Source organism: Streptomyces sp. NPDC005925 (genome assembly GCF_040638805.1).
GTDB lineage: Bacteria > Actinomycetota > Actinomycetes > Streptomycetales > Streptomycetaceae > Streptomyces.
Map to the genome: position 1 here is coordinate 57,672 of NZ_JBEXVL010000016.1, position 57,671 is coordinate 115,342.

43 protein-coding genes and 3 pseudogenes (1 of these 46 only partly in view) are annotated in these 57,671 nt (G+C 72.1%); 33 read left to right on the forward strand and 13 right to left on the reverse strand.

The window, feature by feature from the left end; all coding sequences use genetic code 11:
• Nucleotides 1-42: 42 nt before the first annotated feature.
• The 3 genes from ABZ354_RS19470 to ABZ354_RS19480 all read right to left on the reverse strand — a co-directional run bounded on the left by ABZ354_RS19470 (nucleotide 43) and on the right by ABZ354_RS19480 (nucleotide 4,463).
• Nucleotides 43-1,824: an ABC transporter ATP-binding protein gene (locus tag ABZ354_RS19470; protein ID WP_358658284.1), complete on the reverse strand. Its 1,782-nt coding sequence runs from the start codon at nucleotides 1,822-1,824 to the stop codon at nucleotides 43-45.
• Nucleotides 1,821-3,668, reverse strand: coding sequence for an ABC transporter ATP-binding protein (locus ABZ354_RS19475; RefSeq protein WP_358658286.1), 1,848 nt, complete (start codon nucleotides 3,666-3,668; stop codon nucleotides 1,821-1,823). Before ABZ354_RS19475 ends, ABZ354_RS19470 begins: the two co-directional genes overlap by 4 nt.
• 315 nt (nucleotides 3,669-3,983) lie before the next feature.
• On the reverse strand, nucleotides 3,984-4,463 hold the full coding sequence (locus ABZ354_RS19480; protein WP_358658288.1) for a MarR family transcriptional regulator: 480 nt from the start codon (nucleotides 4,461-4,463) through the stop codon (nucleotides 3,984-3,986).
• Between the two features lie 296 nt (nucleotides 4,464-4,759).
• Here ABZ354_RS19480 and ABZ354_RS19485 point away from each other — a divergent pair, with 296 nt between their 5' ends.
• Together ABZ354_RS19485 and mltG are read left to right on the forward strand one after the other, a co-directional pair.
• Nucleotides 4,760-6,562: an ABC transporter ATP-binding protein gene (locus ABZ354_RS19485; RefSeq protein ID WP_358658290.1), complete on the forward strand. Its 1,803-nt coding sequence runs from the start codon at nucleotides 4,760-4,762 to the stop codon at nucleotides 6,560-6,562.
• 43 nt (nucleotides 6,563-6,605) lie between these two features.
• Nucleotides 6,606-7,517 carry an endolytic transglycosylase MltG gene (mltG, locus tag ABZ354_RS19490; protein ID WP_358658291.1) on the forward strand — a complete coding sequence of 304 codons (912 nt, stop codon included), beginning with the start codon at nucleotides 6,606-6,608 and terminating at the stop codon, nucleotides 7,515-7,517.
• Nucleotides 7,518-7,530: 13 nt separating this feature from the next.
• On the opposite strand, the gene ABZ354_RS19495 is transcribed toward mltG, so the two are convergent.
• Both ABZ354_RS19495 and ABZ354_RS19500 read right to left on the reverse strand, forming a co-directional pair.
• Nucleotides 7,531-8,613 carry an NAD(P)-binding domain-containing protein gene (locus tag ABZ354_RS19495; protein WP_358658293.1) on the reverse strand — a complete coding sequence of 361 codons (1,083 nt, stop codon included), beginning with the start codon at nucleotides 8,611-8,613 and terminating at the stop codon, nucleotides 7,531-7,533.
• A gap of 110 nt (nucleotides 8,614-8,723) precedes the next feature.
• Nucleotides 8,724-8,849 (reverse strand): annotated as a pseudogene (locus tag ABZ354_RS19500) (alkanesulfonate monooxygenase); the annotation flags it as partial.
• Nucleotides 8,850-9,060: 211 nt separating this feature from the next.
• On the opposite strand from ABZ354_RS19500, the gene ABZ354_RS19505 reads away from it, so the two are divergent.
• The 27 genes from ABZ354_RS19505 to ABZ354_RS19635 all read left to right on the forward strand — a co-directional run bounded on the left by ABZ354_RS19505 (nucleotide 9,061) and on the right by ABZ354_RS19635 (nucleotide 45,652).
• Nucleotides 9,061-9,483 (forward strand): secondary thiamine-phosphate synthase enzyme YjbQ, encoded by a 423-nt coding sequence (locus ABZ354_RS19505; protein WP_358658295.1) that lies wholly within the window; start codon nucleotides 9,061-9,063, stop codon nucleotides 9,481-9,483.
• A gap of 150 nt (nucleotides 9,484-9,633) precedes the next feature.
• Nucleotides 9,634-9,930, forward strand: a complete 297-nt coding sequence (locus ABZ354_RS19510) for a recombinase family protein (protein WP_358658296.1) — start codon at nucleotides 9,634-9,636, stop codon at nucleotides 9,928-9,930.
• Nucleotides 9,931-10,145: 215 nt separating this feature from the next.
• The gene (locus tag ABZ354_RS19515) at nucleotides 10,146-10,922 is read left to right on the forward strand and encodes a zinc ribbon domain-containing protein (RefSeq protein WP_358658298.1); all 777 of its coding nucleotides are present in this window, start codon (nucleotides 10,146-10,148) and stop codon (nucleotides 10,920-10,922) included.
• Nucleotides 10,894-11,445, forward strand: a complete 552-nt coding sequence (pyrE, locus tag ABZ354_RS19520; RefSeq protein WP_358658300.1) for an orotate phosphoribosyltransferase — start codon at nucleotides 10,894-10,896, stop codon at nucleotides 11,443-11,445. Before ABZ354_RS19515 ends, pyrE begins: the two co-directional genes overlap by 29 nt.
• Nucleotides 11,446-11,460: 15 nt before the next feature.
• On the forward strand, nucleotides 11,461-12,075 hold the full coding sequence (locus tag ABZ354_RS19525; protein ID WP_358658302.1) for a TIGR00730 family Rossman fold protein: 615 nt from the start codon (nucleotides 11,461-11,463) through the stop codon (nucleotides 12,073-12,075).
• Nucleotides 12,045-12,479, forward strand: a complete 435-nt coding sequence (locus tag ABZ354_RS19530) for an NUDIX domain-containing protein (protein WP_358658304.1) — start codon at nucleotides 12,045-12,047, stop codon at nucleotides 12,477-12,479. Before ABZ354_RS19525 ends, ABZ354_RS19530 begins: the two co-directional genes overlap by 31 nt.
• 341 nt (nucleotides 12,480-12,820) lie before the next feature.
• Nucleotides 12,821-14,269: an SMI1/KNR4 family protein gene (locus ABZ354_RS19535; protein ID WP_358658306.1), complete on the forward strand. Its 1,449-nt coding sequence runs from the start codon at nucleotides 12,821-12,823 to the stop codon at nucleotides 14,267-14,269.
• A 756-nt stretch (nucleotides 14,270-15,025) separates the two neighbouring features.
• Nucleotides 15,026-16,915 carry a phage tail sheath subtilisin-like domain-containing protein gene (locus tag ABZ354_RS19540; RefSeq protein ID WP_358658308.1) on the forward strand — a complete coding sequence of 630 codons (1,890 nt, stop codon included), beginning with the start codon at nucleotides 15,026-15,028 and terminating at the stop codon, nucleotides 16,913-16,915.
• A 9-nt stretch (nucleotides 16,916-16,924) separates the two neighbouring features.
• A complete protein-coding gene (locus ABZ354_RS19545; RefSeq protein ID WP_004003113.1) occupies nucleotides 16,925-17,449 on the forward strand; it encodes a phage tail protein in 525 nt (174 codons plus the stop codon).
• A gap of 135 nt (nucleotides 17,450-17,584) precedes the next feature.
• Nucleotides 17,585-18,319, forward strand: a complete 735-nt coding sequence (locus tag ABZ354_RS19550) for a hypothetical protein (RefSeq protein WP_358658311.1) — start codon at nucleotides 17,585-17,587, stop codon at nucleotides 18,317-18,319.
• Nucleotides 18,312-19,067, forward strand: a complete 756-nt coding sequence (locus ABZ354_RS19555; protein ID WP_358658313.1) for a hypothetical protein — start codon at nucleotides 18,312-18,314, stop codon at nucleotides 19,065-19,067. The genes ABZ354_RS19550 and ABZ354_RS19555 overlap by 8 nt, the downstream gene beginning before the upstream one ends.
• Nucleotides 19,068-19,182: 115 nt before the next feature.
• Nucleotides 19,183-20,184, forward strand: coding sequence for a DUF4255 domain-containing protein (locus ABZ354_RS19560; protein ID WP_358658315.1), 1,002 nt, complete (start codon nucleotides 19,183-19,185; stop codon nucleotides 20,182-20,184).
• A gap of 33 nt (nucleotides 20,185-20,217) precedes the next feature.
• The gene (locus ABZ354_RS19565; RefSeq protein ID WP_358658317.1) at nucleotides 20,218-22,242 is read left to right on the forward strand and encodes an ATP-binding protein; all 2,025 of its coding nucleotides are present in this window, start codon (nucleotides 20,218-20,220) and stop codon (nucleotides 22,240-22,242) included.
• Nucleotides 22,239-22,559, forward strand: coding sequence for a hypothetical protein (locus ABZ354_RS19570; protein ID WP_358658318.1), 321 nt, complete (start codon nucleotides 22,239-22,241; stop codon nucleotides 22,557-22,559). Before ABZ354_RS19565 ends, ABZ354_RS19570 begins: the two co-directional genes overlap by 4 nt.
• The gene (locus tag ABZ354_RS19575; protein ID WP_358658320.1) at nucleotides 22,556-29,242 is read left to right on the forward strand and encodes a DUF4157 domain-containing protein; all 6,687 of its coding nucleotides are present in this window, start codon (nucleotides 22,556-22,558) and stop codon (nucleotides 29,240-29,242) included. Before ABZ354_RS19570 ends, ABZ354_RS19575 begins: the two co-directional genes overlap by 4 nt.
• A complete protein-coding gene (locus ABZ354_RS19580; RefSeq protein WP_358658322.1) occupies nucleotides 29,239-29,787 on the forward strand; it encodes an SUKH-4 family immunity protein in 549 nt (182 codons plus the stop codon). The genes ABZ354_RS19575 and ABZ354_RS19580 overlap by 4 nt, the downstream gene beginning before the upstream one ends.
• Before the next feature lie 35 nt (nucleotides 29,788-29,822).
• On the forward strand, nucleotides 29,823-30,512 hold the full coding sequence (locus tag ABZ354_RS19585; protein ID WP_358658324.1) for a hypothetical protein: 690 nt from the start codon (nucleotides 29,823-29,825) through the stop codon (nucleotides 30,510-30,512).
• A gap of 10 nt (nucleotides 30,513-30,522) precedes the next feature.
• Complete coding sequence (locus ABZ354_RS19590) at nucleotides 30,523-30,888, forward strand: hypothetical protein (protein ID WP_358658326.1); 366 nt, start codon at nucleotides 30,523-30,525, stop codon at nucleotides 30,886-30,888.
• Entirely contained in the window at nucleotides 30,881-32,020 is a 1,140-nt protein-coding gene (locus ABZ354_RS19595) for a hypothetical protein (RefSeq protein ID WP_358658328.1), read from the forward strand. The genes ABZ354_RS19590 and ABZ354_RS19595 overlap by 8 nt, the downstream gene beginning before the upstream one ends.
• 33 nt (nucleotides 32,021-32,053) lie before the next feature.
• Nucleotides 32,054-32,590, forward strand: coding sequence for a phage baseplate assembly protein V (locus tag ABZ354_RS19600; protein ID WP_358658330.1), 537 nt, complete (start codon nucleotides 32,054-32,056; stop codon nucleotides 32,588-32,590).
• Between the two features lie 33 nt (nucleotides 32,591-32,623).
• Nucleotides 32,624-32,962 carry a hypothetical protein gene (locus tag ABZ354_RS19605; RefSeq protein WP_358658332.1) on the forward strand — a complete coding sequence of 113 codons (339 nt, stop codon included), beginning with the start codon at nucleotides 32,624-32,626 and terminating at the stop codon, nucleotides 32,960-32,962.
• A complete protein-coding gene (locus tag ABZ354_RS19610; protein ID WP_358658334.1) occupies nucleotides 32,959-33,351 on the forward strand; it encodes a GPW/gp25 family protein in 393 nt (130 codons plus the stop codon). The genes ABZ354_RS19605 and ABZ354_RS19610 overlap by 4 nt, the downstream gene beginning before the upstream one ends.
• Nucleotides 33,348-36,512: a putative baseplate assembly protein gene (locus tag ABZ354_RS19615; protein ID WP_358658336.1), complete on the forward strand. Its 3,165-nt coding sequence runs from the start codon at nucleotides 33,348-33,350 to the stop codon at nucleotides 36,510-36,512. The genes ABZ354_RS19610 and ABZ354_RS19615 overlap by 4 nt, the downstream gene beginning before the upstream one ends.
• Before the next feature lie 223 nt (nucleotides 36,513-36,735).
• Complete coding sequence (locus tag ABZ354_RS19620) at nucleotides 36,736-40,716, forward strand: putative baseplate assembly protein (RefSeq protein ID WP_358658337.1); 3,981 nt, start codon at nucleotides 36,736-36,738, stop codon at nucleotides 40,714-40,716.
• Nucleotides 40,716-42,914: a hypothetical protein gene (locus tag ABZ354_RS19625; RefSeq protein WP_358658339.1), complete on the forward strand. Its 2,199-nt coding sequence runs from the start codon at nucleotides 40,716-40,718 to the stop codon at nucleotides 42,912-42,914. The genes ABZ354_RS19620 and ABZ354_RS19625 overlap by 1 nt, the downstream gene beginning before the upstream one ends.
• 288 nt (nucleotides 42,915-43,202) lie before the next feature.
• The gene (locus ABZ354_RS19630; RefSeq protein ID WP_358658341.1) at nucleotides 43,203-44,762 is read left to right on the forward strand and encodes a DUF6519 domain-containing protein; all 1,560 of its coding nucleotides are present in this window, start codon (nucleotides 43,203-43,205) and stop codon (nucleotides 44,760-44,762) included.
• Nucleotides 44,762-45,652: a peptidoglycan-binding protein gene (locus ABZ354_RS19635; protein WP_358658343.1), complete on the forward strand. Its 891-nt coding sequence runs from the start codon at nucleotides 44,762-44,764 to the stop codon at nucleotides 45,650-45,652. Before ABZ354_RS19630 ends, ABZ354_RS19635 begins: the two co-directional genes overlap by 1 nt.
• Nucleotides 45,653-45,744: 92 nt before the next feature.
• Here ABZ354_RS19635 and ABZ354_RS19640 read toward each other — a convergent pair whose 3' ends face one another.
• Complete coding sequence (locus ABZ354_RS19640) at nucleotides 45,745-46,140, reverse strand: DUF5997 family protein (RefSeq protein WP_358658345.1); 396 nt, start codon at nucleotides 46,138-46,140, stop codon at nucleotides 45,745-45,747.
• A 58-nt stretch (nucleotides 46,141-46,198) separates the two neighbouring features.
• On the opposite strand from ABZ354_RS19640, the gene ABZ354_RS19645 reads away from it, so the two are divergent.
• Nucleotides 46,199-47,020, forward strand: coding sequence for a LysR substrate-binding domain-containing protein (locus tag ABZ354_RS19645; RefSeq protein WP_358658346.1), 822 nt, complete (start codon nucleotides 46,199-46,201; stop codon nucleotides 47,018-47,020).
• Nucleotides 47,021-47,139: 119 nt separating this feature from the next.
• Here the strand turns inward: ABZ354_RS19645 and ABZ354_RS19650 are convergent, their stop codons facing one another.
• Entirely contained in the window at nucleotides 47,140-47,616 is a 477-nt protein-coding gene (locus tag ABZ354_RS19650; RefSeq protein ID WP_358658348.1) for an Lrp/AsnC family transcriptional regulator, read from the reverse strand.
• 337 nt (nucleotides 47,617-47,953) lie between these two features.
• Between ABZ354_RS19650 and ABZ354_RS19655 the strand changes: the two genes are divergently transcribed.
• Nucleotides 47,954-49,453: an FUSC family protein gene (locus ABZ354_RS19655; protein WP_358658350.1), complete on the forward strand. Its 1,500-nt coding sequence runs from the start codon at nucleotides 47,954-47,956 to the stop codon at nucleotides 49,451-49,453.
• Nucleotides 49,454-49,619: 166 nt separating this feature from the next.
• Complete coding sequence (locus ABZ354_RS19660; protein ID WP_358658351.1) at nucleotides 49,620-50,648, forward strand: lactonase family protein; 1,029 nt, start codon at nucleotides 49,620-49,622, stop codon at nucleotides 50,646-50,648.
• 146 nt (nucleotides 50,649-50,794) lie between these two features.
• Here ABZ354_RS19660 and ABZ354_RS19665 read toward each other — a convergent pair whose 3' ends face one another.
• The 3 genes and pseudogenes from ABZ354_RS19665 to ABZ354_RS19675 all read right to left on the reverse strand — a co-directional run.
• Complete coding sequence (locus ABZ354_RS19665; protein ID WP_358658353.1) at nucleotides 50,795-51,718, reverse strand: hypothetical protein; 924 nt, start codon at nucleotides 51,716-51,718, stop codon at nucleotides 50,795-50,797.
• A gap of 226 nt (nucleotides 51,719-51,944) precedes the next feature.
• Nucleotides 51,945-52,910 (reverse strand): BadF/BadG/BcrA/BcrD ATPase family protein, encoded by a 966-nt coding sequence (locus ABZ354_RS19670; protein ID WP_358658371.1) that lies wholly within the window; start codon nucleotides 52,908-52,910, stop codon nucleotides 51,945-51,947.
• Between the two features lie 56 nt (nucleotides 52,911-52,966).
• A pseudogene (locus ABZ354_RS19675) lies at nucleotides 52,967-53,431 on the reverse strand (uracil-DNA glycosylase); the annotation flags it as partial.
• A gap of 232 nt (nucleotides 53,432-53,663) precedes the next feature.
• Between ABZ354_RS19675 and ABZ354_RS19680 the strand changes: the two are divergent.
• Nucleotides 53,664-54,341: a uracil-DNA glycosylase gene (locus tag ABZ354_RS19680; protein WP_358658373.1), complete on the forward strand. Its 678-nt coding sequence runs from the start codon at nucleotides 53,664-53,666 to the stop codon at nucleotides 54,339-54,341.
• Between the two features lie 29 nt (nucleotides 54,342-54,370).
• Here the strand turns inward: ABZ354_RS19680 and ABZ354_RS19685 are convergent.
• The 3 genes and pseudogenes from ABZ354_RS19685 to ABZ354_RS19695 all read right to left on the reverse strand — a co-directional run.
• Nucleotides 54,371-55,759: pseudogene (locus ABZ354_RS19685) on the reverse strand (NF041680 family putative transposase); the annotation flags it as partial.
• A 65-nt stretch (nucleotides 55,760-55,824) separates the two neighbouring features.
• A complete protein-coding gene (locus ABZ354_RS19690; RefSeq protein ID WP_358658375.1) occupies nucleotides 55,825-56,895 on the reverse strand; it encodes an IS701 family transposase in 1,071 nt (356 codons plus the stop codon).
• A gap of 305 nt (nucleotides 56,896-57,200) precedes the next feature.
• On the reverse strand, nucleotides 57,201-57,671 hold the final stretch of the coding sequence (locus ABZ354_RS19695; RefSeq protein WP_358658355.1) for a trypsin-like peptidase domain-containing protein. The gene runs 3,750 nt beyond the window's last position; 471 of the gene's 4,221 nt are visible here — the last part of the coding sequence; the start codon falls outside the window, past its right edge — the gene reads right to left on this strand; it ends in the stop codon at nucleotides 57,201-57,203.

The following is a 57,671-nucleotide window of genomic DNA, read 5'->3' on the forward strand; positions in this document are numbered from 1 at the left end:
GAACCCGGACCCGGAGCAGCCACGACGCGACGCCCTCCCGGGTCATCCGTGCCAGGACCGCCACAGCGCCGCGTACGCCCCGTCGGCCGCGACCAGCTCGTCATGGCTGCCGAGTTCGCTGATGCGGCCGTCCTCGACGACGGCGATCACGTCGGCGTCGTGGGCGGTGTGCAGCCGGTGGGCGATGGCGACCACGGTGCGGCCGTCGAGGACCCGGGCCAGGGACCGCTCCAGGTGGCGAGCCGCCCGCGGGTCGAGCAGGGACGTCGCCTCGTCCAGGACCAGCGTGTGCGGATCGGCCAGCACCAGCCGGGCCAGCGCGATCTGCTGCGCCTGAGCGGGAGTGAGGGCGAGACTGCCGGAACCGACCTCGGTGTCCAGACCGTCGTCCAGTGCCCGTGCCCAGCCGTCCGCGTCCACGGCGGCCAGCGCGGCCCACAGCTCGGCGTCCTCGGCACACGCGCGGGCGAGCCTGAGGTTGTCGCGCAGGGAGCCCACGAAGACGTGGTGCTCCTGGTTGACGAGGGCGATGTGGGAGCGGGTGCGTTCGGCGGGCATCCGGGAGAGTTCTGCGCCGCCCAGGGTGATCCTGCCGTCCCGGGGCGCGTAGATGCCCGCCAGCAGCCTGCCCAGGGTGGACTTGCCCGCGCCCGAGGGGCCGACCAGCGCCATCCGTGTCCCCGGGGCCACCTCCAGGGTCACCTCGCGCAGCACGTCGACGCCCTCGCGGTAGCCGAAGTGCACCCGGTCCGCTCGCACGTCGCGCCCCTGCGGGGACAGCGCGTCGTCACCCGGCTCCGGCTCGATGTCCCGGACACCGACCAGCCGGGCCAGCGACACCTGCGCCACCTGCAGCTCGTCGTACCAGCGCAGGATCAGCCCCACAGGGTCGATCAGCATCTGAGAGATCAGTGCGCCCGTCGTCAGCTGACCGACCCCGATCCAGCCCTGCAGGACGAACACGCCGCCGATGAGCAGCACGGAAGCGAGGACGGTGACATGGGTGACGTTGATGACGGGGAAGAGCACCGACCGCAGCCAGAGCGTGTAGTTCTCCCAGGCGGTCCACTCCTTGATGCGGCGCTCCGACAGGGCGACGCGACGGTCGGCGAGCCGGTGGGCCTCGACGGTGCGTCCGGCGTCGACGGTCTCGGTGAGCGCGGCGGCGACGACGGCGTATCCGGCCGCCTCGGAGCGGTACGCGGACGGCGCCCGGCGGAAGTACCAGCGGCAGCCGGCCACCAGCAGCGGCACGGCGACCAGCACGGCGGGCGCCAGCTCGGGAGCCGTCACGACGAGACCGCCGAGCAGCAGCCCCGCCCAGACGACGCCGATCGCCAGCTGCGGTACGGCCTCGCGCATCGCGTTGGCGAGCCGGTCGATGTCCGTCGTGATGCGGGACAGCAGATCGCCCGTCCCGGCACGCTCCAGCACGCCGGGCGGCAGCCCGACCGACCGCACGAGGAAGTCCTCCCGCAGGTCGGCCAGCATCCGCTCGCCCAGTACCGCGCCGCGCAGCCGCACCTGACGCACGAACACGGCCTGCACGAGCAGCGCGGTCACGAACAGTCCGGCCGTGAGCTCCAGACGCAGCTCGCCGGCCCCGTCCGACACCCGCTCCACGAGGCCGCCCAGCAGGTAGGGACCGACCATGGAGGCGATCACGGCGACCGTGTTGACGGTGATGAGGAGCAGGAAGGCGCGCCGGTGCCGGCGCAACAGTTCGGCCACGTAGGCACGTACGGTCGCGGGGGCGCCGACCGGCAGGGTGCTCGCCGTGGTCGGTGCCGCCGGGTCGTACGCCGGTGGCGCCACGCCGATCATGCGGTCTCCTCGATCTCTTCCAGAACCTTGTGTTCTTCCCATACGCCGTGCGGTCCGGTCGCCTCGTCCCCGGGCCCGGACCCGACGGTCCGCTGCGGGTGCGGGGTCGCCTCGTCTTCGGTGTCGCGGGTCACGACCGCCCGGTACCGGGGTTCGGTCGCCACCAGTTCGCGGTGGGCCCCCACGGCCACGACCTGCTCGTCGTGCAGGAACACGACACGGTCGGCCCGGTCCAGCAGCAGTGGGGACGAGGTGAACACGATGGTCGTGCGTTCGGCCCGCAGCTCCCGTACGCCCTGGGCGATGCGCGCCTCGGTGTGGGAGTCGACGGCGGAGGTCGGCTCGTCCAGGACGAGCACCCCCGGATCGGTGACCAGTGACCGGGCGAGGGCGAGGCGCTGGCGCTGTCCGCCGGACAGGGACCGGCCGCGCTCCGTGATGCGGGCGTCCATCGGGTCCTCGGCGTCCAGCGAGCCCTGCGCGAGCGCCGCGAGCACGTCGTCGCACTGGGCCGCGGCCAGCGCGTCGGCGGCATCGACGTCACCCGAGGCGGGTACGTCGAGCAGGTCGCGCAGCGAGCCCGACAGCAGCACCGGGTCCTTGTCCTGCACGAGGACGGCGGTGCGCGCCGAGTCCAGCGGCAGTTCGTCGAGCGGCACTCCGTCCAGCAGCACCGAGGTGCTCTGCTCGGAGGCGTGGCCGCCCAGGCGTTCCGCCAGCCGTCCCGCCGCGTCCGGGTCGCCGCACACCACGGCGGTGAGCCGTCCGGCGGGGGCGAGCAGACCGGTGGCCGGGTCGTACAGGTCGCCGGACGGGACGTCGGCGGCGCGCGATCCCGCGGTGTCCGTGGCCCGTCGCAGTGACAGCACCCGGGCGGTCCGCTTGGCCGAGGGGCGGGAGAAGGAGTAGGCCATCGCGATCTCTTCGAAGTGGCGCAGCGGATACGTCATGATCATGACCGAGCTGTAGACCGTGACGAGTTCACCGACGCTGATCCGGCCCTCCTGGGTCAGGCGCACGCCGTGCCAGACGACCGCGATGAGCAGCAGACCGGGCAGCAGGACCTGGATCGCGGCGATCAGCGCCCACATGCGGGCGCTGCGCACGGCGGCCCGGCGGACCTCCTGGGAGGCGCTGCGGTAGCGGTCGAGGAAGAGTTCCTCACCACCGATACCGCGCAGGACGCGCAGCCCGGCGACGGTGTCCGAGGCCAGTTCGGTGGCGCGGCCGGCCTTCTCGCGCTGGACGTCGGCGCGCTGGGTGGCGCGGGGCAGCAGCGGCAGTACGGCGATGGCGAGGACGGGCAGGCCCACGGCGACGATCACGCCGAGGGCGGGCTGGTAGACGAGGAGGCCGATGCAGACGAGTACGAGGGTGAGCATCGCCGCGGTGAACCGCGACAGTGCTTCCACGAACCAGCCGATCTTCTCGACGTCGCCGGTGGAGACGGCCACGACTTCGCCGGCCGCGACGCGGCGGGTCAGGGCCGAGCCCAGCTGCGCGGTCCTGCGGGCCAGCAATTGCTGGACGCGGGCGGCGGCGGTGATCCAGTTGGTGACGGCGGTGCGGTGCAGGAAGGTGTCGCCGACGGCGTTGGCGACACACACCAGCGCCATCAGGGCACCGGCCAGAGCGAGACGGCCGCCGGAGCGGTCGACGACGGCCTGCACGGCGAGGCCCACGCAGAACGGCAGGGTGGAGACGGCACCGAAGTGCAGCAGACCCCAGGCCAGCGACTTGGCCTGGCCGCCCAGCTGGTTCCGGAAGAGCCACCACAGGAATCGGGGTCCCGAGCGAACGTCAGGCTCACCCGGGTCGGGATACGGAAGGTCTTGGATCTGCATGACGTCCCAGTGGCTCGTGACAGGTCAGGGAGGGGGGAGTCGCTGTACGGGAACAGCAAACCGTGACAGGTTCGCGTCGCAGCGTGGTGGGAGGCAACCGGTTTTCCCGGCCGCGGACAGGCGGGCGGGCCCGGGCGTTCGGCCCGGACACGCCGACGTTCCGCGGGGGTACGCACGGCGACCCGGCCGTTGCTCAGTCCGCACCGCACGACGATCCGCCCGTCGCGCGCCTCGTTATCCGTACGTGGTGTACCTGCAACCGGGTTACCTGTTCCTGGCCTCGGGGTCAGCCTGCCGCTCGACCGCCGACAGGGTTCAGCAGGCGCGCCGGTCTCCGTCGGGGGCGTGGCCGTGCCCGTCGGGGGCGCCGTCCACCAGCGTGTCCAGAAGACCGCCGAGCACCGTCCGCTGCTCGGCCGTCAGAGGCGCGAGGATTTCCTTCGCCGCGGCCCGGCGGGCGTGGTGCAGTTCGCTCACGGCCCGGTGTCCGTCGTCGGTGAGCTCGATCCGGATCACCCGGCGGTTCGTCGGGTCCGGAACCCGGCGAACCCTCCCGCTCGCCTCGAGTCCGTCGACGAGCGTCGTCACCGCGCGGGGGACCACTTCCAGACGTTCGGCCAGGTCGGCCATCCGCGGCGGCGAGGGGTAGTGCGCCAGCGTGCGCAGCAGCCTGGCCTGCGCCGGCGTGATCCCCAGACCGCCCTGCTGGAAACAGCGCTTCTGGATGCGGTGCATCCGGCGGGTGAGGCGCAGCAACTGTTCGGCGAGCGGGCCGTCGGAATCGGCGGGGGTCATGCGGGAACAATATCAGGAGGGTGTTCATTGTGAACATAGGTAACAATGAGCTAGGGTCAGACTCCGTCAGGCACCGCGAGCCGCGCCGGGGAACAAGACCCGGACCGTGACGCCGTGGACCGACGCCCCGGTCCCGCGCCGCGCCCAGTACCCGCAGACCGCAGACCGCAGACCGCGGACGGGAGACCGGCCGCCCGGCCACCCCACCGGAAACCCCGGTCGACCGGGCCACCCCTCGCCCGACCACGGCCTCACGTCTTCAGCCGTCGCAGCACTCATCACCTCCGTAGGAGCCCATGCACCCCGGTCATGAACCCGCCTGGACCCCGTCGACCGACGCCGCGGAGCAGCCGCGGCAGGTCCGCCGCATCCTGATGCTGTTCCGCCCCTATCGGGGCCGTCTCGCGATCGTCGGCCTGCTGGTCGGGGCCGCGTCGCTGGTCTCCGTCGCCACGCCCTTTCTGTTGAAGGAGACGCTCGACGTCGCGATCCCGCAGGGGCGCACCGGGCTGCTCAGCCTGCTCGCCCTCGGCATGATCGTCAGCGCCGTCCTCACCAGTGTGTTCGGCGTGCTGCAGACCCTGATCTCCACGACGGTCGGCCAGCGCGTCATGCACGACCTGCGTACCGCCGTCTACGGCCGCCTCCAGCGCATGTCGCTCGCCTTCTTCACCCGCACCCGTACCGGCGAGGTGCAGTCCCGGATCGCCAACGACATCGGGGGGATGCAGGCCACCGTCACCTCCACGGCGACATCGCTGGTCTCCAACCTGACCACCGTCGTCGCCACGATCGTCGCGATGCTCGCGCTCGACTGGCGGCTGACTGCCGTCTCGCTGCTGTTGCTGCCGGTGTTTGTGTGGATCAGCCGAAGAGTCGGCAACGAGCGCAGGAAGATCACCACGCACAAGCAGGACCAGATGGCCGCGATGGCCGCCACCGTCACGGAGTCGCTGTCCGTGAGCGGCATTCTGCTGGGCCGGACGATGGGTCGCTCCGACTCGCTCACCAGCGCCTTCTCCGAGGAGTCCGAGAAGCTGGTCGACCTGGAGGTGCGGTCGAACATGGCCGGGCGCTGGCGCATGGCCGTGATCATGATCGTCATGGCGGCGATGCCCGCCGTCATCTACTGGACCGCCGGGACGGCGCTCCAACTGGGCGGTCCGCAGGTCTCCATCGGCACGATCGTCGCCTTCGTCTCGCTCCAGCAGGGGCTGTTCCGTCCGGCCGTCGGTCTGCTGTCGACCGGCGTGCAGATCCAGACGTCGCTCGCGCTGTTCCAGCGCATCTTCGAGTACCTGGACCTGCCCATCGACATCACCGAGTGCGACGACCCCGTCCACCTCGACCGGATCAAGGGGGAGATCCGTTTCGAGAACGTCGAGTTCCGCTACGACGCCGAGGACGGCCCGGTCCTCGTCGGCATCGACCTCACCGTCCCCGCGGGCAGCAGCCTCGCCGTCGTCGGTTCGACCGGGGCCGGCAAGTCGACGCTCGGCTACCTGGTCCCGCGGCTGTACGACGTGACGGGCGGCCGGGTCACTCTCGACGGGGTCGACGTGCGTGACCTCGACTTCGACACCCTCGCGCGTGCGATCGGCGTCGTCTCCCAGGAGACGTACCTCTTCCACGCCTCCGTCGCCGACAACCTGCGCTTCGCCAGGCCGGACGCCACCGACGGGGAACTGCATGCGGCGGCGAAGGCGGCTCAGATCCACGACCACATCGCCGCCCTGCCCGACGGCTACGACACCGTCGTGGGCGAGCGGGGGCACCGCTTCTCCGGCGGCGAGAAGCAGCGCCTGGCCATCGCCCGGACCATCCTGCGCGACCCGCCGGTCCTCATCCTCGACGAGGCGACCAGCGCGCTGGACACCCGCACCGAGCACGCCGTGCAGGCGGCCATCGACGCGCTGTCGGCCAACCGCACCACCCTCACCATCGCGCACCGCCTGTCCACCATTCGGGGTGCCGACCAGATCGTCGTCCTCGACGCGGGCCGGGTCGCCGAACGGGGCGCGCACGAGGAACTGTTGGGGCAGGACGGCGCGTACGCGGCACTGGTCCGGAGGGACACCCGACTGGAACTGACAAAATGACTATATGTCGAGTTTTTCCCCTTTGGCGGGTTACCGTGCCCGCATGCAGACGAACACTTCGCCACGGAGCACGATTCGACTGACGCGCCGGGGGCGTCTCGCCCTCATCGTGACCGGAGCCGTCGTGGCCGGCACCGCCGTGGCGGTGCCGCTGCTGAGTGTGGGCGGGGAGGACGACGCCCGGCCCACATCCCTGGTGATCCCGGAGGGCCGGCGCGCGACCGAGGTGTACGAGGCCGTCGACAAGGCCCTCGCCCTGCCCGCGGGCACCACGAAGAAGTCCCTGACCAAGGCCGACCTTCAGCTGCCCGACGACGCCGCGGGCAACCCCGAGGGCTACCTCTTCCCGGCGAGGTATCCGCTGGGCGAGAAGACGACCCCGCAACAACTCCTCGGGGCCATGGCGGCGAAGGCCCGCGAGAAGTTCAACGGTGCCCCGATCGCCGCCGGAGCGGAGCGCAACGCGATGAACGTCTACCAGGCGGTCACCATCGCGAGCCTCGTGCAGGCCGAGGCGGCCACCAGGGGCGACATGGGCAAGGTGGCCCGGGTGATCTTCAACCGGCTGGAGCGCGGCATGCCGCTCCAGATGGACTCCACGGTCAACTACGGCCTCGGCCGCGCCTCGCTGAAGACGAGCGTGACGGACACCCGGCTCGACACGCCCTACAACTCGTACGAGCGCATGGGCCTGCCGCCCACTCCGATCGACAACCCGGGCGAGGCGGCGATGCGCGCCGCGGTCGACCCGACGCCGGGGGACTGGCTGTACTACGTCACCGTCAAGCCCGGAGACACCCGCTTCACCGCCGACTTCGCCGAACACCAGCGCAACGTCGCCGAGTCGCACCGTGATCAGGAGAGCGCCCCGAACCAGAGGGGTTCGACGAACCAGAAGGGCTCGGACGAGGGGAACTCGAGCAAGAAACACTCAAAGTCGCCGGTGGCCGCGTGAGCCGCACGGGGCATCACGCCGCCACCGGCGCGGGTTCACCGTCCAGCAGCCGCCCGATGTCCCGTACGGCCGCGCGTCCCGCGCGGTTGGCGCCGATGGTGCTGGCCGACGGCCCGTAGCCGACCAGATGGACGCGGGGGTCGGCCGCCGCACGGGTGCCCTCGACGCGGATCCCGCCGCCGGGTCCGCGCAGCCGCAGTGGCGCGAGATGACCGACGGCGGGCCGGAAACCGGTCGCCCACAGGATGACGTCGGCGGCCACCTGCTGCCCGTCGTCCCACGCCACACCGTCGGGTGTGATCCGGTCGAACATGGGCTGCCGGTCCAGGACACCGTCCCGCAGCCCCTGCCGGATGGCGTCATTGAGCGGCAGGGCGGTCACGGAGACGACGCTCTCGGGCGGCAACCCCTGCCGTACCCGCTCCTCGACCAGCGCGACCGCGGCCCGGCCCGCCGCCTCGTCGAAGGGGCCCTCCCGGAAGACCGGGGGGCGCCGGGTCACCCACGTGGTCGCGGCGGCCGACGGGGCGATCTCCAGCAGGTGCTGCGTGCCGGACGCCCCGCCGCCCACCACGACGACCCGCTGTCCGGCGAACGCCTCGGGCCCCGGGTACTGCGCGGTGTGCAGCTGACGCCCCCGGAAAGTCTCCTGGCCCGGGTAACGCGGCCAGAACGGCCGGTCCCAGGTGCCCGTCGCGTTGATCAGCGCGCGCGTCGCCCACTCCCCGTCCGAGGTCTCGACGAGCAGCCGCCCGTCGCCGCCCTCCCGCACGGACCGTACCTCGACGGGCCGCCGTACCCGCAGGTCGAAGGCGCGTTCGTACGCGGCGAAGTACTCGGCGACGACCTGCGACGACGGCCGCGCGGGGTCCGCGCCCGTCAGTTCCATGCCGGGCAGGGCGTGCATGCCGTGCACCTTGCCGTACGTCAGCGACGGCCACCGGAACTGCCAGGCGCCGCCCGGCCCGGGGGAGCGGTCGAGCACCACGAAGTCCCGGTCCGGCCGGAAACCGGTGCGCCGCAGGTGGTAGGCGCCCGCCAGACCGGCCTGACCGGCGCCCACGACGACGACCTCGACCTCACGCATGTTGTTCACGTTTCTACCAACAGGGGGAGGTCCGCCCGTCTTCCCGGTCCGGTGCCGGGTCGCACGGTGTGGAGGGCTCAGCGGCAGCGCGCCACGAGAAGGGGCGCGCCCGCCGTGGGACCCACGGCCGCAGAAGCCCGCGCGCCGCCCCGGACCAGGCCGACGCCCGCCCACAGAATCGGGTGGATCTCCACGTCGGCCCGGGAACCGCTGTGCGGGGCCGGCATACGCTGCGGCCCCCGACTCCGCGGCGACCCGCGGTGAGAACCAGCCGCATCAGCCCGAAGTGACCGCGCGCGGCGAGTAGGACTGAACGCAACCTGCCGGTGAACGTGGCCGGACGTCGTGCGCGCGGCCGACGAGGGTCTCGGTGGATGGACATCCCTCGTCGACCCCTCGTGTCGGGGACGGTCGGGGATGGTGCGTATGCCGTCCCGTTTGCATCAGGATGGAGGCATGTCCGATGCGTTCACCACCCGAGTTCTGACCGTCTCGACCGGCTCCAGCGAGCGGGTCGTCGATCTGACCCGCGACTGCGAGGCCTTCCTGAGGGAAGCGGCGGACGACCGCGACGGCCTCCTCAACGTCTTCGTCCCGCACGCCACGGCGGGAATCGCCGTCATCGAGACCGGCGCCGGCAGCGACGACGACCTCCTCGCCGCCCTGCACACCCTGCTCCCCGCGGACGACCGCTGGCAGCACCGCCACGGCAGCCCCGGTCACGGCCGCGACCACGTCCTCCCCGCCCTCGTCCCGCCGCACGCGACGCTGCCGGTGATCGGCGGACGCCTCGAACTGGGAACGTGGCAGTCGGTGTGCCTGGTGGACACGAATGAGGCTAAAGACACCCGTTGGGTTCGTCTGAGCTTCCTCGGCTGACCAAGATCGTCACCGGGGGCCGTGCCGCCGATTCTCCGTACGATGCGTGCGCGAACGGAGAGAAACTTGCGCGGTACAGACCCATCTGTGATCGAACGTCCCTACGATGGACGCGGCAAAGGCCTGCTTGGCGTGCGGCGGCTGTCGCGCTTGAAGATTGCCACGTCCTCCCCTGAGCGCCAACGGGAGAACGTGCTGACCGTCGCCGCCTCCGTCGGTGCCCACATCATCGGCTGGGCCGACGACTGGGAGGTCTCGGGAGCCACCGACCCTGTGACCCGCCCGAAGCTCGGCCCCTGGCTGCGCGATGAGAAGGGCCCGTACGACGGCCTGGTCTCGGCTGCCGTGGACCGGCTCGGCCGTAACGTCGTCGACTGTCTGAACACCGGCTACAAGATGCGTGACGAGGAGAAGATGCTCGTCACGTACGGACACAACGGGCCCTGAGATCTTGATGACCCCGCCGACGAGAACCGCTTCACCATGGAGGCATGGGGCGCGCAGATGGAACTCCGCGCGATCCAGCGCCGCAACCGCGACGCCACGGTCAAGACCCGCGCGGCCGGCCGCCTCAAGGGCAAGCCGTCCTACGGGTTCCGCTATGTCCGGAAGGTAATGGGCGGCAAGATCGACCACGTGGACCGCATCCGCACGCCGCCGAGGTGCTCCGCGGCGTCGCCCGCCGCATCCTGGCCGATCCGGAGAACGTCACCCCCAGCAGCGAGGCGGCTCGCCTCAACCGAGCCGGGGAGCCGTCGCCGGCGGACCACTTGGCCATGATGTACGGCAAGCCGTCGGCGGGTCGCCCGTGGAACGCGCAGAGCCTGAAGAACATCCTCCTGTCGGAGGCCACTCTCGGATATCTGATGCATCAGCACAGGCCGGTACTCGATCGGCAGGGGAACCCGGTGAGGCTCTGTGAAGGGCTGTGGGACAGGGCGACGCACGACGCCTTGAAGAAGGTGATCCTCGCGCGGAGGGCGCCCTGGTCCCGCCGCACGAACCGCGATTACCTCCTCACGGAGATAGCCCTCTGCGGGCAGTGCCACACCCGCCTGTACACCCAGACCTCGATTGACGAACCGCCGCGCTACACCTGTACGGCCCGAAACGAGGGTTGGCGGCAGGCCTGGAACTGTCGGCCCGCGCCGCTCATCCGTGCTCACAGCCTCGATGCCTTTGTCGAAGAGTGGTTTCTCCGCGAGCTGAGGGACGGGCTGATCTACGAGACGGTGTACGACTCCGGCAACGGTATCCCCGAACGAATAGCGGAGACACGGGCGAGCCGCGAACGCCTGCGAGCGGACCGTGAGGCAGGCCTGTACGACGCGCCTGACGACGCTGCTTGGTTCCGCGACCGGTACGCGGCCCTGGGACGAGAGCTTGCGGCCTTGGAGGCCGAACCTCAGCGTGACCGCGAGACCTTCATGCGACCGTGACGAACTTGCCGACCTCATCGCAGAAATCGCCCTTGTCCGTGGGCAAGTCACCCTGTCCTCGGGGGCTACGTCGGACCACTACTTCGATCTTCGCTGCGTCAGCCTCCACCCGCGAGGGTTCGAGCTCGTCGGCCAGGTCATCTGGGAAGAGACACGAGACTGGCAGTACGACGCCGTGGCAGGGCTAGTGCTGGGGGCCGTGCCTCTCGCGCTCGCCACCATGTCCGCCGCCCAGGCTTCAGGGCAGCACCTTCCCGCTGCCGCCATCCGGAAGGAGTCCAAGAAACATGGGCTCGGTAAGCGAGTCGAGGGAGCCGATCTCCGTGACAAGCAGGTTCTGATCGTTGAGGACACCTCCACCACGGGTGCCTCTACCCTCGATGCCATCAAAGCCGTACAAGACGAGGGCGCCAACGTCGCGGGTGTCGTCTTGTTGGTCGACCGTGGAGGGGCAGATCCCATCGCCGCCGCAGGCGTACCCGTACGCAGCGTCTTCACCGCATCCGAACTGCTGGCGAAGTAGAGGAGGGGCGCGCTCTTGAGTCACCATCTGCTTCCCCCGCTCTCATCGGATAACCGGCAGCCGAAGCTGGGCAGCGTGGCCGCCTTTACCGGGTCCGCCCTGGGCTCTTCAGAAGTACTGGTCGACGCGGTCGGGGACTTCGGGAAGTGCCTTGTCGATCAGGGCATAACCCTCGTCTATGGCGGAGGCCGCGTCGGAATGATGGGCGTGCTGGCTGACGCCGTTCTGGGCGCAGGAGGCAAGGCCATCGGCGTCATGCCGCGAAATCTGATCGCTTGTGAACTCGCCCATGACGGGCTCACCGACCTGCACGTGGTTGATTCGATGCACGAACGCAAGGCGCGGATGGCAGAGCTGGCAGACGCCTTCGTCGCTCTGCCCGGAGGCGCAGGTACACTTGAGGAATTCTTCGAGGCGTGGACATGGGGGCAGCTAGGGATTCACGTGAAGCCCGTAGCGCTCCTCAACGTCGCTGACTGCTGGATGACTCTCTTGACGGCGCTCAATGAGATGGTTGAGCGGGGCTTCCTTGCGCAACGACACCTGGACTCCCTCGTCGTGGCCCAGGACAGCATGGGGCTTCTCGCGCTCCTGCGCACGTGGACACCACCAGTGGCGAAGTGGACATGATGAAACTGCAAACGCTTGACTCTGTCGGCTGGATCTCGTACGTGCGGAATCGACTGCTCGTCGTCAGGACCAAGGGGCGTGACGCGTTCTACCTGCCCGGCGGAAAGTTGGAGCCAGGCGAATCGCCGGAAGAAGCCATCATCCGCGAAGTGCGCGAGGAGTTGGGGCTCAGGCTTCTGTCGTCCACCCTCGCGCATTTCGCCACGGTATCCGCGCCGGCTCACGCGCGACCGGGTGTGCAGCTGAGCATGCAGTGCTTTACCGGAGCGGCAGATGGAGTTCCGCAAGTAGGGGGTGAGATCGCCGAGATGGAGTGGGTGAGCAAGGGCCAGTCGGACCTCTGCGCACCGGCTGTCCAGGAGGTCCTGCGGCTCCTTCCGGATCTGCTCATCAGCGAGGAATGATCTGTTCAGGCTCGCCGGGATCGATGGTCGCACCGTACCGTTCCGAGTACGTCGGCCGTACCTGGTCCGGGTCCGACGTTGCACCCGGGGCCGAATCGGGGACGGACGGAGCCAGGGACGTCGAAGGAGGACTCTGCGTCAGCTGGGGGAAGAAACCCCCCCCCGGCTTCGGTGAGGCGGACCGGCATGACGCTGGCCGGCTTCACAGTGGTGGCCCAGTGAGTGCGCAGCACCTGCGCGGCGCGCTCTGGCTGTCCGCTCGCAGCATGCACGGTGAACCGTTCCGGGTTCGATCGAGACTCTATTTGCTGTCCGGTGACGCTGGTCGTTGGGGAAGCGGCATGACCGGCCGCTACACGGTCCCGGGAGCGTGCCACTCCGTGGGACTGCCCCGTCTGCACGACCTTCTGACGGACCTCGCCGAGCCGATCCGTGAGGAGCGCGGCTGGGACACCATCAGCTGGGAGATGGACTGCCTGCCCTCCGGCGAGTACCGGCTGGTCGTCTTCAAGCAGTCCGTCGGCCGGGTGACGAGCGCGGGCGGCGGCTATCAGATCGTCCTGGACCCCGCCTGCCGTCTGCCGCAACCGGGCCTGCGCCAGGAGGCCTGCACCTCCGCACCGGCCGGTGACCCGGAGTCGGCCACGGGGCTTTTCCGCACCTACCTCGACCGCCGCGCGGCCGTCCTCGGACACCGCGAGGAACTTCCCCCTCCCGCCACGTCGCAGGCACTCGACGCTGCCGAACAGCGCATCGGCAGGACGCTGCCCGCCGACCTGCGAGCGCTGTACCTGATCGCCGACGGGGACGCCGTCGGTCTCGACGCCCGCTACCTGATCGACGGCTACACGTGGCTGTCCCTGGACAGCGTCGTCCGCGAGTACGGCGAGGGGAGCCAACGCCCCTGGTCCGGCTGGGATCTGGAGTGGGACGCCGTGGTCTTCGACGCCACACCCGCCGACACGGTCCGCCGCTGCGCGGGCCACCCCGACTGGATCCGCTTCGCCAGCGGCGAGGACGGCAATTACCTCGCCGTGGACATGGCCCCGGCCCGTGACGGACGCCCCGGCCAGGTCATCGTCACCGGCTGCGACTATGACGACGGACCCGCGTACGTCGCGGACTCCGTCACCTCCCTCGTCCGGGACCACATCGACCTGCTGGAGAAGGGCGCCTACGAGTACGAGGAGGAGGACGACTACCTCTGCCTGCTCAGGGAGCGCCGGGATGCCCGTACCCGGCAGATCATCGGCGGCATCCCCGACGAGGTGCCGGCCACCCTCCAGGCCATCCACATCAACGACGCCGCCGGACCGGTCGACCTGCGCCCGCTCGGTGCCGCGCCCGGACTGCGCCTCCTGCACCTCAACCGCTCCCGAACGGCAGATCTGACGCCGGTGCGCGACCTGCCCGTCGAGTCGCTCCGCGTCGTGCTCGACGGCGGCGACCTCACCCCGCTGGCGGGTCATCCGCACCTCACCGCGCTCGATGTGAGCACCACGGCCCCGGCCGACCTCACCCCGCTGCACAGCCTGCCGCACATGCATGGCCTCGACCTCGCAGGGGCCGACGTCCGCGATCTGACCGTCCTCGCAGGCCTGCCGAATCTCCGTTACCTGGCCCTGGACCAGAGGCAGTGGGCGGTGCTGCTCCGCGACGGCAAGCTCCCGCCCGCCCTCGCGGCGGTCAGGCTGGCCGGGGACGACGTGACCATCGAGGACGCCCTGACCCTGGCATCCCGCCTCGGCCTGGACACGGGGGCCGCGCTACGGGTCGCCGGAACGCTCTGACCGCTGGCCGTGTTCATGCCTCGGAGCCTCGGAGCCTCGGAGCCTCGGAGCCTCGGAGCCTCGGAGCCTTCCGGACGCCGCGTGTCCACCGGCTGTCCAGAGCGCGACCGATCCGCGTGTCCACCGGCAGTCCAGAGCGCGACCGATCCGCGTGTCCACCGGCAGTCCAGGGCGCGACCGATCCTGGTGTCCACCGCGTGTCCACGGCCCGCCCGCTCCGCTCCCCGCACGGCCTCACGGGATCCCGTGCACAGCATCCGCAGCATGTCCGCTGTTGCCCGATTCGGGTCACCCTCATGAAACCGGACAGGGTGCGATGTGTGCGTTTGTGAAGGAACGCGCGGGCGTGCGCCACTCCTGTGGGTGGACCACGACGGTCTCGCCGAGTTGCGCGGACCGGGTGAGTGCAGAAGTCGTGGACCGGCTGTCCGGGGCGCGCGGGCGCGGTGTGCGAATGTCGCGAACGTACCTTCATGCGAACTCCATACCTCCTGGCCGGAAGATGCCTTGTTGCCGTGACTTGCCACGGACGAAGGTGGATCGAGCACCTGAGCATCAGGAGTCACAAGCGAGTTGCCTGGCCCGCGCGGCTGACCGCCGGGGGCGTTGACGGGGGAACTGATGCGGTGCGCGAGTTGCTGTCCTCCGACGTCGTCGTGGGCCCGGGGGGCCGTGCTGGCGCTGCTGCCTGAACCTCTCCCTCCGCCGTCCTCTTGCTGCCGTCGTCCGGTGCCCGCGACAGGGACAGGAGGGGGAATGCCGATGAGTCCAGTGAGCGCCGCCAAGCCGACGTATCCCGGCGTCTACGTCGAAGAGCTTCCCAGCAGCAACCGAACGGTCTCGACGCTGACCACGTCGGTGACCGCCTTCGTCGGCCACACCCGTCGGGGCCCGCTGAACGAGGCGGTCCGCGTGAACAGCTTCACCGAGTTCGAGCGCCGCTTCGGCGGGCTGAGCTCGCGGAGCGCCGTGGGTTACGCGGTGCACCAGTTCTTCGCGAACGGCGGCACCGTCGCCGTCGTGGTCCGCGTCGCGAGGTCCGGCAGCGGCAAGGCCGCCTGCGTCACCCTGGAGTCCACCGAGGACCGCAGCGAGTGCCCCGTCCTCACGGTGCACGCCAAGGAACCCGGCGTCTGGGGCAACGGCCTGCGCGTCGCCGTCGACTACGACACGAATTGTCCTGAGGAAACCTTTAACCTGCGGGTCTACGACGCCAAGGGCGAGGCCCGCGAAAGCTTCACCGGCCTGTCCATGGAAGCCGCCCACGGCCGTCACGCCGAGACCGTGATCAACGCGGGTTCGCGGCTGATCCGCGTCGAGGTCGTCGGCGAGGGCCGCCCCGACCCGTCCGGCACCGTCTCCAAGCCCTTCGGGCACGACCTGCCCGACCTCGCCGTCGACCTCACCGTCAAGATCGACGACGTGGAGCGCGAGTTCACCCTCCACGACCCCGACTGCGACGGCGAGGCGCCGTCCTCCGTGACCGGGCTGGCGCTGCTCCTGGAGCGCAAGCTGCGCGCCCTGCCCGACGCACCCGGCAGGCACGCCTTCGCCGGAGTTGAGGTCACTGCCTTCGGCCGCCGTGTCCAGGTGGTGGCCGGTTCCACCGACCCCGACGACGTCGTCCGCTTCGTCGGCGAGTGCGCCAACGATCTGGGCCTGGAGGCGTCCGTCAACCCGCCGGTGTTCCCGCTGGAGGACGGCGAGGACGGCGAGCCGCCCGGCCCGCGCGACCTCATCGGTGGAGAGGCCGACAAGACCGGCATCCAGGCGTTGCGCGGCGTCGCCGACGTCAACCTCCTCGTGCTGCCCGAACTCGCGGCGTACGAGAACACCGAGGACATGGTCACCGTCGTCTCGGCGGCCCAACGGCTGTGCGCCGAACGCCGGATCTTCCTCCTCGTCGACGCTCCCGACACCTGGGCCGACGTCGACAGCGCGCGTGCCGGACTCGCCGCCTTCGACGCCGTACGCGGCAACCACGCGGGCCTGTACTTCCCCCACCTGCAGCTCACCGACCCGCTCACCGGGCGGCTGCGCGCCTTCCCGCCGTCCGGCGCGGTCGCCGGCGTCATCGCCCGCACCGACTCCGCGCGCGGCGTGTGGAAGGCGCCCGCCGGCACCGAGGCGCGGCTCGCGGGCGTGCACTCCCTCACGGTCGACCTCACCGACCGTGAGAGCGGCCTGCTCAACCCGCTCGGCGTCAACTGCCTGCGCACCTTCCCCGTCACCGGCCCGGTGGTGTGGGGCGCGCGCACCCTGGAGGGCTCGGACGCGCTCGGCAGCGAGTGGATGTACGTGCCGGTGCGGCGGCTCGCGCTGCACGTGGAGGAGAGCCTGCAGCGCGGCCTGCAGTGGGTGGTCTTCGAGCCCAACGACGAGAACCTGTGGCAGCAGATCCGCCTGGCCGCCTCCTCCTACCTGCACACCCTGTTCCGCCAGGGCGCCTTCAAGGGCGGCACCCCACGCGAGGCGTACTTCGTCAAGTGCGACAGCGACACGACGACCGCCGAGGACATCGAGAACGGCGTCGTGAACGTCCTCGTCGGCATCGCGCCGGTCCGCCCCGCGGAATTCGTGGTCGTGAAAATCCAGCAGACGTCCGGGCAGTACGCGCTCCAGGCGCCGGGAAACCAGGAGAGCTGAAGGAATCCGATGGCAGAGTTCACGGTCAACGCGCATCGCTTCGACCCCTACAAGAACTTCAAGTTCCTGGTCCTGTGGGACGGTCGGACGGTCGCGGGCATCAGCAAGATCAGTCCCCTGAAGCGGACCACGGAAGTCGTCAAGCACCGGCACGGCGGCGACCCGTCCTCGCCGCGCAAGTCGCCCGGCCGCTCCGAGTTCGAGGGCATCACCCTCGAGCGGGGCGTCACCCACGACCCCGAGTTCGACCGCTGGGCCAACAAGGTCTGGCAGGTCGGCGCCGGGCTCGGCTCCGAGGTGTCCCTCGCCGACTTCCGCAAGGACATAGTGATCCAGGTCCTCAACGAGGCCGGCCAGGTCGCCGTCTCCCACAAGCTCTACCGGACCTGGCCCAGCGAGTACCAGGTCCTCGGCGAGCTCGACGCCAACGCCAACGCGGTCGCCATCCAGTCGCTGAAGCTCGAGTGCGAGGGCTGGGAGCGCGACTACGAGGTGCCCGAGCCCGAGGAGCCCTCCTTCCTCAACCCCGCCTGACCGGGGAGGCAGGGCACGGCGTACGGCGTACGGCCTACAGGCCGGGCCCGACCTGGCCGGGGAACGGTACGGCGTACGCCGCGGGCACGCCATGCGAACGAGGTGTACGGCACAAGAGATGTCACGGGGGAGACGATGGTGATGACCGGGGCGGCCGACTGTCTGGCCGCCTGGGAGGCCGGGGCCGGCTGCGCACCGGCGGGGCGCGCCCTGCTGCTGCACCGGGCGGCGCGCCCGGACCTCGCCGCCGACCCGGCGGCGCTGCTCGCGAGGCCCGTCGGGGAACGCGAGGCGGACCTGTTCGCCCTGCGCCGGACGCTGTTCGGCGACCGGATGCAGGTGCGGCTGGCCTGCCGGGCATGCGGCGAGGACATGGAGTTCGAGCTGGACGCCGCGGAGTTCGCCCGCTCACCGGGTGCCGGACGCGACCCGGTCGTACGGGTCACGGAGGGCGGCTGGGAGGTCGAGTTCCGGGTGCCCGCCGTCGCGGACCTGACGGCGGCGGCCCGGGACGCCGAACCGCGGCGCGCCCTGCTCGCACGGTGCGTCGTATCGGCCGTGCGCGACGGACGGCCCGCCTCGGCGGACGAACTGCCCGCCGAGGTGCAGCGCCGGATCGCCGAGGCCGCAGAAGCCGCGGACCCGGCGGCCGACGTGGCACTCGGCGTCGCCTGCCCCGACTGCGGCGGGGCCACCCGCGCCGAACTCGACATCGCCTCCTACCTGTGGACCGAACTGGACGCCTGGGCCCGGGACCTGCTCCTCGACGTGCACCTGCTCGCCACCGCCTACGGCTGGAGCGAGCCGGAGATCCTGGCGCTCAGCCCGCTGCGCCGCCGCTACTACCTGGAGCTGTGTGCGGATGTCTGACCCCCTCGCGGGACGGCCCGGTGAGCCGACTCCCGACTTCCTCGACCGGCTGCTCGCCCGGCATGCCCCGGCCACCGCGCCGCGACCCGACGTGGCGCGGGTGACGCCGCGGCTGCCGGGACCGTTCGAACGCATCGAGGCGGTACGGGGCCGGGACACGGACCGGGACGGCCAGGAACTCCCGTGGCCCACCATCGCCCCGCCCGCCGAACGGCACGGCGAGGCGGCTGTGCCCACCGCCCGCGAGGTGCTGCGCACCGAACGCGAACGGACCGTCGTACGGACCGAACCCCCACCGGCACCGGACAGCACGGGACCCCACCCGGCCGCTCCGCCCGCGCCCGTGACGCCCCTGTTGAGGCCGGGCACGCCGCTCACACCGGGGCCGCGAGCGGTGCCCGACAGGGGCCGACGCACGGCGGAACGCGGCCGGGGCGGGCAGCCGCCCACCCCGAGCGTGATGTCCGCGCCAGACCCTTCGGGTCCGGACACCGTTCCCCGCGCCACCGGGCCGGCCGCCCCGAGGCCCGGCGCCGCGCACACCGCCGCCGCGCGCGACGCCGTACGGCAGGCCTCGGCCCGGCGCACGGGACGGGACACCGAACGGGTGGTGCGGGTGCAGATCGGGCGCCTGGAGGTCACGGCCGCGGGGCCGGCGGGGGGCGCGGGCCGGCCCCGTCCCCCGGATGCGGGACGCCCGCGGGCCACGGTCAGCCTCGCCGACTATCTGGCGCGGGGGCGCGAATGACCACCGCCACGACGCACCGCGCACGGCGACCACGAAGGGCGCCGGGGACGGCGTCCGCGACGTATTCAAGGACCAGGACGAATCCAAGGACCCGAGGGACCGAGGGACGGACGCCATGAGCAACGCACTCGCCATCGCCCATGTCAGCCAGGCCCTCGCCCTGTTGATCGCGGACAACCTGCGACCCGAGGTCGACGAGGCCGTCAAGGTCGAGGCGCGCAAGCCGCCCACCGAGCCGCCCGGCGAGCCCACCCTCTCCGTGTTCCTGTACCAGGTCACGCCCAACACCTCGCAGCGCAACAACGACCTGCCCACCCGCGCCGCCGACGGCACACTCGTACGGCGGGCCTCCGCCGCGCTCGACCTGCACTACCTGATCAGCGCGTACGGCGACGAGAAGGACCTGGTGGGCCAGCGTCTGATCGGCTCCGTGGTACGCACCCTGCACGAGACGCCGGTCCTGCCGAGGGACGTCGTCGAACGCGCCGGGGAACGGCCGTACCTGGCGGGCAGCAACCTCGTGGAGGCCGCGCAGCGCGTGCGGTTCACACCGACCGTGATGGACGTCGACGAGACGTCGAAGCTGTGGGGGATGCTCCACCAGACCCCCTACGCGTTGTCCGTGGTCTACCAGGCCGCCCTCGTCTTCATCGACGGCCTTGAGAAGGCGGTGCCGGGCAGGCCGGTGGAGCGTGCCGGCGTACGGGTGCTGCCGTTCGGGGCGCCGGGGGCGCCCGTGCCGCCAGGACCCTCCGGGGTGCCTGCCGGGGCCGGCACCGGTGGGCACCCGGCAGCCGCCGCGCCCGCCTCCCCGCCCGTTCCGGCTCCCAGCGGCGCGCTCGCGCGGACGCCCGCCAGGGCGGCGGCGAAGACGGCCGCCACGGCCGAGCCGAAGAGCACCACCACATCACCGGCCGCCCGCACCCGCAGAACCACCAAGACGGCCAGAACCACCAAGACGGCCAAGGCGGCCAAGACGGCCAAGGCGGCTCAGACCGCCGAGCGGACGGCGAACCCAGCCGCCGGCGCCGAGAAGAGCCACGACGGGGCCGACAGCACGGAGAGCGGCCCGAGCTCGCGAACGCGCCGCCGCGGCGGCGACGGCGCGGAGAACTGAGGCGACGTGACACCGACGGGGGCGGGTGAGGACATGGCAGCGCGGAGAGCGACGGGACCGCAGGAGCCGCGCGGAGAGCACACGGCCGGGCGGACCGGTGCACGCGACGGCGGCGCGACGCTGACCGCCGAGATCCGGCGCGTCCTGGCACGCCTCGACACCCACGCGGCACGCGCCGCCGCAGCGCCCGGCGACGACGGGAAGGCCCCGGAACCCGCTGCGGCCCCAGAACCCGGGGTCGGGGTGCCCGTCGCCGGCCCCGGCACGGAACCGCTCGACGCGTTCGTCGCCTGCTTCGGCCTCACCCCCTTCGAACGGGACGTCGTCCTCCTCACCGCCGCTCATGAACTCGACCCCACCACGGCCGCCCGTTGCGCCGCCGCCTGCGGCGACCGCGAACGACCCCACCCCACCTTCTCGCTCGCCCTGGCCGCGCTCGCCGGTGCCCACTGGAGCGCGCTCACCCCCGTGGCCCCGCTGCGGCGCTGGCGCATCGTGGAGCTGGACGACGACACCCGCCTCACCACGTCCCGCCTGCGTCTCGACGAACGCGTCCTGCACTTCCTGCTCGGCTCGCCCTACCTGGACGCCCGGCTGCACGGCCAGGCACGCCCCACCCCCGCCACCGACACGCTGCCACCGTCGTACGGCCGTGCGGCGAGCCGGCTGGCCGCGGGCTGGGTGGGCGGAAATGGTGCCGCGCCGCTCGTCGAGGTGACCGGCGGCGACCTGCGCAGCCGGGCCGACATCGCCGCCGCTGCCGCCGCGCGCACCGGACTCGGCCTGTACACGATGAGCGCCGAGGACGTCCCGACCGACGCCGCGGAACGCGACCGGCTCGCCCGGTTGTGGCAGCGCGAGGCGATCCTGCTGCCCGCCGCGCTGCTCGTGGAGATGGGCGAGCTGGACCGGGACCAGCGGGCGGCGACCGAGGCCTTCCTGGCGGGAGTCGCCGTACCGGTGGTCGTCTCCAGCGAGGACCCCGCGCGCACGGAGCGGTCGCACGCGGCCCGGGTGACCGTGCCCCGCCTGGACGACGAGGAACAGGTCGCCCTGTGGGCAGGGGAGTTCGAGGGCATCACCGAACTCACCGAGGGGGAACTGCGGTCGCTGGTGGCGCAGTTCCAGCTGCCGCCGCACGTCGTGCGCTCCGCCGCCGCGGCCGTACGCCGTGATCTGCCCGGCGGGGACGAACAGGACGCCGCCGGTCTCGCCTGGCGGGCCGGGCGGGACGAGGCGCGGGTCGGCATGGACGAGCTGGGCCGGCGCATCGAACCGCGGGCGGGCTGGACGGACCTGGTGCTGCACGAGCGGCAGACGAACGTGCTGCGGGAGATCGTCGCGCATGTGCGGCGGCGGCCGAAGGTCCACCAGGAGTGGGGCTTCGCGGCCACCCTGCGGCGCGGCCTCGGCGTCACGGCCCTGTTCGCCGGTGGTTCCGGCACCGGGAAGACGCTGGCCGCCGAGGTGATGGCGGGGGAACTCGGCCTCGACCTCTTCGTCATCGACCTCTCGCAGGTCGTCAGCAAGTACATCGGCGAGACGGAGAAGAACCTGCGCCGCGTCTTCGACGCCGCCGAACGCGGCGGGGCGCTGCTGCTCTTCGACGAGGCCGACGCCCTGTTCGGCAAGCGCAGCGAGGTCAAGGACAGCCACGACCGGTACGCCAACCTCGAGGTCAGCTACCTGCTGATGCGCATGGAGGCCTACCGGGGGCTCGCCGTCCTCACCACCAACATGAAGCAGGCCCTGGACACCGCCTTCCTGCGCCGCATCCGCTTCGTCGTGGACTTCCCCTTCCCCGCCGAGCACGAGCGCGCCGAGATCTGGCGCCGCGTGCTGCCCGCGCAGACGCCGGTCAAGGACATCGACTTCGGGCTGCTGGCCCGGCTCACCGTCGCCGGCGGCTCGATCCGCAACATCGCCCTGTCCGGGGCGTTCCTCGCCGCCGAGGACGGCGAGGCGCTGCAGATGCGCCACATGCTCGCGGCGGCCCGCACCGAGTACCTGAAGCTCGAACGTTCGCTGACGCCCACGGAGGTGCGCGGATGGGTGTGAACAGGAAACGAGAACCGGTACGGGGGCCGGCGCCGGCGGAGGCCGGGGAACCGGACGTGATCCGCGTGGAGATCGGCGAGTTCGCCCTCGCCGGATTCCGCGCGGACCCGGAGCGCGTGTCGGCGTCCTTCGAGCGGGAACTGACCCGCCTGATCCGGGAACACGGCGTGCCGCTCGCGTCGCACGGCTCGCTTTCCGCGGACCTCCTGTCGGGCCTTCCGCCGCTGCCCGCCGGCCTGTCCGCGCGCCGCCTCGGCCAGGAACTGGCGCGCGTGGTGCACGACGGGCTCAGCGGGCGGGGGGAGGTGACGCGATGAGCTCCCGGACGGACCAGAACCGGGCCGACCGGTCCGCCGAACAGCGCCGCCGCAAGCGCAGGGAGCGGGCCGCCAAGTCCCGTGCCCCCGAGCCGAAGGACATCGTCAGCGGCGCGGGCCGGCCCCTCGACCCGGGCGTACGGCGGGAGCTGGAGGAGACCCTGGGGCACGACCTGAGCCGGGTACGCCTGCACACCGACCGCGACGCCGGGCAGCTCACCGACCTGCTGGGCGCCGACGCGGTCGCCGTCGGCCAGGACGTCTTCTTCCGCGAGGGCGCGTACAGGCCGGGCACGGACGAGGGCCGCCGCCTCCTCGCCCACGAACTCCTGCACACCGTCCAGAACCCGCACGGCCTGGGCGCCCTGCGAGCCGGACGTGAGCTCGGAGCGGTGAGCCTGCCGCAGCAGCCGGTCGAGCGGGAGGCGGAGTCGGCGGCCCAGGCTCTCGTGCGCGCGGAACCGGAGGCCGCTGCCGAGGTGGAGGAGGGGCGGGCGACACCGGGGTGGCTGCGGTACGCGACCGTGGACGCGGACCGCCGCCGGGCGGAGGCCGTCGACCCGGCGACCCTGGTCGACCGGCTCGCGAACTCCCTCGTACGCTCCCTGCGCGGCGACCCGGAAGACCTGTCCCAGCGGGTCCGCAAGCAGCTGTCCCGGATGCCCGAGGCGTTGCTCGACGGAGTGCTCGGCCGCCTGGAGACCAGACTGCTCGGCCCGGAGCACGACCGGGTGCTGGACCTCGTCGACGAGATCGAGGCGTACGAGGACTTCGCCGACGACGGCGTGGAACGGGACACGCACGACGCGCCTCGGATCGAGCCGGATGCGGCCGAGGAGGTGCGGACCGAGCGGGAGAACGCGCTGCGTACCGCCGAGGAACGCGAGGCGGAGCAGCGGCGGCCGGAGCAGGCGCCGGGCCCGGAGAAGCAGCAGACCGATGAGGGGGAAGCGGCCGGCAGCACGCCGGAGAACGGCGGTGTGCCGGGACACGGGACCACCCCGCAGGGCGGGGGCGCGCCGCGGCACACGCCGCAGCAGCGGGGCACCGGGGCCGCGAGGCAGGGACCGGCCTCCGGTGCGCAGTCCCGGCAGGAGCAGTCGTCGTCCTCCGCCTCAGCCTCCGGGGCCGAGAAGGAGGGCGGAGGACGGCAGGGCGGCGAGCAGCAGTCGTCCGGCGTGGAGGCGGGCAGTGCGGGAGGCGAGGGCGGCGGTGGTGACAAGGAGGAGACCCAGCAGCAGGAGGCGCCCGTCGCCGGTGAAGAGGAGTCCGCCGCCGAGAACCGCCCGGGTGCGGCCGAGGCGGCCGTTGCCGGAGAGCAGCTGAAGCAGCGAGACAAGGCGGGGCAGCAGAAGCCCGCCGGTCTGCCCGACCCGTCCGGCAAGGACACCCCACTGCCGGGGGCGCGCAGCAGACTCGACGGCGTACGCAGCCAGGATCTGGGGGGCCCGGCAGAGAAGGACGAGGAGGACCCATTCGGCTCCGGCAGCGAGTCGGAGGTCGAGGTCGGGGGAGAGGAGCCCAGCGCCTGGGACGTCAAGCTCCGGCCGGAGGACTTTCTTCCGCAGCAGGACCTCGACGTGTCCGGCGTGCCGACGGCGGACCAGCTCGACCCGTCCTCGTCGGGTACGCCGTCGATTTCGTCCTTCCCCGCGCCGCCGCCCACCCGGGCCGAGCAGGTGCAGGCCGAACGGGACGCGGAGGACGCCGAGGACGAGGCGATGGCGGAGCCCGAGGAGGAGTCCGCCGGGTCGGGTAGCGAGTCGGGGCCTTCGGCCCGGGAAACCGAGGGCAGCCCCGACGGCGGGCCGGGCGGCCTCGCGCTGGAACAGGCCGCCGCCGCGCCGCCCGCGCCGGGCACTCGGGACCCCAAGAGCGGCGACGACCCCAAGGCGGGTCCCGTCATCGCGCAGACCACCGTGCAGAACGCACCGGTCAGGCAGGAGGGGCAGTCCGAGGGCGGCGGCGAGGTTGGGGAAACGGCCGCCAAGGAGGAGAAGGGCACGGCCGCGGCGGGGGACAAGGGCGGGACCGCGCCGGAGAAGGCGTCCCCGCAGGCGAAGGGCGGCCAGTCCGCGCAGGGCGACCCTGGGGCGAGGGAGACGGCCGGCGACACCGGGGGCGGCTCGGCCGGGACGGTCACACAGAAGACTTCCGAGGCCGGGGGCGGCACCACGGCACCGGGGGCGTCCGGCGGGACGGCAGGTTCCGGTACGACGAACACGCCTGAGCCGTCCGGGACTTTCGGGGCGTCCGACACCCCGGGAGCCGAGTCGGCCGGTGGGGCGTCGGCGCAGGAGAACCGTACGGAAGCACCTGCTCGTACGGACAGGGCGGCGCCCGCGCGGCACGCATCGACACCCGCAACCGCTGCGCAGTCGGAACCGGCGTCGGCGAAGGCAGCCCCGGAGCCGAAGACCGAGCGGGAGAGCGCGCCGGCGCCGAAAGCACCTGGCGGCGCCGGTGGGGGCACTGGCGGTGGCGGCGCGGCCGCCCCGGCCCACCGCAAGGGCAAGAAGGACGCGGCCTCGACCCCGAACCTCTCCGGAGTCTCCCCGGAAGCCGGTCTGGCGACGGCCTCCAAACTCAAGCCGCACAAGGCACTTCAGGCCATGGGCGGAGTCGGCGGAGCCGTGGACCGCACGGTCGGCGACGAACACAAGGCGCTGGCGTCCGCACCTCCGTCGATACGGCGTCCGGCCGGCGCGCCGCGGACCCTGGAGGGCAGGCCGAAGACGGACGCGCCCGCCGAGTACGCGCAGGACAAGCCGCAGGAGGCACAGGCTCCCGACCAGGAGAAGGCCGAGGTCGAGGGCGCCAAGGAGCCCGAGGGGCAGATCGAGGCGGAGAAGGCCGAGGAGCCCGGCGGCTGGGACACCTTCAAGATGGCCCTGGGCTTCATCGGCGGCAAGATCGTCAACGGGGTGGCGAGCCTCTTCGGCGCCGACGAGCCCGTCGTGGACCCGCAGGAACTGGCCGCCAAGTTCGCCGGGCTGCCCACGAAGGACGAGGCGCTCAGGCAGGCGCAGGCGGGCAATGCGCCGGGCGTGCGGATGCAGGGCGCGGCGGACCAGTCGGCCGGCGAGCAGGACGGCCACGTCGACGCCAAGGGCCAGGAGACCGTCGCGACGGCGCGTGACGACTCGGGGCGCGGCATGGGTGAGGACCAGGTCTACCCCCACGCGCCGAAGGAGGAGCTGCGCGCCCGGGTGCCGGGGGCGAAGGGCGGCGAGGGCGTCGCGGTGGAGGGCGGCGGAGCCACCGGCGCCGTACCGGCGGAGGCCGCCTCCGAGGTGGCGGAGCACGAGCAGGGGGCGCAGTTCCGGGCCGCGTTCGGCGACGGCCGGAAGACTATGTCGGAGGGCCGGCAGACCAGGGACCGGGACTTCCGCGGCTCGCAGGCGACGCACAAGCGGCAGGTCGACGCGGAGATCGCGGCGAACACCGGGACGCAGGCCGGTGAGCGCGAGAAGACGATGGGCGAGGTCACCGCCCAGCGCGAGGGCTGGCGCAAGGAGCAGGACGAGGAGCTCAAGAGCCTCGGCGACAGGAAGACCGAGCGGCACGAGAAGGTCCGCAAGGACGTCATGAAGAAGGAGAAGGAGACCGACGACAACGTCGGCAAGGAGAAGGAGGGAAGCGACAGGAAGATCCAGGACGAGAGCGACAAGGCGGAGCGCGACGCGGAGAAGCAGCGCGACGGCGCCGCCCAGGACTCCGGCAACTGGGTCACCAAGGCGTTCGAATGGATCAAGCAGAAGGTCATCGAGATCAAGAACGCGATCGTCCGGGTCATCCGGACGGCGCGCGACGCGGTCGTCGGCTTCATCAAGACCTTCAAGCAGACGGTCGAGCGCTGGATCAACGAGGCCCGCAAGAACATCGTCGACGCGGTCAGGAGCCTCATCGACGCGTTGATCGAGTTCGCGGTGGCGATGGTCCGGGCGGTCATCGAACTGGCGGCCCGCATCCGCAAGTTCGTCACCGACCTGATCGCGGCGGCGATCGCCCTCGTCAACCGCCTCGCCCAGGCGCTGAAGCAGATCGTCACCGACCTGCTCGACGCCATCGGCAAGCTGCTGAGCAGCGTCCTCGACGCGCTGAAGAAGGCGCTGCTGGCGGCGGTCAAGGCGATCGTGGCCGCGGTGAAGGCGGTCCTCCAGTTCGCGTCGAGGATGCTGAGCGCGCTCGGAGAGTTCATGCTCGTCGCGGTCGACTTCCTGTCCGACCCGGGCGGCTGGCTGAGCGGCGCCAAGAACTCCGCGGTGGACGGCGCGAAGAACCACCTGTTCAGGGAGGTGAAAGCGGCCGTCAAGGAGTGGTTCCAGTCCAAGATCGAGGAGATCATCGGCGTCCCGCGGGCCGTCCTGGACAAGCTGATCAAGGGTGGCATCACCCTGGAGCGGATCGTGAAGGAGACATGGGACGCGATCGTTCCGCAACTCCCCCTCATCATCGGCGAGATCGTCATCACCAAAGTGATCGCCAAGCTGATCCCGGGTGCCGGCTGGGTGATGGCCGTCATCGACGCGATCCGTACGGCCATCGGCGCGCTCGGGCAGATCCTGCGCGCGATGGGCGCGGTCCTCGACTGGCTGAAGGCCGTCCGCGGCGGCGGGGCGGGCATCCTCTTCGCTAAGGCGGTCGCGGCGGGCATCGTGGCCCTGCTGGAACTCGCCTACGAGGCACTGCTGAGCGGCATCGGCACGTACGTGGCGAAGATCGGCCGCCGCTTCAAGGACATCGCCGCGAAGCTGGGCGGCAGGGGCAAGGGCGACAAGCCGGCCGGCGGCAAGGGCGCCGACGGCTCGGACGACAGGCGCGGCGACAGGACGCCGCCCCAGGAGGGCCCCGCCAAGAAGCCTGCACCGGCCACCCCTTCGAAGCCGGGCCAGGGCAAGGACGGCACCCCCGGCAGGCCCAGGACGCCGGACGCCGGCACCGAGAAGCCGACTCCCGACACGGGCAGGAAGCCCCCGCCCGCGCCGAGCAAGGACAAGAACGGCGGGCCGAAGGACGGGGACGAGACGCCGGACACCAGCCCGACCCCGGCACCCGGGCCGAAGCCGAAGGCGGACCCGCCGGCCAGGCCGAAGCCCGGACCGTCCACGAAGCCGAAGGGCACCGACGGCAGGAGCGCGGACAGGCCGAAGGACGACCAGGACACCACGGGCACGCCCGGGGATGCCGACGGCAGGTCACCTGACGGGCCGAAGGACCGGGACCCGAACAAGCCGGAGTCCGCGGGCAAGGACGCTCCCGGCAGGCGCAAGCCCGACGCGGACAAGGACCGGGGCGGGGACAGGACCAAGGACAAGGACGGCGACAGGACCGGCAAGCCGAAGAAGGACCCGGCCGGCGAGCGGCGGAAGCCCACGCACGAGGGCAAGGGCCCGGGAAAGCCGAAGCGCGGCCGGCACGGGAGCCGGAGGCCGAAGGACAAGGACCCGGAGAAGAAGAAGAACAAGAAGGACCAGCGCGAGAAGGACGAGGACTCCAAGGAGTCGAAGGACGAGCGCCTGCGCAAGATCGTGGCGCGTCTCCAGCCGCGCATCAACCACATGACGGATAAAGGGGTCGAACCACTCGTCCTCCGGGCGGCACTGCGGGGCTACAGGGCCTGGTACCGGTTGACCGCCCTCGAAGCCAGGGACGGAAACCCGGTTTCCGTGATGGCAACGCTCAATCCGTCAGCCGAAGCCGCACGAGCCATGCGTGCCATGCTGCGCCTGAACTTCCGCGGCGACCCCGGGCGGCAGGAACGCCTCGAAGCCGCACTGGGAATCCAGCAATTCGATGACTGGCTGCTGTTCCACGAAGGCGAGAGTGTGGATGATTTCGTCCTGAAGATGGAGCGACTGCTGGAGGAACTCGACACGGCGGAGCTGGCCAACCTGGACGACGAGCCGCTGCAGAAGATCAGGGCAGCGGAGAGGGACGTCCAGAATCATGACAAGCCGCATTACACGGCAGAGACCCCGGAACCGACCGACGCCGAAGGGGCCTTGGACAAGGAGTACGAAGCAAAGTTCCAGTATCTCCTCGAAGACGAGGCGACGAATCTGGTCAAGGACCGCCGACGAAGGGGGCAACCCGGTGAGATCGCTGATCCGGAGATCGGAACGCGAGGGGTCACGATCCACCGGTACCGTCATTACGACTTGGTAGGTTTCACTCGCAAGGCTCTCGCCCTCAAGCGGGGCAGCCGAGCCGGAGCCGCATTCCGCAAGGAGGCGTCACCGAGCTTCTTCGAGTACATGGTGCTGGTCGAGATCAACAAACTCAGGAGAGAGGGCAAGGAAGAGGAGGCTCGCAGCCTGGAGTCGGAGAGCCCGCAAAGGAAAGAGGATGCACGTCGGCTCACCAACATGACCGTGAACTTCAAGAAACTGGTCGAGAAACGGGCCAGGTTCAGCGCTGCCGACCCGAAGCTCAAGGCAGGTATCTCCAAGCGCATGGCCAACATGCAGGCAGACCATGTGCACGACCTGCAACTGGGCGGCCTGGACAGCTACAAGAACTTCTACCTGCTGGACTCGCAAACCAACCTGGACATGGGTACCGACGTCGTCCAGCAGCTCAAAGTAGGCAAGGAAATGGTGCCTGCGGGCACTGTTGTCAACATCGACGTGGACTGGAATCCCGCCCAAAAACCCCCGAGCAAGAAGAAGAAAAAGAAATGATCACACATCAGGAGATGGTGGAACTGTACGGTGTGGAGAACGTGGTCACACTCTCCGTGCAAGAGGCTGAGCGCCTCGACCTACGACCCCGGGATGCGGAGGTGCTGACAACCGTCGGCGTTCCCCGCCGCAGTTCTCCGTTCTTCACGACCGAGGTCGAGGGCGGGCCTGAGTTTCTACGGGTCATCGACGTGGCGACTCGCGACGGAAAGAAGCACCGCGAGGTTATTGTCGGAGGCCCTCCGGGTGACTCGGGAATGCGGTTTTCGCTCTCCGCCTACGAGAGCTTCGTCATGCTGGTGCAACTCGGCGGAACAAAACCCCGCGGTGAGGTGGTGAACAACAACCTCCCCGAGTTCATCGAATTCCTCTATCGCATCGAATCGCACACCAGGCGGGTATCCGCCGATCCCGCGGCCGAAGAGGAATCGCTTGATCAGCTCCGGAACACCCTGACACAGCTCGACCCCTTCTCTTTCGAGGTACCCGACAACTGGTGGGCCATGGCTCTTCGTCAACTCGGCGGAGGCGGTACGGGGTTGTAGCCGAGCACTCACCCATCGAACTGGCAGGAGACGGCATGACCCGCTACCCCGACATCCCCAAACCCATCCGCTCCGGAATGGTCGTGGTCGACCCCGACACCGGCACCCCCCAGCGGATCATCGTCCTGCAGTTCAACCCGGACACCCTCGAACGCAGCGTGAGCCCCCAGTCCGCCGGCGACAGTGGTGACGCCGGCGGCGGCGGCACCGGCAGCGGCGACCGCAACGAGGCCCTCCGCCTCAAGGGCCCGGCCCAGGAGACCTGGAAGTTCACCGCCGAGATCGACGCGACCGACCAACTGGAGGTCGCCGCGCCCGAGGGCATCCACCCCCAGCTCGCCACGCTCGAAATGCTGGTGCAACCCACCACCGCGCAACTCCGGGAGTCCATGCGGCTGTCGAAGCAGGGCGCCATCGAGATCAGCCCGATCGAGATGCCGCTGACGCTGTTCACGTGGGGGAGCAAGAGGGTCATGCCCGTGCGGCTGACCGAGTTGTCCGTCAACGAGTCCGCCTTCGACGTCCGGCTCAACCCCATCCGCGCTTCCCTCAGCATCGGCATGAGGATCCTCACCGTCAGCGACCTGCCCGCAGGGCACCGCGGCGCCGACCTGTACATGGCGCACCTCGCGCAGAAGGAACGGCTCGCCGGGGCCGCCCGCGTCGGCGGCGGCCTGGGTTCCCTCGGGCTGTCCGGAACCCTCGGCGGAACGGGAAGGGGCTGACCGCATCGTCATGGCCGACATCGAACCGTACGAGAGCGCCCTCGACGCGATCCCCGGCGCTCATCCCTACCCCCGCACCAGCCGCTATCACGATGCCGAGATCGGCGTCCACCGGCTGCCCGACGGCACCGAGGTCCGCTACACCAAGCGACGCCTGCTGCCGCCCCTCGACGAGCAGCAGACACAGGGACACACCGTCGCCGCCGGCGACCGCCCCGACCTCCTTGCGCAGCACTGCTTCGGCGACCCCGGTCAGTGGTGGCGGATCGCCGACGCCAACCCGGTGCTCGACCCGGCGGAGCTGACCGACGAGGCCGGACGGGTCATCGGCATTCCCACCCCGGGCGGCTTCCCGCGGGGAGACCGCCGTGTTTGACCTGCCCGTGGCGCAGGGCCCCGTCCACATCACCCTCCTCATGGGCCCCAAGCTCGCCCGCCCGGTACCCGCCGAGGTCACCGAGGCCCTGCTGTCCGCCCAGATCACCGCCACCGCCGGGGAGCGCAGTGGCTTCCAGCTCGCCTTCGACCTCACCAAGAACGGGATCATCAGCCGCAGGCTCCTCCCCGAGGGGTTCTTCGACCCGAAGACGCGCCTGATCGTCACCACCAGCGTCAAGGGCACCCCCGCCGTGCTCTTCGACGGGCTCGTCGTACGGCACGAGGTCGGCGCCAGCAACCAGCCCGGCCACTCCACCCTCACCGTCACGGGCGAGGACCTCACCCTCCTCATGGACCTCGAGGAACGCACCGCCCGGTATCCGAATCTCCCGCCCTCCGAGCGCGTCCTCGCCATCCTGCGCCGCTACTCCGACTACGGCATCCGGCCCGACGTGTACCGCGAGCAGATCGCACAGCCGCCCCACCAGGATCTCCGCGTGCACTACCAGACCGGGACCGACCTCCAATACGTCACCGATCTCGCCCGCGCCAACGGCTACACCTTCTGTCTGGAGCCGGGACCCGTCCCCGGCCACTCCTCCGCCCGGTGGGGTCCCGAGTTGCGCCTCGGTGTCCGCCAGCACGCCCTCAGCGTCAACATGGACGCCAACTCGACCGTCGACCAGCTGACGTTCGCCTACGACGGCACCGCCCGTGAGGAACCGCAGGCCCGCTGGCAGGACCCCGGGACCCGGCAGTCCGCCCTCCTCCCGCAGCCCTCCATCAGCCCGCTGCGCCCGCCCCTCGGCAAGCGTCCCACCCCGGCACTCAAGCGGCGCACGCTGTCCGGCACCGCCAAGCACCAGCGCGCACAGGCCGAGGCCGAACTGCTGGCCCGCGCCGCCGTGTCCGCCGACGTCGTCTCCGGTTCGGGTTCCCTCGACGTCAACCGACACGGCTACATCCTCCAGCCCCGCCAACTCGTCGGCGTACGCGGCGCGGGGCGGGCGTACGACGGCGACTACTACGTGAAGTCCGTGACGCACAACCTGCGGCCGGGCTCCTTCCAGCAGAACTTCACCCTCTCCCGCGAGGGACTCGAAGCCCGCAGCGACTACGTACGGCCGTGAGGCCCGAGTCACCGACCACCAGGAGCAGTCAGCATGGCAGCCCCCAGCAATCGCCATCTCGGCAAGTTCCGCGGCCGGGTCGTCAGCAACGACGATCCGCTGCGGATCGGCCGGATCACCGTGGAGGTCCCGGACGTCCTCGGCGACGAGCCGTCCACCTGGGCGCTGCCCTGCCTGCCGTTCACCGGGCCGGAGTCCGGGCAGTTCGTGGTGCCCGCGCCCGGCGCCGGTGTGTGGGTGGAGTTCGAGCAAGGAGATCCCAGCTTCCCCGTGTGGACCGGCTGCTGGTACGGCGCCGCCGAGGAACTGCCGCCCGACGCCCGCCGCGCACTGCGGGCCGGCTCGCCGAGCAAACCCGTCGTCGTGCAGACACCCGGCGACCACAAGATCGTCATGAACGACACGCCCGGCCCCGACCAGGGGATTCTGCTGCAGGCCCAGGGCGGCGCCTCCATCCGCATCACCCGGGAGGCCGTCGTCATCTCCACCGGCGCGGGCGCCGAGATCGTCCTGCGCGGCCGTGAAGTGACCATCAACGAGGGCCAGCTGACCGTGCTCTCGAAGCGCTGAAGACGTACGAAGAGGTACGGGGGAGGAAACATCATGTCCGGGAGTCTGCTCGCCTCCGACGCCGTGATCGGCTGCCCGCACGGCGGCCGTGTCGCCGCCGCCGGACCACCCGCCGGGGGAGTGCGCGTCGCGGGGGCCGCCGTCGCGACGGCCGCCCACCCGTACGTCGTCACCGGCTGCCCGCACACCGTGAGGGGCGTGCCGTCGCCGTGCGTCACGGTCCGCTGGGCCGTCGCCGAGGAGTCCGGCGTCACCGTCGACGGCCGGCCCGTACTGCTCGACACGTCCGCCGCCCAGTGCCTCACCGCGGCCTTCGTCCCGCAGGGGCCGCCCGTCGTCCAGAGCGCGCAGCGAAAGGTCACCGTCCGATGAGCCCCACCAGCCGGGACACCCGGCCCCGTTCCGACATCGCCTTCCCGTTCCGCGCCGACCGCCGCGGACGCACCGCGCACGCCCGGCACGGCGAGCACGTCCACGACCTCGTCGAGCAACTGCTGTTCACCAGCCCCGGCGAACGCGTGATGCGCCCCGACTTCGGCTGCGGGCTGCTGGACCTGGTGTTCGCGCCCGACAGCCCGGAGCTGATCAACACCCTGGAACTGTCCGTGCAGGCCGCCCTGCAGCGCTGGCTCGGCGACCTCATCGACGTGGAAGCCCTCGACGTCGACAGCGACGACCACGTCGTGCGCGTGCACCTGTCCTACGTCGTCCGCGCCACCGGCACCCGCCGCGACGACGTCTTCGAAGGGAGGGCCGCGTGAGCACCGGCAGCACCACGTCCCGCCGGGCCAGGGCCCGGGCGGCGCGGCTCAACGGCATCGACACCGTCGAGGTGAGCGACGACGGGCTGCTGCTCACCGTCACGTTCCTCGGCAAGGCACCCCGGGGACTCGGCCCGGCGAACGTCCGCATCGACGGCGGCCGGCGCATCACCGGCATCACCGCCGTCGGCATCGGCGTCGAACGGGAGGAGGACCCCGAACTCGACGACCTGCTGTACGTCACCGTCGACAAGCCCGGCGACACCTCCCGCTACCGGCTGTCCCTGGTGGAGACCGACCCGTACGGGCGGCCGGGCACCGAGCCCTACCGGGGCTTCGACCAGCGCTACCACACCGCGACGTTCGCCTTCCGGCCCGGCTGCCCCACCCCCTTCGACTGCACGGACGGCCACGACGGCCGGGGCGGCCACGACCCGGGCACGCTCCTCCCGGCCGCGCCCGTCATCGACTACACGGCCCGCGACTACGACACCCTCCGCACACTGCTCCTGGACCGGCTCGCGCTCACCACGCCCGACCGGGTCGAGCGCAACCCCGCCGACCTGGGCGTCACCCTCGTAGAACTGCTCGCGTACACCGGCGACCAGATCAGCCACCAGCAGGACGCCGTCGCCACCGAGGCCTACCTCGACACCGCGCGCCGCCGCGTCTCGGTGCGCCGGCACGTCCGGCTCATCGACTACGCGATGCACGACGGATGCAACGCCCGCGCCTACGTCACCGTCCGCACCGCGGGCGACCAGACACTCGCGCCGGGCACCTTCCGCTTCGCCTCCGTCGACGTCCGCGGCCTCGACCCGCACGACCGTCCCGAACCGGGCACGGTCATCGACGAGAACGACCTCGGTGATCTGGACGAGCGCGGTTCCGTGGAGGTCTTCGAGCCCGTCGTCGCGACCGACCCGCTGGAACTGCGCGTCGCGCACAACGCGATCCGGCCGTGGACGTGGGGCGGCGAGGTGTGCGCCCTGCCCGCGGGCGCCACCTCGGCGACCCTGCGCGACGAGTGGGCGGACCGGGACACCTGCCGGGAGCGCCGCCTCGCGCTGCGGCCGGGTGACGTCGTCGTGTTCGAGGAGGTCAAAGGGGCACGCACCGGTACGCCCGGTGACGCCGACCCCGCCCACCGGCAGGCCGTCCGGCTCACCTCCGTCACGCCCGGCGTGGACCACGTCGAGGACCAGCCCGTCCTGGAGGTCACCTGGGCCGCCGGGGACGCGCTGCGTTTCCCGTTCTGCCTCACCACCCGCGCCGGACGCGACTGCCTGCCCGTCGAGGACGTCACGCTCGTCCGCGGCAACACCGTCCTGGTCGACCACGGACGCACCCTCACCGGACTGCCCGAGACGTTCACCGTGCCGCCCGGTCCGGCCGTCGTCGCCGCGTGCGGTCCACCCGGCTGCGGCTGCACCGGGCAGGACGGCGGCAACGCGCCCGCCCGGCTCATCGACGCGCTCACCGACCGGACCGAGAACGGCCGGGTCCTCGAACCCGACGACGTCCGCGAACTGTTCGATGCCGTCGGCGAGGCCGCCGTCACCCGCGCCGGACTCGGCCTGGAACGCGCCGGGCAGCGCCACGAACGCGTCGTGCCCGGCACCGCGTACGCCCAGACCGCCGCCCTGCGCACACTCCTCGCCCAGTCCGTGTACCCGGGCGTCCGGCCCCGCTTCCGGCCCGTCCTCGGCCGGGCGCCGGTCACGCAGGCCGTGCCGTTCCCCGAGCCGGCCGTCGTCGCGCGGGGGCAGGCCGAGCGGATCGCGGCCATCCCGGGCCGGGTGCGGCAGCGTCTCGTGGAGCTGTGGCGCAGCGCCCGCGACCGGGACGGCCTCGCGGAGGCGGAGATCGCCGAACTCGCCGTGATCTACGGCCCGCACGTCCTCGAACGCCTCGAACCGCGCCGCCACCCGGCCCGCGCCCTGCGCGAACTCCTGCACCGCAGCGACCGGCTGCTCGACGCCAAGCTGCGCCGCGTCGACATCCTCGCCGCGCGCGCCCGCGCGGGCACCGTCCTCGACGCCTCCCTCGCCTGGGAGATCGCCCACAGCTGGGGCCCGTCCTACGCCGCCGGACTGCACCCGGGGGAAGCGGTGCTGCGCGGCCCCGCCACGGCCGCCCTCGCCCAGGACCCGCGCCGCGCCCTGCCCGCCGTCCGTCTCCACGACGGCGACAGGGACGAAAGGTGGGAACCGCGCCGCGACCTGCTCGACAGCGGCCCACGCGACCGGCACGTCGTCGGGGAACCGGAGGACGACGGGCGGCTCGCCCTGCGCTTCGGCGACGGCCGCCACGGGGCCCGTCCCGCACCCGGCGCCCGGCTGACCGTGCACTACCGCCTCGGCGGCGGCACCGCGGGCAACGTCGGCGCCGAGGCCATCAACCACCTCGTCGTCGGCGGCGAAGCCGGCGGTGACGGCGTGGCGCGCGGCAACGTCGACGCGACGGTCGCCGCCGTACGCAATCCGCTGCCCGCCACCGGCGGCACCGAGCCCGAACCGATCGAGCAGGTGCGTCAGGCCGCCCCGCTCGACCTGCGCCGCACCCGGCTGCGCGCGGTCACCGCCGAGGACTACGCGGCTCTCGCCTCCGCGCTGCCCGGCGTGCAGCGCGCCGCCGCCACCCTCCGCTGGACCGGCAGCCTCCAGGAGGCGCACATCGCGATCGACGCGTACGGGGGCGGCGCCCCGCCGCCGGAACTGCTGACGTCGGTGACGCAGGCCCTGGAGACGTACCGGCGCATCGGACACGACCTCGTCGTCGGGCCCGCCCGGCAGGTGCCGCTCGACATCCAGCTGACCGTGTGCGCCGAGCCCGGCCACCAGCACGGGCAGATCCTCGCCGAGCTGTACCGGGTCCTCGGCAACGGCCGGCTGCCGGGCGGGCGGCTCGGCTTCTTTCACCCCGACGCGCTGACCTTCGGCGAACCCGTGCGGCTCAGCCGCCTGGTCGCCACCGCCGCGGCCGTACCCGGTGTGGCGGGCGTGGAGGTCACCCGGCTGCGGCGGCTGTTCGAGGAGGACGAGGGAGAACTGGATGACGGCGTGCTGAGGCTCGGCCCGCTGGAGATCGCCACCTGCGACAACGACCCGGACCGGCCGGAGAACGGGCGGCTGGCGATGTCCCTGGGAGGCACGCGATGACCGCGGGGAGGCACGCGCCGAGCACCGGCAGCCGCCCCACGACCGGAGCCGGACGAGCGCACCGGCCGCAGCGGACCGAGGAGCACCCGATGACCGCCGGGACGTACGGGAGGACGTGGGGGCGGCGGGCGGTGACCGCCGGGACGTATGGGACGTACGGGACTGCGCCGGGACGGCACGCGACGGTGACCCGGAAGCGCAGGACGACACCGGAGGGGACCCGATGACCGTGACCGACGAGTGCGCCTGCGGCGGTGCCTGCCGCGGCGGCCACGACGAGCGGCTCGCGCCCGCCCCGCTCCACAACCCGCCCGGCCGCACCGCGCTGGACTACCGCGTCGGCGAGTACGGCTCCTTCCTGGCCGCCCTCCTCGACCGGCTCGCCTCACCCGCCTACCCGGCCCTGCGCGGCCTGACCGTCCGCACGCCCGACGACCCGGCGATCGGCCTGCTCGACGCCACCGCCGTCCTGGGCGACCTGCTCACCTTCCACTCCGAGCGCATCGCCGACGAGGCGTACGTCCGCACCGCCGACGAGCACCGCTCGCTGGTACTGCTCGGCCGGCTCGTCGGACACCGGCCGCGCCCCGGCGTCGCCGCCACCACGCATCTCGCCTACACCCTCGAACGCGACCCGCGTGCCGAAACGCTGCCCGTCGTCGTGGAGCGCGGAGCCCGCAGCCACAGTGTGCCCGCGTCCGCCGACGAGGAGTCCCTGACCTTCGAGACCAGCCGGGACCTCACCGCCCGCTGGGACTTCAACGAGCTGAAGGTCCGCCGCCGCAGGCCCGCCCTCATCACCCCGGAAGACCTCGGCAGGCGCTCCGCGCTGTACGTCGCCGGCACCTCCACCTCCCTGCGCACCGGCGACCAGCTCCTCCTCGTCTTCGGTGAACGCGCGGGCGGCGAGCGCACGCTCCTCCCCGTCGCCGGGGTACGCGTCGACCGCGACGACGACATCACCGCGATCACGCTGCCCCCGTCGGCCCCGCCGACCCTGAGGGAACTCGTCGACGAGGTGCGCCGCTGGACCGGCGACCCCGCCCGGCCCGGTGAGCCGGGCGACGAACCGCCCACGCCCGAGGTACCCAACCCCCGGCCGGTCAGCCGCCTCGTCGAGGACTTCGAGGACCAGGTCCTCGCCCCGCTGCGCGCCGGCCTCGACGGTGTCAGGACACCCGAACGGCTCGCGGCCCTCCTCGCGGAACCCGTCGCCCGCCTGCGCGAGGCCCAGGTGCTGGCCACGCCGTACGAGGACGTGGCGGAATGGTTCGCGCAACTGGAGGCGGTTCTCGCCGAACTCGCCGAGCGGGCACGCGACATGGCACCCGCGCACCCCGTGCCGCCCGCCGATCCCAGCTCTCCCACCGAGCCCACGGCGAACGCGAGCCCTTCCAACCCTCGCACCACGCCGAGTCCTTCAGAGGCCGCCCGGGCAGGCATCCACTCCCTCGATTTCTACGCCCAGGCTCCTCGTACCACGGCGATCCCCTCGGGCCCTCGCCACACGGTGAGTCCTTCCGCTCCGCGTAACACGGCGATCCCCTCGGGCACCCGCCCCACGGCCGTACCCCAGGAGGCCGCCCTCCGCGCCCTCGCCGCCCTCCTCCCCGCCCTGCGCGGCAGCGCCCCCGCTCCCGCCAGACCGCGCCGCACCGGACCCGGACCCGGCACCGCCCCCGACGCCGCCCGCCTCCTGTCCGCCCTCGACCCCGGCCTCGGCGACCTCTACCCGGCCTGGCGCACCGCCACCGCGCCCGGCGCCCCGCTCCTGCGCGACCTCCTCGCGATGCGCGTCACCGCCGCCCCCTTCGGTGCGACGGCCCCGCTCAAGCCCGTCCAGGACGACCGCGGCCGGGTCATCCGCACGGCCGACTGGCCGCTGACCGGAGCCGTACTGGCGAGTGTGCGCGTCGTGTTCGACACGGCGGGCAGGGCTCCGGTGCGCGCCGAGTTCCAGTACGTCGAGGGCAACAGTTCCGACCAGCGCGCGGAGAACCTGCCCCTGGCCCGGCCGGTCGCCTTCACGCTCGGCCCCGGCCGGGTCGACCTGTCGGTGCGCTCGGGCCAGGACCGCGACCTGAGCTGGCTCAACCGGCGCCCCGCCGACTCCCAGGAACCCGGCGTCACCGCCCGCTTCCACTCCGGTCTGCCCGAACGCACCGTGTTCGTGTCCCGGCCCGACGACGAGGGCCTCGTCCACGTCGGCGTCCACAACGGCACCTCCGAGCAGGTCGTCCTGCGTCCGGGCGGGAGCGGGCAGTTCACGCACGGCGAGTACGAGATCAACCTCACGTACACGACGGGCACCACCGCCCCCGGTGTCGACGTCGTGATCGCCACCAGGCCCGAACCCCTCAACCGCCGCGTGCTCCCGCTCGACAGCGTGCACGAGGGCATCACCGCAGGCAGCTGGGTGGCCGTGCGGCGCCCCGCCAAGGGAGCCGCGAAGGGAGCCACCGGGCCAGGCGCCGCGAGCGTGCCCGGCGATCCGGGGCTGGCGTTCGTCACCACCCGGGTGGTCGCCGCCCGCACCGCCGTGTACGCGCAGTACGGCATCAGCGGACGCGGCACCGAACTCACCCTCGCCGACCCCTGGCTGGACGAGTTCGACGTGCTGCTGTCCCACATCCGCAGCACGACCGTGTACGCCGCCGGAGAGCCGCTCCTCCTGGCCGACGAGCCGCTCGGCGAGGACCTCCACGGCAACGAGATCGAGCTCGCGGAACTCCACGAAGGACTGCTGCCCGGCCGCACCCTGATCGTCACCGGCGAACGCTCCGACGTCCCGGGAGTGGCCGGCGTAGGCGCCACGGAGGTCGTCACCGTCGCCGCCGCCGACCCGGCCGTCGACCCGCGGCTGCCGGGTGACCACGTCCACACCCGGCTCACCCTCACCGCGGACCTGGCCCACCGCTACCGGCGTGAGACCGTCCGCGTCCTCGGCAACGTCGTCGAGGCCACCCACGGGGAGAGCCGCGAGGAGGCCATCGGCAGCGGCGACTTCGACCGTACGAACCAGACGTTCGCGCTGTGGCAGTCCCCGCTGACCTGGCGCGCCGACGACAACCCCCTCGGCGCGACACCGGTCCTGGAGATCCGCGTCGACGGCGTGCTGTGGCACGAGGCCGACAGCCTCGCGGGACGCGGCCCGGCCGAACGCGTCTACATCACCGGCTCCACCGCCGGCGGGCGCACCACGGTCACCTTCGGGGACGGAGTGCACGGCGCCCGCCTGCCCACCGGCCACGAGAACATCCGGGCCCGCTACCGCTTCGGCACCGGCCGCGCCGCCAACGTGCCCGCCGACCGGATCACCCAGCCCCTCACCCGCCCCCTCGGCGTCACCGCCGTCACCAACCCGCGCCCGGCCACCGGCGGCGCCGACGCGGACGGCCCCGGCCTGACCCGCCGTACGATCCCGCTCGCCGTGTCCGCCCTGGACCGGCTGGTGTCCGCCGCCGACTACGAGGACTTCGCCCGCTCCCGCGCCGGCATCGGCCGGGCCGCCGCACGCGAACTCTTCGACGGGCGGCGGCGCGTGCTGCACGTGACGGTCGCGGGCACCGACGACGTGCCGATCGCCACGGACTCCGCCACACTGCGCGCCCTACGCGGCGCGCTCACCGAACACGGCGACCCGAACCTCCCCGTCCGCGTCGACGCCCGCGAACTCGTGCTGCTGCTGCTCGCCGCCAAGGTGAAGGTGGCACCCGACCACAGCTGGGAGACCGTCGAACCGCGGCTGCGGCAGGCCCTGCTGCGCCGACTCGGTTTCGACGGACGCGAACTGGGCCGCCCCGCCCGGCTGTCCGAGGTGCTCGCCGCCGCCCACACCGTGCCCGGCGTCGACCACGTCGACGTCGACGTCTTCACCGGCGTGCCCTCCTCCGCCACCCCGGAGGAGATCACCGCCCTGCTCACCGACCCCGGCCCGCCCCGAGCGGCCGTCCCCGCGCACCCGGCGGCGTACGACGAGAAGATCCACACCGTCCGCGACGAGAACGGCGAGACCCTGTCGTCCGTCTGCGCCCGTCACGGCCTCCCGCTCGCCGAACTCCTGCGCCTGAACCCCGACATCACCGACACCCGTCGGCTCGCCCGGGGCAGGCGGGTGTTCGTCTTCCGCGGCATCCGCCCCGCCCGGCTCGCCATGCTGTCGCCGCGGGCCGCCGACACCCTGATCCTCACGGAGGTCAACTGATGTCCCCGGACACCCCGCCCACGATGCCGGCCCCGGCCCCGGCGAGCACCGGGGACCCCGACGCGCTCGCCGCCCTGCTGCCCCGGTGGCACCGGCTGCGCGACGCCGAGGAGGGCGAGCCGCTGCGCGCCCTGCTCGCCGTGATCACCGAACAGCTCGACCGGATCCGGGACGGCGTCCAGCAGGGCTACGACGACCTCTTCGTGGAGACGGCCGCGCCCTGGGTGCTGCCCTACCTCGGCGACCTCGTCGGGTACCGCACCCTGCCCGGGTACGAACGCGTCCTCACCACCGGTCTGCACGACGGCGGCCGGGCCGCCCTCGCCGAGGCGGTCGCCCCGCGCCGCGACGTCGCCGGCACGGTCGCGAGCCGCCGCCGCAAGGGCACCCTGCACCTGCTGGAGGAACTGTCCGAGCAGGCCGCCGACTGGCCCGCGCGTGCCGTCGAACTCTCCCGGCAGGTCGCCCACACCCAGCCCGTGAAGCTCTACGGCAGCGGCAGCGGCAGCGGCAGTGGCACGCGCGCCGGCCGGGGCCGGCTCGCCGACCTCCGGGACGGTGCCGAACTCGCCGTCCAGGGCGGCCCGTTCGGGGCGACGGCCCGCACCGTCGACGTGCGCCGCGCCGACTCCCGGCACCGGCAGGGGGGCCTGACCCCGGCGGGCGTGGCCCTGTTCGTATGGCGGCTGAAGGCGCACTCGCTGACCCGGTCCCCGGCCTACTGCATCGACCGCGCCCGCCACCTGTACACCTTCTCCATCCTCGGCAACGACACCCCGCTCGTCACCAAGGCGCTCCCGGAGCCCTCCCCGGCGCACATCGCCGCCGTCGACAACGTCCCGGCGTTCGTCACCCGCCACCTGCTGCACGACCGGCTCCTCGACTACTACGGCCCCGGCAAGAGCCTCGTCATCCGGCGCGACGGCGAGGACCAGCCGGTGCCGCCCGCCGACATCGTCGTCGCCGACCTGTCGGACTGGCGCTACCGCCCGAGGCGCGGCCAGGTCGCCGTGGACCCGGAGCTGGGGCGGATCGCGTTCGGCTCCCGCACCGCGCCCCGCCAGGGCGTGTGGGCCGACTACCACTACGCGTCCGCCGCGGACACGGGCGGCGGCGAGTACGTCCGCGACCGCGAGCCCCGGCCCGACGCCGAGGTCTACCGGGTGGGGCCCGGACAGTCCTACCGGCGGATCATGGACGCCTACCGGGCCTGGCAGCACGACCGCCGAGCCGACCGCACCGGCCCGGCGGGCATCATCGAGATCACCCACAGCGGCGCCTACCAGGAACAGCTCGACTTCGACCTCGACCCCGGCGACCGGCTCGAGGTGCGGGCCGCCGAAGGCACCCGGCCGGTGATCCGCCTCCTCGACTGGTACAGCAACCGCCCCGACGCCCTCAACATCCGCGCCGCGTCCGGCGACTGCGCCTCGCACGAGCGGCCGGGCATCGTCCTGGACGGGCTGCTCGTCGCCGGACGCGGCATCAACGTCACCGGCCCGGTGGGCTCCGTCGCCCTGCGGCACTGCACCCTCGTACCGGGCTGGTCCCTCGAGCCCCAGTGCGACCCCCACGCGCCCGAGGAACCCAGCGTCGTCCTGGAACGCACCACCGCCTGCCTCCGGGTCGAGCACAGCGTCCTCGGCACCATCGAGGTCATCGGCGACGAGGTGAGCGAGGACCCCCTCGCCATCCACATCCGCGACAGCGTCCTCGACGCCACCGCCGACGACCGTCAGGCCCTGTCCGGCCCGGACTGCCGCCACGCCCACGCCGTACTGCACCTGCACCGCGCCACCGTCATCGGTGAGATCCACACCCACGCCATCGACATCGCCGAGAACACGGTGTTCATCGGCCGGCTGCACGTGGCCCGCCGAGGCACCGGCTGCCTGCGGTACTGCTACGTCCCCGCCGGGTCGCGGACGCCCCGCCGCCACCGCTGCCGGCCCGACCTCACCGGACCCGGGCAGGCGGACCGCGTACGGCCGTTGTTCACGTCCACGCGCTACGGCACCCCCGGGTACGGGCTGCTCGCCGACCGCTGCGCCGAGGAGATCCGGCGGGGCGCGGACGACGGCGCGGAGCTGGGCGCCTTCCACGACCTGTACCGGCCGCAGCGCGAGGACGGCCTGCGGGCCCGGCTCACCGAGTACACGCCCGCGGGCGCCGACGCCGGAATCTTCTTCGTGACATGACCGGCCGACCCTTCACGGACGAGCGAACCCCGGCCACCGGAGCCGATGCGCGTGACCACCCGGCCACCGGAGCCCGCGCGGGTGACCGCCCGGCGACCGGAGCCTGTGCGGGTGAGCGCCCGGCGACCGGAGCCCGCGCGGGTCACCGCTCAGCGACCGCATCCCGTGCGGGTGACCGCCCGGCGACCGCAGTCGGCGCGAGCGAGCGCCGATCCGCCGCCTCCGTCGTGAGTGAGCGCCCGCCCACCGACCCCGCACGCACTTTCCCGAACCAGGGGGACCCCTTTCATGCACGCTGACCTCTCCCGCTCCACGTTCCGCCCGGAGCGGCACTACTCCGCGGTCGTCGCCCAGCAGGGCCGCGTCCAGCTCGACGCGGACCTCAACGAACAGGCGGCGATCCAGCTCCACCGGGCCCGCACCCTCGCCGCCGACCTGATCGGGCCGCACGGCGGGCCGCGCGACGCCGCCGGATTCCGCGTCGAGTACGTGGGCGGCAGCCACGACCTCGACACCCTGCACATCCACGGCGGCCGCTACTACGTCGACGGCATCCTGTGCGACGCGACCCGCCCCGCACCCGGCACGCCCGTACCCGGGGAAGGCGCCGACGAGGACGGCGACGAGGAGACCACGAAGCCGCCCGCCCACTGGACGTACTGGGACCAGCCCGACGGTTTCCGCGACCCGGAGAGGCCCGGCGACAGGCTGCCCTCACCCGCCCGGGCGCCCTTCGTGGTCTACCTGAAGGTGTGGGAGCGCTCCGTCACCGCGGCCGAGGACCCGGCGCTGCGCGAGGTCGCACTCGGCGCGGCCATGCCGGACACCTCGGCCCGCGCCAAGGTCGTCTGGCAGGTACTGCCGCTGTCCCTGGACGAGCTGCGCATCGAGGACACCGGGCCGTCGAAGGAGGTGGTCCGCGCCGCCTTCGACGAGTGGGCGAAGCGGCAGGCCGCCCCCTCGGCCCGGCTCGCGGCCCGCAGCGAGCGCCCCGATCACGCGGACGAGGACCCCTGCCTGATCAGGCCGGACGCCCGCTACCGGGGCCCGGAGAACCAGCTGTACCGCGTGGAGGTCCACACCGGCGGCGAGGCGGGCGAGGCCACTTTCAAGTGGTCCCGCGAGAACGGCTCGGTCGTCTTCCCGGTCGACGCACTCGACGGCACCTGGGTCGAGGCGGCGTCCCTGGGCCACGACGACAAGCTGGACCTGGACGTCGGCGACCACGTCGAGTTCGTGGACACCGCGTACGCCTCCCGCCTCGATTCCCTCCCGCTGCTGCGGGTGGAGGAGCTGGACCTGCCCGGCCGACGCGTGCGGCTGTCGGACGAACCCGGCCGCTCCGTCGGACGCCTGCCCCACCTGCACCCCTACCTGCGGCGCTGGGACCAGCACGCGGGCCCGCGCCGCAGGGGCCGTACCGCCGCCCTGCGCGACGGCGCGGTCCGGGTCGAGGAGGGGGAGTGGCTGCCCCTGGAGGACGGCGTCGAGGTGTACTTCGCGAAGGGCGGCACCTACCGCACCGGCGACCACTGGATCATTCCGGCCCGCACCGCCACCGGCAGTGTCGAGTGGCCGGCCGACGCCGCGCGTCGCCCGCTGCTCCGGGCGCCCGCCGGTATCGCCCGCCACTTCGCCCCGCTGGCCCTGGTCAAGGGCGAGGCCGAGGCCGTCGATCTGCGCCGCGCCTTCGGGCCGCTGGCGAGCGGCGTGCCCGCGGCCGACGAGGCGACGCTCGCGGCGGAGGAACTGGCCCGCCGGGAGGAGTTCGCCGCCGACGCGGGCCCCTCGGGGGGAAGGTCACAGACCACGGCAGAGGCCGAGGCCGCAGTGGAAGGAGACGAGTGATGGCGAAGCCGCTGAGCGCTTCGAAGATGGTGGAGATCCTGCGAGCCGAGGGCCTGACGGTCCACGAGGTCCGCGATTGGCGCACCCACAACCGCAACAGCAAGGGGCCCTGGGGCCCGGTGAACGGCGTGATGATCCACCACACCGTCACCTCGGGCACCGACGCGTCCGTGAACATCTGTTACAACGGCTACTCCGGCCTGCCGGGCCCGCTGTGTCACGGCGTCATAGACAAGAAGGGCCACATCCACCTCGTCGGCAACGGCCGCGCCAACCACGCGGGCCTCGGCGACAGCGACGTCCTGCGCGCCGTGATCAACGAGTCGGGCCTGCCGTCCGACAACGAGGCCGACACCGACGGCAACCGGCACTTCTACGGCTTCGAGTGCGTCAACCTCGGCGACGGCAAGGACCCCTGGCCCGACGCGCAGAAGGAGGCCATCGAGAGGGCCGCCGCCGCCCTGTGCCGGCACCACGGCTGGAACGAGCGGTCCGTCATCGGGCACAAGGAGTGGCAGCCGGGCAAGCAGGACCCGCGCGGCTTCACCATGGACGGAATGCGCAAGCGCATCGCCGACCGCCTCGGGGGCGGGGGCGGGGGCGGGGGCGGCGGCACGGCCCCCGGCCCGAAGCCGTCGTACGAGCCGTTCCCCGGTCCGGGGTTCTTCCACGAGGGACAGAACTCCTCGGTCGTCACCGCGATGGGCCGCAGGCTGGTCGCCGAGGACTGCGGCCGCTACGAGGAGGGCCCGGGCCCGGAGTGGACCGAGGCCGACCGCCGCTCCTACGCGGCGTGGCAGCACAAGCTCGGTTTCAGCGGCAAGGACGCCGACGGCATCCCGGGCAAGCTCAGCTGGGACCGGCTGAAAGTGCCCGCCCGACGCACGTGAGCACAGCCGTGCCCCTCCCCGGTACGACACCGGAGAGGGGCACGTCCGACGGACCGCTCCGCATAACCGCCAGGCCCTATGACCGAGTACACCTAGTCGCCCTGCTCGGCCTCCGCTTCCTGCTGCTTCTGCTTCAGGCGCTCGCTCTCCCTGCGGACCTCGGCCTGCGTGGCGCGCTCCCGCTCCAGCCACTCGGGGCGCTCCTCCTTGAGCGCATCGATCTGCTCGGTGGTCAGCGGTTCGGTGACGCCGCCGCGCGCGAGACCGGAGATCGACACGCCCAGCTTGGCCGCCACCACCGGCCGGGGGTGCGGGCCGGTGCGCCGCAGCTCCCGCAGCCACTCGGGCGGATCGGTCTGCAGGGCGTTCAGGTCGGCGCGCGAGACGACACCCTCACGGAACTCGGCGGGGGTGGCCTCGAGGTACACACCCAGTTTCTTCGCCGCGGTCGCGGGCTTCATCGTCTGGGTGCTCTGGTGCGACTTCATGAGGCCCAGGGTATCGAGCGCGTGACCGGCTCCCGACCACGGCGGGTAGCCTGGCGAGGTGACAGGCTCGGCAGAATCCCCCTCGTTCCGGCTCGTGTACGTACCCGGTGTGACGCCCGACAAGTGGCTCCGCGTCTGGAACGAGCGGCACCGCGACACCCCGCTGACCCTGCTTCAGGCACCCCCCGCCGAGGCCCGTGACCTGCTGGCGGGCGGCGGTGCGGACGCGGGTCTGGTGCGGCTGCCGGTGGACCGTACGGTTCTGAGCGCGATCCCGCTCTACACCGAGCAGACGGTTGTCGTCGTGCCCAGGGACCACCTGGTGACGGCGGCCGACGAGGTGTCCCCGGCGGACCTGTCCGACGACATCGTGCTGCACCCCCTCGACGACGTCCTCGACTGGGAACGGGGCCTGCCGGGCCGGCCCGCGCTGGAGCGGCCCGCGACGACCGCGGACGCCGTGGAGCTGGTCGCGGCCGGTATCGGCGTGCTCGTCGTTCCGCTGTCCCTGGCCCGGCTGCACCACCGCAAGGACCTCACGCACCGGCCGCTGACGGGCGCCCCCGAGTCGAGTGTCGCGCTGTCGTGGCCGGAGGCGGCGACGACCGACGAGGTGGAGGACTTCATCGGCATCGTCCGGGGCCGCACGGTCAACAGCACCCGCGGCCGTACCCGGCCCCCCGCCGACAGCGGCGGGAAGGCCGAGGACCGCAAGTCCGGGACGGGCGGTGCCGGAAGGGCGGGCGCGGGGAGGACCGGCGCAGGCAAGGCGGGCAGCGGGAAGGCGGGCGGCGGTAAGGCCGGTGCCAGGGGAGGCGCGCGGCGCGGCACGGCCGCCCCGAAGAGCACCCGCCGAGGCAAGCCGAGAGGACGGGCGTAACACGCCACAGACGTTCCTGCGCGGCAAGCTCCCCGAACTGCCCGAGGGCGCGGTCCGCCACCAGGTCCGCGTACGCAGGCGGCGTCGTCGAAGAAGTGCGGCCGGGCCGACGACGCCGGTCAGACCCCGGGCGCGCGCCCGATCGACTCCACCAGCGGCAGGAGCCGGTGCGGGACGCGTTCGCGCAGCGCGATCTCCGTGCGGGTGCGGACCACGCCCGGCAGGCTGATCAGCTTCTGGACGACGTCCTCGAGGTGGGCGTTGTCCCGTGCCACGACCCGGGTGAGCAGATCGCCGCCGCCGGTGATCGAGAAGGCCTCGATGATCTCCGGCACCTCGGCGAGCGCGTCGCCCACGTCGTCCAGGTGCCCCTGGGTGACCTCGATGTGCACGAACGCCAGCACCGGGTGGCCGAGCGCGGCCGGGGAGAGGGCCGGCGCCGTGCCGGTGATGACGCCGTCCCGTTCCAGCCGGTCCAGACGGGCCTGCAGCGTGCCGCGCGCCACTCCGAGGACGCGGGCGTACTCCCGCACGCTCGTCCGAGGCTGCTCCAGCAGGAGCCGCAGGATGCGGGTGTCGAGCTCGTCCACGGTCATGCCGACCGCCCTCCTCCCGCGCCGGATGATCACCCATGACTGTACCCACGGCTCACCGCCCCGCGCCCGGCCGAGCCCGCCGACCGTGGGCCGTTGGCTCGCGATCGGCTGCCTCCAGCGGCCCTCGCTGCGCCAATGGTCCACCACCGAGGGGCCGAGTTGAGCCATCAGGCAAGAAAATGTTTCCATACGGGTGTCGATGGCGCTGCGGATCCCGCGGCGCCTTTTTCGTGCGGGCGTCCATGGCCGTACACCGGTCTTTGTGCAGGCACCTGAGCCGGGGCCCTGCCTCACCTGTGCCGATCTTCACGAACGTGTCCGAAAGGGGCGGTAGTCAGTGCTGAAGAGGGTGTTCGTCGCTCCGGATCCCGGGCGGACCCGGCTGCGGTTCGCGACCCGGGCCGTCCTCGGTATCGGGCTCGCCGTCGTCGTGTGCGGCCTCGCCGGGCAGTCCCTCATGGGCGCCGTCACCGGCGGGCTCGCCGCGCTGCTCGCCCTGTTCACCGTCACCGACGCCACGGTCCGCGGGCAGGCGGTCACCACGGCACTGCTGCCGGTCGCCGGCCTGCCGGTACTGGCGGTGGCCGCGGAACTGCACGACCACCCCGTCGCCCGCGACCTGACCTTCCTCGCCGTCGTCGGCGCGGGCGTCTACGCCCGCCGCTGGGGGCCACGCGGGCACAGCCTCGGCGTGTTCGCGTTCATGACCTTCTTCGTGGCGCAGTTCCTGCACGCCACCCCGGGCAGGCTCCCCGAGCTGTGCGTCTCCCTCGTCCTGTCCGTGCTGTCGGCCGCCACGGTCCGCTTCGGTCTCTGGTGCTACGAGCGGCGGCTGCCCCCGGCTCCCGTGCCCGCCGCCCCGCACGGCGGCACCGGCCTGGCCCGCGTGACCACCCGCCAGGCCGTCCAGGCGACCGCCGGCGCCGGCATCGCCCTCGTCGTGGGCCAGCTGGTGTCCGGGCAGCGCTGGTACTGGGCGGTCGGCGCCACCTGGTGGATCTTCGTCAACACCACCTCGCGAGGGGAGACCCTGGTTCGTGGCTTCCGGCGCGTCCTCGGCACGGCCCTCGGTATCGCTCTGGGCCTCCTCGTCGCGCTGCCGGTGGACGGCGCGGTGCTTCCGACGGCCGTACTCACCGCCGTCTGCGTCTTCGGGATCTTCTACACGGCAGCCGTCTCCTACACCTGGATGATGCTCTGTGTGACTCTGCTCGCCGAGCTGCTCTACGGGCTCCTCGGCGTCCTAGAACCCGCGCTGCTGGCCCTGCGGCTCGTGGAAACCGGGGTGGGGGTGCTCGGCGCGGCCCTCGCCGTGCTGTTCGTGCTGCCCGTCACCACGCACTCCGTCACGGACGTCTGGATCCAGCGGGCGCTGCACTGCGTCCACGCCTGCACCGCCGAGGCCGCCGCACGCCTCGCGGGTGACGCGCACGCCGACCCGGCGCCGCGCGTCACCGAACTGGAGCACCTCCTCGGCCGGGTACGCCTCTCGGTCGCACCGCTGGTCCACCCGCTCCACCCGATGCCCGGCCGCAAGGCCCGGGCCCGCCGGGTGCTCGGCCTCCTCGACGACTGCGCGCGCGAGATCCGCGGACTGGTCGCCGTCGCCGCCGACCCCGAGGCCTCTCACGACGCCCGGCTGGCGGCCGCCTGCTGGCGCGTCGAGGCGGCCGTGGAGGCTCTGACCGGCGGCGGAGCGGGCAGGTTCGCATCCACCGGGCCCCGTCCGCCCGCCGCGGAACCCGCCCTGGCCCACCTGGACGGCCTGGAGCGCGCCCTGTCGGAACTGGCCACTCCGCTGCGCACCCCGCCGGGGTCACCGCTGGTGGGCGCCTGAGGGGGCGAGGGCCGGGCCCGCCCGCGCGCCCGCACGAACGCGTCGAACCGGCCGCAGCCACCGATCTTCCCATCTGGTCTAGACCTGGCGTGGTCGGCTGCTACCGTCACCCGGAAAGCGGCAGAAGCATCAGGAGTTGCCGGCGTCACGGGGAGAGGGGACGGCGATGGCAGACGGCGGTCGGCGCCGGCGGGCGTTCATCGGATCGTTCACGGCGGCCGGTGGCCCCGGCATCCTGACGGCGAGCGTGGCCGTCGACGGCGCGCTCACCGTCCTCGGCAGCGCGACCGACATGCCGGACCCCTCCTACCTGGCCCTCGCCCCGGACGGCCGCACGCTCTACGCGGTCAGCGAGACCACCGACGGCAAGGTCGCCGCGTACGACGTCACCGGTGACGCGCCCCGGCCCGCGGGGCCGCCCGTGTCCGTCGGCGGCGACGCCCCCACCCACGTCAGCGTCTTCGCCGGCCACGTCCTGACCGCCAACTACGGTTCGGGCAGCGTCACCGCCGTGCCCCTCCGGCCCGACGGCACCCTCGCGGACGCCCCGAGCGCGGTGCTCCAGCACACCGGAGCCGGGCCCTGCGCCCCGCGCCAGCAGGGCCCGCACGCTCACCAGGTGCAGCCCGACCCCAGTGGCCGCTGGGCCCTGAGCGTCGACCTCGGCACGGACTCGGTCCGCGTGTGCGCCCCCACCGGGGCCGGCTTCGAACCCCGCCGCGAGATCGCCCTGCGCCCCGGCTCGGGCCCCCGCCACCTGGCCTTCCACCCTGACGGCACGCACGCCTACGTGGTCAACGAACTCACGCCGACCGTCACCGTCTGCCGCTGGGACGCCGACCGGGGCACGCTGAGGCCGCTGGCGGAAGTCCCGCTGCTGCCCGGCGCGCCCGCCGGTGACGCCTATCCGTCGGGCGTCGCCGTCTCGCCCGGCGGCCGGTTCGTGTGGACGGCCACCCGCGGCGAGGACGTCCTCTCCGTGCTCGCCATCGAGGGCGACGGGCTGCGACTGCTGGCCACCGCGCCCTGCGGCGGCCACTGGCCCCGCGCGATCACCGAGTCGAACGGCGTGCTGTACGTGGCGAACGAGCGCTCCGGCGACGTCACCTGGTTCGCCGTCGACCCGACGTCCGGCGTGCCCCGCCGCACCGGCTCGGTGCGCGTTCCGGCGGCGTCCTGCGTGGTCCTCGGCTGAGGGCGACCGTCCGGCGGCGCGGGCTCGCGGGCGGCACCGGCCGGGAAGGCCGCCACGTCTTTGACCAGGAAGAGGACAGGAAGAAGGGCCCGCTCCTGCGCCTGGAGCGGGCCCTTGCCGTGTAAGGGTCTGGATAAAAGGTGGCGCTAGCGGACCGGCGCGCCCTGCGGCTGCTGCGGCGTGATGCCCAGCGCCGTCGTGTACTTGGCCAGGGCCAGCTTGCCGATCGCCGGGTAGGGGCCGAGCGGCTCCGCGGCCGGGCAGCTCGCCTCCTTGGCCGCCTCCTCGATCAGTTCCGGCTCGATCTCCGGGCCGATCAGGTAGGGCGCCAGCGCCAGCTGCTGGGAGCCCGAGGACCGCAGCTGCTCGGCCACGGACGCGATCGAACCCTCCTGGTCCAGCGCCGCGGCCATGACCGGGACGGCGAGTCGCGCGGCGAGCAGCATGCCGGTGATGCCGGCGGCCTGAACGGCCTCCTCGCCGCCCACCGAGGCGAGGATGATGCCGTCGGCGGCGGTGGCCACCGTGAACAGGCGTGCGCGGTCGGCACGGGCCAGACCGGCCTCGGACAGCCGGACGTGCAGACCCTCCGCGAGCAGCGGGTGCGGGCCGAGCACATCGGTGAGCTCCGCCGCGACCCGGCTCTCCATCACGGCCTGGCGCAGCCGGCGCAGCAGCGCGCTGTCCGGGCCGGCCAGCAGCGGTACGACGACGGCGACCGGACCGTCGGGCTCCTTGGCGTCCACACCGGCGGCGAGCGCCCGCTCGTAGCGCGCGGTGCGCTCCTCGGCGGCGTACGTGAGCACGATCTGCAGCGAGGGGAACTCGTGGTCGTCCCCGTCGAGGTACCCGATCCGCACGTCCAGGCCGGGCAGCTCGGAGCGCGCGATGCTCACGACCTCCTCGGCGAGACTGCGCGTGGCGGTGCCGGGCGTGCCCGGAACCGCGAGGACGAGCGCGGGCGCGCCCTCGGGAGCCGCCAGCGGCTCGGGACGGCGGTGCCGTCCGGGCTGGCGGGGGCGCGGCATTCGTACTGGCAGGCCGGACGCGGGCCCAGTGGGGGAGCTCATGGCGCCGCATGTTACTTGCTTCTTGGGCTTCCCTGTTCGGAGAGGGTGCAGGTGAGCGGCATCCGTCCGGATTTGTCTGATCAGTAACGTACGAATCGGAAACGATCGACGGTGATCGGCAGGTTTAGCCCGTTTGGGGGCTGAGTCGCGATGCTGGCGCTGTCGGGCTCGCGACGGTTTCCGGTCACCCCGCCCCGGTCGCCCCGTTCCGTTCGCAACGCCCCGTTCACGACGCTCGGGTCACGACGTGGAGCATGGTGCCGTCGGCCGGGAGGGTGAGCGCACCGGCCGCGAGGTCGGCCGCGATACGGACCGAGCCGTGCAGCGGATCGCCCTCGGCCGGGACCCGCACCGCGTGCGGCAGCCGCTTCGCCAGCTCCTCGGCCAAGGGGTCGAGAAGCGGGGCGCCCATGTTGAGGAGGCCCCCGGTGAGGGCGACCCGGGGCCCACCCGTGGACGGGCAGACGGCGGACGCGGAGTCGGCCATGTGCCGGGCCGCGGCGCGCAGGATCTCCGCGGCGACCGGGTCGTCCTCGGCGCAGGCGGCCACGTCGGGAGCGAACGAGGCGAGTACGGCGGCCCGGTCGGCGCGCGGATAGAGCGTGCCGGGCAGCATGGCGAGTGGCCCGAAGCGTTCCTCCGCACGGGCCCGCAGACACGCCGAGCCGCCGTCGCGGCCGTCGTGGGCACGCATCGCGGCCTCCAGCCCGGCCCGGCCGATCCAGGCGCCACCACCGCAGTCGCCGAGCAGATGACCCCAGCCGTCCGCGCGCTGCCACGCGGCCAGGTCGGTGCCGACGGCGATCAGACCCGTACCGGCGGCGACCACCGCCCCCGGCCGCGTGCCGAGGGCGCCGACGTACGCGGTGACGGCGTCGGCGGCGAGCCCGAGCGCCCGTACCCCCAGCTCCCGCGCGAGCGCGCCCGGCAGCTCGGCCCGCAGCGCGTCCCCGAGCGAGGCCAGCCCGGCGGCACCGAGGACCGCCGTGTCCAGTCGCGTCACACGGGCCTCGTCGGCCAACGCCCGTGCGGCAGGCACCAGTTGCTCCAGCAGATGGCCGGGATCTATCCCCCGGGCACCGGTACGCACCGGCTCCCGGGACTCCCACCGGGCCAGCGGTCCCCGCCCGAGAACCCCGACGACCGCCCGTACACCGGACCCGCCGGAGTCCACCGCGAGAAACCCCGCCAGGGCCTCGCGCGCACTGCCGTCGGCCGCGCCCCGCAGTGCTCCCGTCTCGTCCCCGCTCACGGCAGGCGCCAGTCCACCGGCGGTGCGCCCTGTTGCACCAGGAGGTCGTTGGCGCGGCTGAACGGGCGGGAGCCGAAGAAGCCGCGGTCGGCGGACATGGGGGACGGGTGGGCGGACTCCACGGCGGGGAGGCTGCCGAGCAGCGGACGGAGATTGTGCGCGTCGCGGCCCCACAGGACGGACACCAGCGGCTTGCCGCGCGCGGCGAGCGCGCGAATGGCCTGTTCGGTGACCTCTTCCCAGCCCTTGCCGCGGTGCGCGCCGGGGCTGCGCGGCGCCGTCGTGAGCGCCCTGTTGAGCAGCAGCACGCCCTGTCGCGTCCACGGAGTCAGGTCGCCGTCGGACGGCTGGGGCAGCCCCAGGTCGGCGTTCAGCTCCCGGAAGATGTTGATGAGGCTGCCGGGCAGCGGACGCACCTCGGGCGCGACCGAGAACGACAGGCCCACCGCGTGTGCGGGAGTTCCAGGATCTGCGTTTCGGGCATGAGGGGCTGACCAGGCATGATGACGATGGCGGAGTGGCTTGATCACTGGACGCAACAGGCTCCCCTCCTTCCCGGTGACCGGCTGCGTGATCTGCTCGACCGGTTCGAAGATCTCGACGAGGAGGAAGAGTAGCGCCAAGAGCGACGGCCGTGCGTGAGGGCTTCTGTGTTGTGCCGGGGCGCGGCGCCCACCAGTAGAGTGAGGCGCCGTGGCACCACGACCCTTGTGTGAACTTGTTGAAGAAGGCTGGGCGAAGGCTCTTGAACCTGTGGCTGGACGCGTCGCGGCCATGGGGGACTTCCTCCGGGCCGAGATAGCCGCGGGCCGGACTTATGTTCCGTCCGGAGCGAATGTCCTGCGGGCCTTCCAACAGCCTTTCGATGACGTCCGTGTCCTGATCGTGGGGCAGGATCCCTACCCCACCCCAGGGATGGCCATCGGGCTGAGTTTCGCGGTGTCACCGGATGTGCGTTCGCTTCCGGGGAGTCTGGAGAACATTTTCCGGGAGATGCACTCCGATCTTGGGTTGCCCAGGCCGTCGAACGGCGACCTGACGCCGTGGACGCAGCAGGGTGTGCTGTTGCTCAACAGGGCGCTCACGACGGCCCCGCGCAAACCCGGGGCGCACCGGGGCAAGGGTTGGGAAGAGGTGACGGAGCAGGCGATCCGGGCGCTCGCCGGGCGCGGCAAGCCGCTGGTATCCATCTTGTGGGGGCGTGACGCGCGCAATCTGCGGCCGTTGCTGGGGGATCTTCCGGCGATCGAGTCCGCGCACCCGTCCCCCATGTCCGCCGACCGGGGCTTCTTCGGCTCCCGCCCGTTCAGCCGCGCCAACGACCTCCTGGTGCAACAGGGCGCACCGCCGGTGGACTGGCGCCTGCCGTGAGCGGGGACGAGACGGGAGCACTGCGGGGCGCGGCCGACGGCGTGTTCGCGGGCACGGTGCTTGTTCTTCATGCCGATTGGCCGGCCTGGGCCTGCGGTGCTGGGTTTCGGTGCACCGGCCGGCTGGGGGCCTTGCCGTGGAGGCGGCGAAATCCTCGGCGGACCCGTGCAGGGGTGAGACGTCCTTGGTGTGCGGGCCGCTCCCAGGGTCGGCGAAGGTCCTCGGCGAGGGGCCGGGCCAGGGGGAGCTGGGTGTGGGCGGCGATGACCAGCCAGGTCCAGCGGTCGGCGGCGGCCGGCTCGCGGAGTTTGGGAGTCGTCCAGCCCAGCGTCTGCTTGAACATCCTGAAGGTATGTCCCAAGTCGAATTCTGCGCAGGAAGGCTTGCCAGAGCCGGTCGACGTCCCCGGCGGTGGCATCGGTGGCCGACTACCACAGCCAGATCGGCCGGGGGACATGGTCGCCGCGAAGGTGGTCGACCTGCAGACGGATGACGGTGCCTTCGATGATCGGCAACTTGCCTGCGGGATGGTCGGCCCAGGCCGAGCGCCGGGTCAGCAGTGGATGCAGGCGGTCCCACGCCGTGGCGACGGCCTGCCCGTAGTGAGTGGTGTCGGTCACCGTGGTGATGGACGGGACCGGCTGGGTGGCCGGGTCCTCGAAGGTGAACTCTGCCCCGTGCTTGGGTTTACGCCCGCGTTTGCCCGCCGGCTGGGGCAGAGGCGGAAAGTACAAGACTCGGTCCGAACGCATCCGGCCCAGTAACTCTACGGGCAGGTCCGCGAGCAGGAAGGCCAGGCGGGTCACGTCGTAGCCGGCATCAAAGACGACCACAACGGGCGGGTCGCCGATCCGCCACTGGCCTGCCACATACAACCGCTGGAACACCTCCCGGACCTGGCCGGCGGTGACGGCGATCGCGTCGTCCCAGGGCCGCAGCCGGAGCACGTCCAACACGGCCGTCCACGATGTCCGGCCCGGTTCCACAGCGGCAACGAAGGAGTAGGGCCAATCGGGGATCATCTGGGCCGAGCTTCTGCCTCGCCCGTATGTGTGGCAGAACATCCGGTCCGGGCTGGTATTCGCGTCCGGCCGCAGCCAGTTGCTCACATCGACCGCCAGGACCAGCCGCCCCGACGCCGTGCGGGGAAGCGGCAGCCCTGCCAGCGTTCTGCGCAGCCGTGCCACATCCAGATTCCCGCAGTTCAGGCCGCCGTACAAGGCGCCATGCCCCCGCCGGTGCTCAGGCTTTAACGACAGCTCGACCAACGTCCTCACCGGACCATCCGCGCACAGCAGGGCATCACTCAGCTCGAACAGCGCATCGCGCCGCCCGGTCAGACAGGTATAGAGCTCCGTCCGGAAGCATGACAGTTCGGCAAACGCATCCCACGGGACGCCGTGTTGCAGCAGACTCATAGCTACGGCCTTCGTGTTGATCCCATGCCTCTGTGACGGAGCACAGGATCAGGCGAAGGCCGCTCTTACGTCCGGAACTCAGGCAAACCCATCAGCAAGTTCGAGGCTGTGTTCGACGGCAGACCATAAACGTCAAGCTCAGTCGGCGTCCAGTAGTGGTTGGTGCATCGTTGCCGTGAGCGGTCGGCGGTTCTCCTCCCGAGTCGGCCCCCGTCGGCCGGTTCGCATGGAGTGAGAGCCGCCGCGTTCGTTCGGCATGGGAGGACCGGGCTATAGCCGAGGGTCGGCTGACGACATGGGCTCAGGCGCACCACATCCGGTGCGAGGTAGTAGGCGGTCTCGTCCGGGCGGGCCAGGCTGCGGCGGGCCAGGACCCACCGCTGGTGGGTGGGCTGGTCGCCGTCGAAGTCGTCCATAGCGGGCAGTTGGGCCGCGGCCCAGTCGTAGACGCGCGGCCCTTTCGCGCCGTTGCCGCAGGAGTGGCGTTCCCAGGCGTCGTCGGGTGCCTGGGCGATGGCGAAGTCGATGCGGCCCAGGGCGTGGACATGCTGGGACTTCGGCACAGCCAGGACGTAGCCGAGACCTGCTTCCTCCAGCATGCGGCGCAGCCACCGTTCCTGGCCGTAGGCGGAGTCCGCGGTCACCCCCGCAACGGGCAGCGGCGAGGCCAGGGCCCGCTTCGCCATGGCCTTGGCCAAATCGCCTTTGGTGGCGAACTCCCGTTCTTCCGGGATCCTCGCCGCCTGACAGCGGTCCCGGTCGGACGTCCAGGACTTGGGCAGATACAGCTCCTGGTCCACCAGGGCGCGGCCCTTGGGTGAGGCGTAGGCGGCGAAGACACCGGTCCGGCAGTTCTCGGTGCGGCCGGCGGTGCCGGAGTACTGGCGCTGCACGCCGGCCGAGACGGTGCCTTTCTTGAGGAATCCCGTGTCATCGGTGATCAGCACTCCAGCAGGGTCTCCGAGTCTCTCGGCGACATGTTCCTGCAGGTCATCGCGTACCTCGTCAGGATTCCAGCAGGCTCGGCCCAGGAGGTGCCGCAGCCCTGCAGGAGTCGGGTGACCGGCGTGCTCGGCCAGTTGCCGGCTGTTCTTCCGCCCCCCTGGACCGAGCAGGCCGTGTACGTAGGCGCGCATCCGCCGCCGCAGATCCACCCGGCCGAACCGGTGGCCGATCCGCACGAGCACTTCTTCCAGTTCCGCGGACCAGACATCGGGCTGCACATCATCTTGCAGGACAAGCACAACGGCCCGCCGCACCCGAGGTCACGAACTTCCGCAACCTGACGGCACACCAGCCGAGTACACTCAAAAACCCAGCCCTGACCAGGAGCGATAGCAAACTGCGACTGGAGTATTGGGAACCCGGCATTAATCACCTTGTCCGAAGATGAGTGGTCTCGCGCCTGCAACGCGTCGAGAACGTCGCTCACCTGGCCTGGTCACGGACAGATCCGTTCGGCTGACAGGTGGGTCGGAATGCTGGCTATCTCATCGGCGGTGAATTGCAAATTACCGATCACATCACACAGGCCGTGCCGCCACTGGTCGGGGTCGAGCCGTAGGGGACCACCGGTATTGCGCGAATCTTGGTAGATAATGCTTCCACCGTCCGAAGTAATATCCCGAAAATCGTACGAGCCGTCCCCGAGTAGGCTGGAGGGCTCGCGGCCGAAGTCGTAGGATTCGGTGTAGGCGCGATCGCCGATCCGGTAGATGCGTACAGAGCTGTTGGCGGCCACGACAAAGCGGCCCTCCCCGTCGAGAAAATTAGCCACGTAAGGCTTGTCGGCGTTCTCGACCACGCTGCGCAGTGGCCCAAGCTCCTTGCGCGGCGGATCGCGCCGCCATAATTCGAGAATGCCTGCACTACGGAGCACCGCGAAGTAGCGTCCGCTGGGGTCGAACTGCAT

Coding starts and splice junctions, on each gene's coding strand:
- ABZ354_RS19470 (WP_358658284.1), bottom strand. CDS start 1,824: ATGATCGGCGTGGCGCCACCGGCGTACGACCCGGCGGCACCGACCACG.
- ABZ354_RS19605 (WP_358658332.1), top strand. CDS start 32,624: ATGTCCGGGAGTCTGCTCGCCTCCGACGCCGTGATCGGCTGCCCGCAC.
- ABZ354_RS19650 (WP_358658348.1), bottom strand. CDS start 47,616: ATGACCGTGGACGAGCTCGACACCCGCATCCTGCGGCTCCTGCTGGAG.
- ABZ354_RS19575 (WP_358658320.1), top strand. CDS start 22,556: ATGAGCTCCCGGACGGACCAGAACCGGGCCGACCGGTCCGCCGAACAG.
- ABZ354_RS19545 (WP_004003113.1), top strand. CDS start 16,925: ATGGCAGAGTTCACGGTCAACGCGCATCGCTTCGACCCCTACAAGAAC.
- ABZ354_RS19565 (WP_358658317.1), top strand. CDS start 20,218: ATGGCAGCGCGGAGAGCGACGGGACCGCAGGAGCCGCGCGGAGAGCAC.
- ABZ354_RS19630 (WP_358658341.1), top strand. CDS start 43,203: ATGCACGCTGACCTCTCCCGCTCCACGTTCCGCCCGGAGCGGCACTAC.
- ABZ354_RS19635 (WP_358658343.1), top strand. CDS start 44,762: ATGGCGAAGCCGCTGAGCGCTTCGAAGATGGTGGAGATCCTGCGAGCC.
- ABZ354_RS19625 (WP_358658339.1), top strand. CDS start 40,716: ATGTCCCCGGACACCCCGCCCACGATGCCGGCCCCGGCCCCGGCGAGC.
- ABZ354_RS19560 (WP_358658315.1), top strand. CDS start 19,183: ATGAGCAACGCACTCGCCATCGCCCATGTCAGCCAGGCCCTCGCCCTG.
- ABZ354_RS19505 (WP_358658295.1), top strand. CDS start 9,061: ATGTCCGATGCGTTCACCACCCGAGTTCTGACCGTCTCGACCGGCTCC.
- ABZ354_RS19480 (WP_358658288.1), bottom strand. CDS start 4,463: ATGACCCCCGCCGATTCCGACGGCCCGCTCGCCGAACAGTTGCTGCGC.
- ABZ354_RS19640 (WP_358658345.1), bottom strand. CDS start 46,140: ATGAAGTCGCACCAGAGCACCCAGACGATGAAGCCCGCGACCGCGGCG.
- ABZ354_RS19580 (WP_358658322.1), top strand. CDS start 29,239: ATGATCACACATCAGGAGATGGTGGAACTGTACGGTGTGGAGAACGTG.
- ABZ354_RS19590 (WP_358658326.1), top strand. CDS start 30,523: ATGGCCGACATCGAACCGTACGAGAGCGCCCTCGACGCGATCCCCGGC.
- ABZ354_RS19665 (WP_358658353.1), bottom strand. CDS start 51,718: ATGAGCTCCCCCACTGGGCCCGCGTCCGGCCTGCCAGTACGAATGCCG.
- ABZ354_RS19660 (WP_358658351.1), top strand. CDS start 49,620: ATGGCAGACGGCGGTCGGCGCCGGCGGGCGTTCATCGGATCGTTCACG.
- ABZ354_RS19540 (WP_358658308.1), top strand. CDS start 15,026: ATGCCGATGAGTCCAGTGAGCGCCGCCAAGCCGACGTATCCCGGCGTC.
- ABZ354_RS19535 (WP_358658306.1), top strand. CDS start 12,821: ATGACCGGCCGCTACACGGTCCCGGGAGCGTGCCACTCCGTGGGACTG.
- ABZ354_RS19610 (WP_358658334.1), top strand. CDS start 32,959: ATGAGCCCCACCAGCCGGGACACCCGGCCCCGTTCCGACATCGCCTTC.
- ABZ354_RS19690 (WP_358658375.1), bottom strand. CDS start 56,895: ATGCGCGCCTACGTACACGGCCTGCTCGGTCCAGGGGGGCGGAAGAAC.
- ABZ354_RS19485 (WP_358658290.1), top strand. CDS start 4,760: ATGCACCCCGGTCATGAACCCGCCTGGACCCCGTCGACCGACGCCGCG.
- ABZ354_RS19620 (WP_358658337.1), top strand. CDS start 36,736: ATGACCGTGACCGACGAGTGCGCCTGCGGCGGTGCCTGCCGCGGCGGC.
- mltG (WP_358658291.1), top strand. CDS start 6,606: ATGCAGACGAACACTTCGCCACGGAGCACGATTCGACTGACGCGCCGG.
- ABZ354_RS19550 (WP_358658311.1), top strand. CDS start 17,585: ATGGTGATGACCGGGGCGGCCGACTGTCTGGCCGCCTGGGAGGCCGGG.
- ABZ354_RS19475 (WP_358658286.1), bottom strand. CDS start 3,668: ATGCAGATCCAAGACCTTCCGTATCCCGACCCGGGTGAGCCTGACGTT.
- ABZ354_RS19600 (WP_358658330.1), top strand. CDS start 32,054: ATGGCAGCCCCCAGCAATCGCCATCTCGGCAAGTTCCGCGGCCGGGTC.
- ABZ354_RS19585 (WP_358658324.1), top strand. CDS start 29,823: ATGACCCGCTACCCCGACATCCCCAAACCCATCCGCTCCGGAATGGTC.
- ABZ354_RS19555 (WP_358658313.1), top strand. CDS start 18,312: ATGTCTGACCCCCTCGCGGGACGGCCCGGTGAGCCGACTCCCGACTTC.